At 44.5% G+C, this 57,671-nt stretch carries 57 protein-coding genes, 1 tRNA gene and 2 riboswitches; of the genes, 28 read left to right on the plus strand and 30 right to left on the minus strand.

Features of this window, described 5'->3' with window-relative positions; translation table 11 throughout:
• Positions 1-40: 40 nt before the first annotated feature.
• From FC51_RS09200 to FC51_RS09220, 5 genes are all read right to left on the minus strand, one after another.
• Positions 41-1,285, minus strand: coding sequence for a glutamate-5-semialdehyde dehydrogenase (locus FC51_RS09200; RefSeq protein WP_057910657.1), 1,245 nt, complete (start codon positions 1,283-1,285; stop codon positions 41-43).
• A complete protein-coding gene (gene proB / locus FC51_RS09205) occupies positions 1,278-2,093 on the minus strand; it encodes a glutamate 5-kinase (RefSeq protein WP_057910656.1) in 816 nt (271 codons plus the stop codon). Before proB ends, FC51_RS09200 begins: the two co-directional genes overlap by 8 nt.
• 254 nt (positions 2,094-2,347) lie before the next feature.
• Positions 2,348-3,349: a peptidoglycan recognition protein family protein gene (locus FC51_RS09210; RefSeq protein ID WP_057910655.1), complete on the minus strand. Its 1,002-nt coding sequence runs from the start codon at positions 3,347-3,349 to the stop codon at positions 2,348-2,350.
• Positions 3,350-3,619: 270 nt separating this feature from the next.
• Complete coding sequence (locus tag FC51_RS09215; RefSeq protein ID WP_057910654.1) at positions 3,620-4,087, minus strand: Fur family transcriptional regulator; 468 nt, start codon at positions 4,085-4,087, stop codon at positions 3,620-3,622.
• Between the two features lie 152 nt (positions 4,088-4,239).
• Complete coding sequence (locus FC51_RS09220; RefSeq protein ID WP_057910653.1) at positions 4,240-4,734, minus strand: GNAT family protein; 495 nt, start codon at positions 4,732-4,734, stop codon at positions 4,240-4,242.
• Positions 4,735-4,831: 97 nt separating this feature from the next.
• Between FC51_RS09220 and FC51_RS09225 the strand changes: the two genes are divergently transcribed.
• Together FC51_RS09225 and FC51_RS09230 are read left to right on the plus strand one after the other, a co-directional pair.
• Positions 4,832-5,884, plus strand: coding sequence for a lactonase family protein (locus FC51_RS09225; RefSeq protein WP_057910652.1), 1,053 nt, complete (start codon positions 4,832-4,834; stop codon positions 5,882-5,884).
• Positions 5,885-6,136: 252 nt separating this feature from the next.
• Positions 6,137-8,755, plus strand: coding sequence for an efflux RND transporter permease subunit (locus FC51_RS09230; RefSeq protein WP_057910651.1), 2,619 nt, complete (start codon positions 6,137-6,139; stop codon positions 8,753-8,755).
• A 112-nt stretch (positions 8,756-8,867) separates the two neighbouring features.
• On the opposite strand, the gene FC51_RS09235 is transcribed toward FC51_RS09230, so the two are convergent.
• The 3 genes from FC51_RS09235 to FC51_RS09245 all read right to left on the minus strand — a co-directional run bounded on the left by FC51_RS09235 (position 8,868) and on the right by FC51_RS09245 (position 12,975).
• Positions 8,868-9,428, minus strand: coding sequence for a TetR/AcrR family transcriptional regulator (locus tag FC51_RS09235; protein WP_057910650.1), 561 nt, complete (start codon positions 9,426-9,428; stop codon positions 8,868-8,870).
• A 253-nt stretch (positions 9,429-9,681) separates the two neighbouring features.
• On the minus strand, positions 9,682-10,533 hold the full coding sequence (locus tag FC51_RS09240; protein WP_057910649.1) for a fumarylacetoacetate hydrolase family protein: 852 nt from the start codon (positions 10,531-10,533) through the stop codon (positions 9,682-9,684).
• Between the two features lie 81 nt (positions 10,534-10,614).
• Positions 10,615-12,975, minus strand: coding sequence for a helicase C-terminal domain-containing protein (locus tag FC51_RS09245; protein WP_057910648.1), 2,361 nt, complete (start codon positions 12,973-12,975; stop codon positions 10,615-10,617).
• Between the two features lie 143 nt (positions 12,976-13,118).
• Here FC51_RS09245 and FC51_RS09250 point away from each other — a divergent pair, with 143 nt between their 5' ends.
• Positions 13,119-13,712 (plus strand): hypothetical protein, encoded by a 594-nt coding sequence (locus FC51_RS09250; protein ID WP_057910647.1) that lies wholly within the window; start codon positions 13,119-13,121, stop codon positions 13,710-13,712.
• A gap of 1 nt (position 13,713) precedes the next feature.
• A complete protein-coding gene (locus FC51_RS09255) occupies positions 13,714-13,944 on the plus strand; it encodes a hypothetical protein (protein ID WP_057910646.1) in 231 nt (76 codons plus the stop codon).
• Positions 13,945-14,051: 107 nt separating this feature from the next.
• Here FC51_RS09255 and dapF read toward each other — a convergent pair whose 3' ends face one another.
• Positions 14,052-15,041, minus strand: a complete 990-nt coding sequence (gene dapF, locus FC51_RS09260) for a diaminopimelate epimerase (RefSeq protein ID WP_057910645.1) — start codon at positions 15,039-15,041, stop codon at positions 14,052-14,054.
• Positions 15,042-15,055: 14 nt separating this feature from the next.
• Positions 15,056-16,450 carry an aspartate kinase gene (locus FC51_RS09265; RefSeq protein WP_057910644.1) on the minus strand — a complete coding sequence of 465 codons (1,395 nt, stop codon included), beginning with the start codon at positions 16,448-16,450 and terminating at the stop codon, positions 15,056-15,058.
• 188 nt (positions 16,451-16,638) lie between these two features.
• A riboswitch (Lysine riboswitch) is annotated at positions 16,639-16,820 on the plus strand.
• A 134-nt stretch (positions 16,821-16,954) separates the two neighbouring features.
• On the opposite strand from FC51_RS09265, the gene lysA reads away from it, so the two are divergent.
• The 7 genes from lysA to FC51_RS09300 are packed head-to-tail and all read left to right on the plus strand — an operon-like array spanning position 16,955 to position 24,224.
• Complete coding sequence (gene lysA / locus FC51_RS09270; RefSeq protein ID WP_057910643.1) at positions 16,955-18,262, plus strand: diaminopimelate decarboxylase; 1,308 nt, start codon at positions 16,955-16,957, stop codon at positions 18,260-18,262.
• 14 nt (positions 18,263-18,276) lie between these two features.
• Entirely contained in the window at positions 18,277-18,987 is a 711-nt protein-coding gene (gene dapD, locus FC51_RS09275; RefSeq protein WP_057910642.1) for a 2,3,4,5-tetrahydropyridine-2,6-dicarboxylate N-acetyltransferase, read from the plus strand.
• Between the two features lie 4 nt (positions 18,988-18,991).
• A complete protein-coding gene (locus tag FC51_RS09280; protein WP_057910641.1) occupies positions 18,992-20,152 on the plus strand; it encodes an N-acetyldiaminopimelate deacetylase in 1,161 nt (386 codons plus the stop codon).
• An 18-nt stretch (positions 20,153-20,170) separates the two neighbouring features.
• Entirely contained in the window at positions 20,171-21,085 is a 915-nt protein-coding gene (gene dapA, locus FC51_RS09285) for a 4-hydroxy-tetrahydrodipicolinate synthase (RefSeq protein ID WP_057910640.1), read from the plus strand.
• A gap of 56 nt (positions 21,086-21,141) precedes the next feature.
• Positions 21,142-21,915 carry a 4-hydroxy-tetrahydrodipicolinate reductase gene (gene dapB, locus FC51_RS09290; protein ID WP_057910639.1) on the plus strand — a complete coding sequence of 258 codons (774 nt, stop codon included), beginning with the start codon at positions 21,142-21,144 and terminating at the stop codon, positions 21,913-21,915.
• 21 nt (positions 21,916-21,936) lie between these two features.
• The gene (locus tag FC51_RS09295) at positions 21,937-23,124 is read left to right on the plus strand and encodes an aminotransferase class I/II-fold pyridoxal phosphate-dependent enzyme (RefSeq protein ID WP_057910638.1); all 1,188 of its coding nucleotides are present in this window, start codon (positions 21,937-21,939) and stop codon (positions 23,122-23,124) included.
• Between the two features lie 20 nt (positions 23,125-23,144).
• A complete protein-coding gene (locus FC51_RS09300) occupies positions 23,145-24,224 on the plus strand; it encodes an aspartate-semialdehyde dehydrogenase (RefSeq protein ID WP_057910637.1) in 1,080 nt (359 codons plus the stop codon).
• Between the two features lie 122 nt (positions 24,225-24,346).
• Here the strand turns inward: FC51_RS09300 and FC51_RS09305 are convergent, their stop codons facing one another.
• Positions 24,347-24,745, minus strand: coding sequence for a type II toxin-antitoxin system HicB family antitoxin (locus FC51_RS09305; RefSeq protein WP_057910636.1), 399 nt, complete (start codon positions 24,743-24,745; stop codon positions 24,347-24,349).
• Between the two features lie 35 nt (positions 24,746-24,780).
• Positions 24,781-24,963 (minus strand): type II toxin-antitoxin system HicA family toxin, encoded by a 183-nt coding sequence (locus FC51_RS09310; protein ID WP_057910635.1) that lies wholly within the window; start codon positions 24,961-24,963, stop codon positions 24,781-24,783.
• A 172-nt stretch (positions 24,964-25,135) separates the two neighbouring features.
• On the opposite strand from FC51_RS09310, the gene FC51_RS09315 reads away from it, so the two are divergent.
• The 4 genes from FC51_RS09315 (at position 25,136) to FC51_RS09330 (ending at position 32,573) form a co-directional block, all read left to right on the plus strand.
• The gene (locus tag FC51_RS09315) at positions 25,136-25,990 is read left to right on the plus strand and encodes a metallophosphoesterase (RefSeq protein WP_057910634.1); all 855 of its coding nucleotides are present in this window, start codon (positions 25,136-25,138) and stop codon (positions 25,988-25,990) included.
• 429 nt (positions 25,991-26,419) lie between these two features.
• Positions 26,420-28,819, plus strand: a complete 2,400-nt coding sequence (locus FC51_RS09320) for a phosphoketolase family protein (protein WP_057910633.1) — start codon at positions 26,420-26,422, stop codon at positions 28,817-28,819.
• Positions 28,820-28,940: 121 nt separating this feature from the next.
• Entirely contained in the window at positions 28,941-29,699 is a 759-nt protein-coding gene (locus FC51_RS09325; protein ID WP_057910632.1) for a hypothetical protein, read from the plus strand.
• A 153-nt stretch (positions 29,700-29,852) separates the two neighbouring features.
• Positions 29,853-32,573, plus strand: coding sequence for an HAD-IC family P-type ATPase (locus FC51_RS09330; protein WP_057911271.1), 2,721 nt, complete (start codon positions 29,853-29,855; stop codon positions 32,571-32,573).
• 213 nt (positions 32,574-32,786) lie between these two features.
• Here the strand turns inward: FC51_RS09330 and FC51_RS09335 are convergent, their stop codons facing one another.
• The 7 genes from FC51_RS09335 to FC51_RS09365 form a co-directional block, all read right to left on the minus strand.
• Positions 32,787-34,223 carry an MFS transporter gene (locus FC51_RS09335; RefSeq protein WP_057910630.1) on the minus strand — a complete coding sequence of 479 codons (1,437 nt, stop codon included), beginning with the start codon at positions 34,221-34,223 and terminating at the stop codon, positions 32,787-32,789.
• 352 nt (positions 34,224-34,575) lie between these two features.
• Positions 34,576-34,905 (minus strand): hypothetical protein, encoded by a 330-nt coding sequence (locus FC51_RS09340; protein WP_057910629.1) that lies wholly within the window; start codon positions 34,903-34,905, stop codon positions 34,576-34,578.
• 68 nt (positions 34,906-34,973) lie between these two features.
• A complete protein-coding gene (locus tag FC51_RS09345) occupies positions 34,974-36,044 on the minus strand; it encodes an ABC transporter substrate-binding protein (RefSeq protein ID WP_057910628.1) in 1,071 nt (356 codons plus the stop codon).
• Positions 36,041-36,862 (minus strand): ABC transporter permease, encoded by an 822-nt coding sequence (locus tag FC51_RS09350; protein ID WP_057910627.1) that lies wholly within the window; start codon positions 36,860-36,862, stop codon positions 36,041-36,043. The genes FC51_RS09345 and FC51_RS09350 overlap by 4 nt, the downstream gene beginning before the upstream one ends.
• Entirely contained in the window at positions 36,862-37,671 is an 810-nt protein-coding gene (locus tag FC51_RS09355) for an ABC transporter permease (protein WP_057910626.1), read from the minus strand. The genes FC51_RS09350 and FC51_RS09355 overlap by 1 nt, the downstream gene beginning before the upstream one ends.
• Before the next feature lie 11 nt (positions 37,672-37,682).
• Positions 37,683-38,771: an ABC transporter ATP-binding protein gene (locus FC51_RS09360; RefSeq protein WP_057910625.1), complete on the minus strand. Its 1,089-nt coding sequence runs from the start codon at positions 38,769-38,771 to the stop codon at positions 37,683-37,685.
• A gap of 86 nt (positions 38,772-38,857) precedes the next feature.
• Complete coding sequence (locus FC51_RS09365; RefSeq protein ID WP_057910624.1) at positions 38,858-39,229, minus strand: hypothetical protein; 372 nt, start codon at positions 39,227-39,229, stop codon at positions 38,858-38,860.
• A gap of 81 nt (positions 39,230-39,310) precedes the next feature.
• Here FC51_RS09365 and FC51_RS09370 point away from each other — a divergent pair, with 81 nt between their 5' ends.
• From FC51_RS09370 to FC51_RS09385, 4 genes are all read left to right on the plus strand, one after another.
• The gene (locus tag FC51_RS09370) at positions 39,311-40,294 is read left to right on the plus strand and encodes an asparaginase (protein ID WP_269466396.1); all 984 of its coding nucleotides are present in this window, start codon (positions 39,311-39,313) and stop codon (positions 40,292-40,294) included.
• Between the two features lie 427 nt (positions 40,295-40,721).
• Complete coding sequence (locus tag FC51_RS09375; RefSeq protein ID WP_057910622.1) at positions 40,722-41,885, plus strand: hypothetical protein; 1,164 nt, start codon at positions 40,722-40,724, stop codon at positions 41,883-41,885.
• An 11-nt stretch (positions 41,886-41,896) separates the two neighbouring features.
• On the plus strand, positions 41,897-42,262 hold the full coding sequence (locus FC51_RS09380) for a hypothetical protein (RefSeq protein WP_225355085.1): 366 nt from the start codon (positions 41,897-41,899) through the stop codon (positions 42,260-42,262).
• Between the two features lie 5 nt (positions 42,263-42,267).
• Complete coding sequence (locus FC51_RS09385) at positions 42,268-42,492, plus strand: zinc ribbon domain-containing protein (RefSeq protein WP_057910621.1); 225 nt, start codon at positions 42,268-42,270, stop codon at positions 42,490-42,492.
• A 279-nt stretch (positions 42,493-42,771) separates the two neighbouring features.
• Here FC51_RS09385 and FC51_RS09390 read toward each other — a convergent pair whose 3' ends face one another.
• From FC51_RS09390 to FC51_RS09410, 5 genes are all read right to left on the minus strand, one after another.
• Positions 42,772-42,957, minus strand: coding sequence for an LBP_cg2779 family protein (locus FC51_RS09390; protein ID WP_225362376.1), 186 nt, complete (start codon positions 42,955-42,957; stop codon positions 42,772-42,774).
• Positions 42,958-43,033: 76 nt separating this feature from the next.
• Complete coding sequence (locus FC51_RS09395) at positions 43,034-43,348, minus strand: hypothetical protein (RefSeq protein ID WP_057911272.1); 315 nt, start codon at positions 43,346-43,348, stop codon at positions 43,034-43,036.
• A 78-nt stretch (positions 43,349-43,426) separates the two neighbouring features.
• On the minus strand, positions 43,427-44,080 hold the full coding sequence (locus FC51_RS09400) for an energy-coupling factor transporter transmembrane component T family protein (RefSeq protein WP_057910618.1): 654 nt from the start codon (positions 44,078-44,080) through the stop codon (positions 43,427-43,429).
• Entirely contained in the window at positions 44,077-45,507 is a 1,431-nt protein-coding gene (locus tag FC51_RS09405) for an ABC transporter ATP-binding protein (RefSeq protein WP_057910617.1), read from the minus strand. Before FC51_RS09405 ends, FC51_RS09400 begins: the two co-directional genes overlap by 4 nt.
• A gap of 18 nt (positions 45,508-45,525) precedes the next feature.
• Positions 45,526-46,116: an ECF transporter S component gene (locus tag FC51_RS09410; RefSeq protein WP_057910616.1), complete on the minus strand. Its 591-nt coding sequence runs from the start codon at positions 46,114-46,116 to the stop codon at positions 45,526-45,528.
• 139 nt (positions 46,117-46,255) lie between these two features.
• A riboswitch (TPP riboswitch) is annotated at positions 46,256-46,345 on the minus strand.
• Between the two features lie 105 nt (positions 46,346-46,450).
• Between FC51_RS09410 and FC51_RS09415 the strand changes: the two genes are divergently transcribed.
• Positions 46,451-47,257 carry a Cof-type HAD-IIB family hydrolase gene (locus FC51_RS09415; protein ID WP_057910615.1) on the plus strand — a complete coding sequence of 269 codons (807 nt, stop codon included), beginning with the start codon at positions 46,451-46,453 and terminating at the stop codon, positions 47,255-47,257.
• Here FC51_RS09415 and FC51_RS09420 read toward each other — a convergent pair.
• Positions 47,249-48,184 carry a linear amide C-N hydrolase gene (locus FC51_RS09420; protein ID WP_057910614.1) on the minus strand — a complete coding sequence of 312 codons (936 nt, stop codon included), beginning with the start codon at positions 48,182-48,184 and terminating at the stop codon, positions 47,249-47,251. The genes FC51_RS09415 and FC51_RS09420 overlap by 9 nt on opposite strands.
• A 402-nt stretch (positions 48,185-48,586) precedes the next feature.
• Here FC51_RS09420 and FC51_RS09425 point away from each other — a divergent pair, with 402 nt between their 5' ends.
• The gene (locus FC51_RS09425) at positions 48,587-49,213 is read left to right on the plus strand and encodes an LVIS_2131 family protein (protein WP_057910613.1); all 627 of its coding nucleotides are present in this window, start codon (positions 48,587-48,589) and stop codon (positions 49,211-49,213) included.
• Between the two features lie 93 nt (positions 49,214-49,306).
• Here FC51_RS09425 and FC51_RS09430 read toward each other — a convergent pair whose 3' ends face one another.
• Genes FC51_RS09430 through FC51_RS09440 form a run of 3 tightly spaced genes read right to left on the minus strand, consistent with a single transcriptional unit; the run spans position 49,307 to position 52,477 of the window.
• Positions 49,307-51,187, minus strand: a complete 1,881-nt coding sequence (locus tag FC51_RS09430) for an FAD/NAD(P)-binding protein (protein WP_057910612.1) — start codon at positions 51,185-51,187, stop codon at positions 49,307-49,309.
• Positions 51,188-51,210: 23 nt separating this feature from the next.
• On the minus strand, positions 51,211-51,774 hold the full coding sequence (locus tag FC51_RS09435) for a M15 family metallopeptidase (protein ID WP_057910611.1): 564 nt from the start codon (positions 51,772-51,774) through the stop codon (positions 51,211-51,213).
• 55 nt (positions 51,775-51,829) lie between these two features.
• Positions 51,830-52,477: an NAD(P)H-hydrate epimerase gene (locus tag FC51_RS09440; RefSeq protein WP_057910610.1), complete on the minus strand. Its 648-nt coding sequence runs from the start codon at positions 52,475-52,477 to the stop codon at positions 51,830-51,832.
• 175 nt (positions 52,478-52,652) lie between these two features.
• Between FC51_RS09440 and FC51_RS09445 the strand changes: the two genes are divergently transcribed.
• The 3 genes from FC51_RS09445 to FC51_RS09455 all read left to right on the plus strand — a co-directional run bounded on the left by FC51_RS09445 (position 52,653) and on the right by FC51_RS09455 (position 53,726).
• The gene (locus tag FC51_RS09445; protein WP_057910609.1) at positions 52,653-52,982 is read left to right on the plus strand and encodes a hypothetical protein; all 330 of its coding nucleotides are present in this window, start codon (positions 52,653-52,655) and stop codon (positions 52,980-52,982) included.
• A 51-nt stretch (positions 52,983-53,033) separates the two neighbouring features.
• Positions 53,034-53,105: transfer RNA gene (locus FC51_RS09450), tRNA-Arg, on the plus strand.
• A 129-nt stretch (positions 53,106-53,234) separates the two neighbouring features.
• Positions 53,235-53,726 (plus strand): Fic family protein, encoded by a 492-nt coding sequence (locus FC51_RS09455; protein ID WP_057910608.1) that lies wholly within the window; start codon positions 53,235-53,237, stop codon positions 53,724-53,726.
• A gap of 277 nt (positions 53,727-54,003) precedes the next feature.
• Here FC51_RS09455 and FC51_RS09460 read toward each other — a convergent pair whose 3' ends face one another.
• Positions 54,004-54,549 carry a hypothetical protein gene (locus FC51_RS09460; RefSeq protein ID WP_057910607.1) on the minus strand — a complete coding sequence of 182 codons (546 nt, stop codon included), beginning with the start codon at positions 54,547-54,549 and terminating at the stop codon, positions 54,004-54,006.
• 335 nt (positions 54,550-54,884) lie between these two features.
• Here FC51_RS09460 and FC51_RS09465 point away from each other — a divergent pair, with 335 nt between their 5' ends.
• The 4 genes from FC51_RS09465 (at position 54,885) to FC51_RS09480 (ending at position 56,660) form a co-directional block, all read left to right on the plus strand.
• Positions 54,885-55,190, plus strand: coding sequence for a zinc ribbon domain-containing protein (locus FC51_RS09465; protein ID WP_057910606.1), 306 nt, complete (start codon positions 54,885-54,887; stop codon positions 55,188-55,190).
• 51 nt (positions 55,191-55,241) lie between these two features.
• Positions 55,242-55,568, plus strand: a complete 327-nt coding sequence (locus tag FC51_RS09470) for a hypothetical protein (RefSeq protein WP_057910605.1) — start codon at positions 55,242-55,244, stop codon at positions 55,566-55,568.
• Between the two features lie 134 nt (positions 55,569-55,702).
• The gene (locus FC51_RS09475) at positions 55,703-56,173 is read left to right on the plus strand and encodes a hypothetical protein (RefSeq protein WP_138491141.1); all 471 of its coding nucleotides are present in this window, start codon (positions 55,703-55,705) and stop codon (positions 56,171-56,173) included.
• Between the two features lie 73 nt (positions 56,174-56,246).
• Complete coding sequence (locus tag FC51_RS09480; RefSeq protein WP_057910603.1) at positions 56,247-56,660, plus strand: zinc-ribbon domain-containing protein; 414 nt, start codon at positions 56,247-56,249, stop codon at positions 56,658-56,660.
• 632 nt (positions 56,661-57,292) lie between these two features.
• Here FC51_RS09480 and FC51_RS09490 read toward each other — a convergent pair.
• A complete protein-coding gene (locus FC51_RS09490) occupies positions 57,293-57,655 on the minus strand; it encodes a hypothetical protein (protein ID WP_057910601.1) in 363 nt (120 codons plus the stop codon).
• Between the last annotated feature and the right edge of the window lie 16 nt (positions 57,656-57,671).

Consider the following 57,671-nt stretch of genomic DNA (forward strand, 5'->3'; position numbering starts at 1 on the left):
AGCAAACCCGCCTTTTGGCACACTCCCTTGTTTTGTTATATTACTGACGAACCTGACCATCGCCTCGAATAACATATTTCGTGGTAGTCAGTTCATTTAATCCCATTGGTCCGCGGGCATGGAGCTTTTGAGTGCTGATGCCAATTTCGGCACCGAATCCAAACTCGAAACCGTCTGTGAAACGCGTTGATGCGTTGACATAGACGCAGGCGGAATCGATCTTGTTCAAGAAATCTTGGCCACTTTGATAATTATCAGAGATGATGACTTCTGAATGACCGGTCGAATAATGGTTAATATGGTCGATTGCTTGTTGTTCATCGTCAACGACTTTGATGGCCATGATCAGGTCATTGTATTCGGTTGACCAATCTTCTTCAGTTGCCGGCTTGATGCTTGAAACGATTCGTTGGCTGGCAGCGTCACCACGAAGTTCAACACCATGGTCAAAAAGGGCTTTGGCAATTGACGGCAGCATTTTCTCAGCGACGTCTTGGTGAATTAAGACCTTTTCGGCGGCGTTACAGACAGATGGTCGTTGGACCTTGGCATTAACAATGATGTCAATTGCCATCTGGAGTTCGGCATCCTTGTCGACATAAATGTGACAGTTACCGGCACCCGTCTCGATGACCGGAACAGTCGCGTTTTTAATCACGGCGTTGATGAGCCCGGCACCACCACGCGGAATGAGGACATCCACGTACTTGTTTAAATGCATCAACTCATTGGCCGTTTCATGGCTGGTGTCGTGGAGAATTTGAATGCTGTTTTCGTCCAAGTCATGTTGTTTCAAAACGTCTCGCAGGACTTGAGCCAACGCTAAATTACTATGCAGGGCTTCCTTGCCGCCCCGAAGAATAACGGCGTTACCACTTTTAAATGTCAAAGCGGATGCATCCACCGTTACGTTTGGGCGGGCTTCAAAGATCATTGCAATCACGCCCAGCGGAACCCGCTTTTTCTCAATATTTAAGCCGGCGTCATTTTGCCAGCCCTTATCGATATTTCCAATCGGGTCGGGCAGGGCGGCCACTTGTTTCAATCCGGTCGCCATGTCGCTGATTCGTTGCCCGGTTAACTTGAGTCGGTCAGTGAATTTTGCCGGCATGTCTGTGGCGTTGGCAATGTCTTTTTGGTTTTCAGCCAGAATTTGGTCGGTATTCTTGATTAAAGCCTCCGCAAAATCATTGAGGACTTGGTTCTTAGTGACCGTATCCAGTAAGTTTAATTTGTATGCGGCAGCTTTGGCGTTTTGGCCTATTTTGAGTAATTCATCATTCATGAGTGACACCCTCTCTTTCAAAGATCGTTCCCACGGTTTGTCCAGCTAATATCTTAAAGATAATTCTTGGGTCGGCACCATTTGCCAACACCATCATCCGGTCCTCATCCAACATCCGTTTGGCGGCCAGTAACTTGGTTTGCATGCCGCCGGTACCGAATCGACTTCCGGTGCCGCCAGCAACGCCAAATTCGTTTTCGTCGATTGAATTAACCGTCTCGATCAGGTTGGCATCGGCACATTTGTTGGGATTTTGGTCATAGAAGCCGTCGACATCTGATAGCACAATCAGCAAATCAGCGTTGACGTGACTGGCCACAATGGCTGACAGCTGATCGTTATCGCCAAAGGTGGTCTTATGATCCAATTCATCAGTGGCAACCGTATCATTTTCGTTGACGATTGGAATCACGTTGTCTCTCAACAGACAGTCAAAGGTATTCATAACGAATTGTTTACTCTTGGGATAGTCGAAAATATCGTGGGTCAGCAATACTTGGGCAATATCGGTCAGGTAGTGGTCAAAGCGTTGGGTAAACAATGTCATCAACTCAGATTGTCCAATGGCGGCGAGCGCTTGTTGGGCCCCAATTTCAGTTGGTCGCTGCTTAAGGTGCATTTTATTTAACCCGACGCCGATTGCACCGGAAGATACCAGAATTAATTCTTTCCCCTGATTATTTAAGGCACTGAGCGTATATGCCAACTCGTCAAAAGTTTTGAGGTTAATCGATCCGTTTGGGTAGATCAAGCTGCTGGTACCCACCTTAACCACGATTCGTTTTGCATTAATGACCCGCTTATCCATATTCTCCACCCCTATTTTTGTATAAAAAAAGCCTACTTTGAATTGAGACACCCATGACGGGCGGTACCATTCTCATTCAAAGCCAGGCTTCACACTTTTTCTTTATAACGGAAAGTTCCGTGTCTGATTAAGACAATCGTATTGAAGATAGGATTCGTGTCCTTAAACGTCTTTCAGCGAGCGGCGCTTTCTCTGTGATCACACTACTTGGTCTTCTAAATTATCGTTATCATATATTAGTCGATAGATGTTTGTCAACTAATAAGATTCAAGGCTTTTTCGTAAACCCAGTATTTCTTGGCGCCGCTATCCGTTGAGAAGGTAATTCGGTACCAATCGTGGCCGTTTGACTTGGTCCCGATATCATCGATATAAACCTCTTTGCCGACGGATGCGCCAACCGAATCCCATGAGTAGGATTTCACTCCGGCACGGGAATTCTTAACATGATTGTATAACCGGTACGACTTGTAGTTGTCTCCTAATGACGCCTGTGAATTTGCTTTCACATATGTGACCTTGTCATATGCTTTTTTCGCTGTTGATGCCGTCAGTGAACCGTGTGCCGACCCGCCTTCTGCTTGAAGGTTGTTGTAAGTCGTCTTCACTAATTGATAAAATTGGGCAAACGTATAGCTTGCGCCAAAGTATTTTTTCCCGGCTGAAGCATAGTAACCAGCTGGATCGGTGTGATTAGTACCGCCCAGATATTTGGAAACACCCCCGTGTGACCAAACGGTTCCTTTACCATCGTACGCCGCATCATTTGGCGTTAACCCATATTTATCGAGGATATACGCAGTGTAATAGGCGGCGTTGGCTATTTCGTGTGCAAATGCCGACTTACTGTGGACCTCAACTTGCTCGAATTGAACAAAGCGCGCGTTGGCTGGGTAACCAGCTCCCCAAGCTAAATAATCCGTGTTGGCAATATTAATGATCCGACTGGCATCGACAAACGTATGAACAAACGCATTGTTATAGTTCTTTTTCATGTAGGCAATTTCGTTATAGATTGTGGAATTTGGGTTTGCGGTTTCGTGAACCACGACACCCTCGGGCTTGCCAGTGCCTTTACGGTAAGAATTTTTTGGAAAGCCGCTCCAAACCGAAGAGGTTACTTCGGCGTGATTGATGTTGTTATTTGCAATGTAATTATTGACACTGCTTGCCCCCGCAGTGTGACTGAGTCCAAACAACCCGATTGCCGCAAATGATAGTGAGCAAAGGGCCGTTAAAATCGCTCTTTTCTTCAATTTAATTATTCCCTTCAGATCTTTTTAATTGTTTCGGTTTTAAGTTTCTTTAATGTTTATTATATTTTTACATAGCCGGATTTCACTACAAACATTAATATAAACGATTTGTATGTGAGAATTCAACTAGTAAAAAAGCCCACAGACCGCGATATAACGCGACCCTGTGGGCTTTGGTGGACAAATTGTCAATCATATTAAGAGTTCTTGACAAAATCCTTAAATTCAGGCACAAACGACTGATATATCAACCGTTTGCCCCTGTAATAATTACTTATTGGAGAGCTTAGCGATGTGTAGCTTTCTCTGGCACTCTGGGCAAATCCCGGTGACTTCCATTTGAGTTCCAGTGACTAAAAAGTCGGTTTTATCACGGGTTGTTTGTTGGACATGCTTGACCAACTCTGGATAATCATCATCAAAAATGTCGATAATTTTACCACAGTTTTCACAGATGGCATGGTAGTGGGGGACACCAAAGTAATCATAGCGGATACCGCCATCATTATTTGGCAGCTCAATGACCAAGCCATTGTCGACCAGCATCTTAAGGGTATTGTAAATTGTTGCCACACTTAAATTGGGCAGTTTAGCCTCAATCCCATCGCGAATGGTTTCAACGTCAGGATGATTATGGTGGGTAATTAAATAATCCAGAATAATCTCGCGTTGAGGTGTGATTCGGATGCCTTGTTTTTTAAGTTGGCCGAGTGAATGTTTAAGGGTTGCGTTAGTCATTTTGAAGCACCTCCATGAGGAGCGGTTGGCTCATTTATCTTTTCAAGTTTATTATAATTCATCCTGTACTTTAGAACAATTCTAATATGCTATTGAAAAATATTCAACCATGTCGACTCAATATTTACACTTATTTAGATTCAGTCCAATGTTTAGTTAAGTTGAATGATCAAAGCAGATTCGGTCGTTTTCTTGAACCCAATCGATTGCAACTGCTCGGTTAGCTGAGATGTTGGTTGACTGACGGTCACGGATAGTTGCTGGAAAGTAAAATGATCCTTTGAAAATTGAATCGTTCGTTCCACAACTTCAGGTATGTAACGTTCATGAGCTTGATCAACGATGAATTCAATAGAGCCAGTGTCAACTGGGGGTTCAAATCCCACCAAGCTGATGATGCCGACAAATTGATTAGAGTTGGAATCCGTCATCCCCCAAGTCAATTCCTGGCCGTTCATGACCCGCTGCATGATGTGATTAATATTTTTGACGGTATCTAAAATTTCATTTGGCATTTTTTCAGCCTTAATGGTTGTAATGGTTTTCTTTGAATAAAGGTCATCCACTAATTTGACGGGCGTTTGCGTCAACCAATCCAAGGTGAGATGGCTGGTTAAAACAGGGTGGAATTTTTCAAATGACTTCATAAATTCAATTCCTTTCGTGAAAAAGCTTTCAAACATTTGTTGGTTTGGATTTAGATGTGGCATAATGAGTATATAAACTTTTGTTGGAGGGACAATCTTGATAGAAAAATATTTGCTTGGAACCTACACTCGAAGAATCAGTAAGGGTGTTTACCAGTTAGAATTAGACACTGAAAGTAAAAAATTACAAAACTTACAATTTGTCGGCAGCGCCATTGACCCAACCTACGTGGCTGAATCATCTAAGAAACGGATTTACGCGATTACCAAGGTCAAAGATGACCAGGATAATGTAACTGGTGGCTTTGTCGAATGGGATGGGACTAAAGATGACTTCCCATTAAAGCCAATTGCCTCAATTCACGACCAGGAAACATCACCCGCTTATATCTCGGTTGATGAAGACAAACAACTTGTTTTCACCGCTAATTATCATGCCGGAACGATTAATTCCTATAAAATTGGCGATGATGGTGCCATTTCAAAGGCCGATCGGATTATGGACAAGGGCACCCTTGGATTCCGCAAGGAGCAACAAGACGGACCACATCCTCATTATATCAATTTAACTCCTGAGGGCCGAATTGTGGCCGTTGACCTGGGTGTCGACAAAGTGTTTATTTATGATTTGGAAGACAGCGGTAAATTAGTACCCGTCAGCGAATTACAAATGCAGGACGGTTATGGTCCCCGTCATATTTACTTCGATGCCAAGAAGAAAGTTGCCTATCTGGTTGGTGAGTTGAGCAGCAACGTTGCCGTACTGGATTACGATGCCGACAAGGGCGTTTTGTCCTTGAGAGACATCCACTCAACGATTCCTGATGATTGGACTGAACATAACGGTGCTGCTGCAATCCGTGTATCAAAAGACGGCCGCTTCGTGTATGTTTCCAACCGGGGCAATAACACAATTGCTGTCTTCAGTTCAGATGAAAAAGGTAATTTGTCATTGATCCAGCGAATTTCAACGGAAGGCGACTTCCCTCGTGATTTCAATATGAGTGACGATGAATCCTTTGTCATCGCCTTGAATCAAAATTCGGACAACGCTGTATTATACACTCGTAACAGTGAATCTGGAAAATTAACGATGATTCAAAAGGACTTTATGGTTCCGGAAGGCGTCAGCATTCTTCGGAAACACTAAATATTAACAGACATCATGTGAAGAGACTGGGGCAAATATAAAAAATTGCCTCAGTTTTTTTGTTTGCCGATTACTTAGCTGAATTCTTGAAACAATGCGCTTTTTTGCCACTCTTTCATGTGTATTCGCTTCCATAATCGAACATTATTTGAGTCTTGTTTCATTTCGCAACAAAGGCCTTGGTTTACTTCTTTGTTTTTGGACTTCATCTCTTAAAATGAAAATCAGACACAAAAAAAGGAGATGTAGACATTGAAACGATTGTTCGACGGACTCAGTAACAATATACAGCGTCACAGCAAAATCTGGATTACCGTCATTGTCATCCTAACGATTGGGTTTGGGTTTGGATTGCCTAAGCTCCAAATGAAGATGGGAAACGATGTTTTTGTCAGTTCAAGTTCAAAAGCATATAAGTATTCGCAAACTTATCAGAAAAAGTTTGGCGGTGAATCGCTCTATTTGTTAATGAACGGACGACAAGATACTTTGTTGTCACATGAAACGATGCAAAAAGTAGCCAAATTTGATCATAAGATCAATCAGGTAGATAACGTTCGCAATACAACGGACGTTGTGAGCACCCTCAACGACATGTTGGACAAGGCGGGCAGCGGCGGATCTGTGCAGTTAAACTTCAAGGATCCAAAACTGCAAAAGGATTTAATGGCAGAGCTGACCCCCAAGCAAACTGCCCAGCTCCAACGTGACCTTCAACAGTCACTGACTCCTGCTCAACAGCAGCAGATCCAGCAATATGTAATGAGCGAATTAACGCCTGCTCAAAAACAGAAAATGGCTGCAGCACAAGCTCAACAGTCAGTGCCGGCAAAACAGCAACAGGCAATGTTACAAAAAGCTTTAACTACCGAGCAAAAAGCTAAACTTCAGTCATATACCATGACACTGTTGAATCGAAAACAGCAAGCCGGCTTGGCGAAGACGATTGTCCCAATGCTTCCTAAGGTTGAAGACATGTCAACGAATTTGTTAAGAGATATTTTCTTAAGTGACAATGGCCACATACCAAGTACATTCAAGGAATTGTTGCCTAAGGATGCAACGCGGATGGTCATTGTGATCAACACCAACAAAAAGTCTTCAGATATGAACTCCGCAGTTCAAATTCACAATGATGCAAATAAGGTCATCCGAGACACTCATTTCGGCTCCAATATTAAGACCCGCCTTGGTGGGATGCCTGCAATCATCGGGCAGGCTCGTGGAGAAGTTATCAAGAGTATGGCAATTATGCTGGTACTGGCCATCGTTTTGATGGTAATTATCCTAGGAGTCATCTTCCCGGTTCGAAGACGACTGCTGCCACTGGTCTTTGTTTTAGCCTGTCTAGTATGGACATTCGGGCTAATGGGGTGGCTAAATATCCCCATCACTTTGGCAACCATGGCAACTTTGCCAATTATTATTGGCTTGGGAACTGATTTTGGCGTTCAATTTCAAAACCGTTACGAAGAAGAAATTAAGAAGACGCATAATCCCCAAAAATCGATTTCAGAAGCGATTGCAAATATGGGGCCAGCGGTTGGAGTTGCCCTAATTGTCATGATCTTCAGTTTCTTGTCCATGTATTTGTCCAAGGCACCAATGATGCAACAGTTTGGCTTAACTTTGGCAATCGGAGTTGCATGTAGTTATGTTGTCGAGTTTGGACTGATGTTTAGCACATTGTCTTTCTTAGATAAAAATTACCAAGCAGACCAGTTCAGCCCCAAAAAGATTGCTCAACCTTCCAGACTTTCGCTATTCTTAAGTCATTATGCAGAATGGGTTACCAGACATTCCGGTGTTCTATTGGCCATTGGTATTGTTTTGGCAGGAATCGGCTTTTCAGTAGAAAAATCAATTAATATTGAAACCGATATTACTAAAATGATCCCACAACAGATGACTTCGTTGAAGAACACCAAGTATCTTCAGAAACAAATTGGCTCAACGACGTATCTGACCTATCTGGTTAGAGGCGGCGATAATGATTTGCGGGATAGTGGACAACTGGAAAAAATTAATGACATTGGCAAACGGGTTGAAGACAAATATTCTGACGTAACCGCGGTTACCAGCTTACCAGTCGCATATCAGCAGTCATCAGGTAAATTGTCGGATAATCAAGACAAAATTAATTCCGGCATTGACAATATGCCGACATCTATCAAGCAGTCATTAATCAGTAAGGATCATCACTCCGCCACGATTCAATTCAAGATCAAAAAGGACATGTCATCTAAAGAGCAGCTTCAACTGATGAATCGGATTGATCATGATATCCAAGGAACAGATCACGGGCTGAAGATTTCGCCAGCAGGGGCTCAAGTCATGATGCTGCTGGGAATTGATAACGTCTCAGCAAATCATGATCTGATCATTATTGCAGGTCTTTCGATTATTTTCATCGTCCTATTCCTGATTTATCGAGATTGGCGACTGGCAATTTATCCGGTGGTCCCAATTTTGCTGGTGTTGGGATTCTCACCGCTAACATTAAAGCTTATGGGGACACCATATAATCCGGTTACAATTGCTTTAAGTTCCTTAGTTCTGGGAATTGGCACCGAATTCACCATTTTAATTCTGGAGCGCTATCGAGAAGAAATGAAACGTGGCATTTCCGTGAGAGATGCGATTGTTTCATCAGTCGCATCCGTTGGGCAAGCCATCACAGTTTCCGGATTAACCGTGATTGGCGGGTTTTCAGCGATTATGTTCTCCAACTTTCCGGTGCTTAAATCATTTGGGCTAATCACTGTTCTGGATACCGCTTATTCGTTGATTAGTGCGTTAACTATCTTACCCGCAGTGATTTATCTGTTACGGAAAAGAAAATCAGATAATGAGAAACCCGACAAAGTTTAGTTGATTTGACGTTGTTTTACTGAATGATGGCTAAATATCATAAAGTCGCTGAGGCAAAAGTTCACACCGTATCCGTTCCTTAATATTCATAGAACAACTTAAGGGCATTTAATCAAATTCCATTTAATTTGTTGATGATGTCGACCAGGAATTCTTCAACTTCGTCTAAAGAGTGGCTCGGCGAATATTCCAACTGTTCGGCGAAGAAGCCCATGATGATATTTGCCAAAAAGCTCATCATAAGAGTGGGAGACGTTGAATTTTTGATTAAAGTGACAATGGGGTCATTTTGGTAATCTGAGTTGTTAACGCGCTCCTGAAACAGCCCTTCAAGGATGTGGCGAAACTCATCATAAAATTTACTTTCGTTTTCAGGGACCAAATGACGGATTAGGCCAACATTTTGAGTCATAAATTGAGTGATCTGTTTTAAAACAGCCGTTTTATCAGTAGGAGAGCCACTCAGTTCGCTTGTTAAATCGTGCAAAATATCGTCTGCCAAATCAATCTTGTCCTGATAGTAACGATAAAATGTGCTGCGATGAATAAGCGCACTATCACAAATATCCTTGACGGTAATGTCATCGAATCGCTTGGACTGCAAAAGGTTAATCATAGCTTGTTTGATGATTCGTCTGGTTCGTTTTTGGGTAAGTGTTTCTGCTTCTGTCATTAAATTTCCTTTCACTAAAATGATTTACATGATGTGTTATGATCGTTAACTGGAATAAACCTTATTAACCAGAATACAGTGGATTGAAACTATTTTAAAGAAATAAGAATGATTATCAGCGAATACAAATAATGGATCCGTCACGAATTATCACCTAAGAAGGGGAGGTTCGGGCGGGTCCATTATTTGTATTGTGTGTATTCCCAGGATCACATTTTTTGCTAATGCATTGTTTGATTAAAGTGGGGATTTGTTAATTAACTTTGGTTTCGATTGTCCCCAAGCCGTCAATTTCGCTGGTAAAGACGTCACCAGACTTCAAAAAGACTTGTGGATCACGTCCGACACCGGTCCCACTGGGGGTTCCGGTAAAGATTAAATCGCCTGGATACAGTTCAATGACGCTGGAAATATACGAAATCAGCGTTTGGATATCAAAAATCATCTTATCAACGGTTGCTTGCTGCATAATTTCCCCGTTGACTTTAGTAGTGACATTTTTTGAAACAATATCATCAGTGTCGGCAATTGTTGTTATGTAAGGGCCGATTGGTGAGTAATTCTTGAAGGATTTTCCGAGGTCAAACTGGGTACTTGGACCATCGATTGATTGAACGGTTCGATCGGAAATGTCTTGGCCGACAGTGTAGCCGGCAATTGCGTCTTCGGCATCTTCGCGGCTGATGTTGCGACCACCACGGCCGATGACAATCACGAGTTCAGATTCCCAATCAACGGTGTTGCCGCTGAGATGAATTGAATTGTGGGGGCCGGCTAAGGAGCTGACAAATTTATTGAACACGTTTGGCCGCTTGGGCTTCACAATGTCCATTTCTTTCATGTGATCAAGGTAATTAAACCCAATTGCTGGTAATTGACGTGGGTGTTGAACCGGCTGCTCAAATTTTTGGGCATCGAGTTGTTCGGCATCGTCGTTATCAATGATTTTGGTGTCGTTGAAATTGATTAGGACTTTAGAAACAAAGTTCTGCCAATCGTTTAAGATCTCGTCGATTGAGTCATAACCAGTAATTGGAATACCCCAGAATTGACCGTTTTGGAGCGCGACAAATGTTGGCTTGTTATCATACATTGCTAATTTCAATTTAACCCCTCCTGGCTTTAATTCAATTAACGAACAGCGTTATTAGTATACACCCAATCGTAAAAATTGTAACCAGAACACTTACGTATTGCCGTTTTGCCAGAAATGATGCAGAACATTTTTTAGTTGATCCGAATTTTGAGTGACTTTGATGTTGGACCAGTTCTTGGGGAAAATGCTCCGGTAGCGCGTCTGATTAAATCGCTGGTCCATCAAGACGATCACACCTTTATCCTCGTCAGTTCGAATCACCCGCCCGGCAGCTTGGCTGACATTGTTGAAGCCGGGAAGTTGGTAGGCAAACGAAAAGCCCTGGCCATTGAGTGAATCAAAGTAATCACGGATTAAATCGGATTCTTTATTCATTCCGGGAAGCCCGACACTGACGATGCCCACGCCAATCAGTTGGTCATTTTTCAAATCGATGCCTTCAGAAAAGATGCCACCTAAAAGGGCGAAGCCAACTTTGGTCTTGTGATCATCAGAACGGAAGTTGTCTAAGAATTCGGTTCGTGACGCGTTGTCCATGTCGGGCTTTTGATTAATGACCGTTACGTCTGGGTAAAGTTCGACAAATTTGCTTAAGGTCGCGTTTAGATAGGCCATCGACGGGAAGAACATCATGTAATGCCCGGTTTTCTGGGAAATCAACGTCTTAATTGTGTCACAAATTGGTTTTAGACTGTTCTCCCGGTTGGCATACAGGGTATTAATGTTATTAGCGATAACTACCTGACAGTTTTCCTGGGGAAACGATGAATGAGAGATCATGCACAAACTGTCTTCTTCGTTTCCCAAAACTTGCTGGTAATAGGAAATGGGACTGAGTGTAGCCGAAAACAAAATTGCGGCACGTCCCAGATTCAAGCTGGCCTTAATTTGCTTGCTGGGATCCATACAAAACTGCCTAAAAATGATGGTGTGATCGCCGATAATCATCCTCGTTCGATACGTTTCATCGTAAAACGTACTGATCAAAAAGTAGCGCCGACATTCCAAATAGTAGTCCACAACGGCATCGACCGTGTCGCTGGGGGTCTGAGTTGCCAACCATTGGTGGATCGTTTCAATTAAGGTTTCTAACGTATTATTGAAATTATCCAACGGTGCCAGTTGGGCAACCTGCTTATCGACGGTTTCTGATGCGGGTTTGCTATAACGTTTAAATGATCGCTTGAGCGACTGGAGGCGTTTAATCACCTTTTCATTGCTGGCTTTTTTCCTTGAAAGCTGGCGGATTAAAGGGTCAATTGGGGATGATTCCAAGGTGGCTGAATACATTTCCCGGGACCGTTGGACGAGGTTGTGAACTTCGTCGACCAGAAAACAGTTTGATTTATCCGGGACTGAAAAGAATCGCTGCAAATGCACCTGGGGATCGAAGAGGTAGTTATAGTCGCAGATGATGATGTCACAAAATAAGCTGACGTCGAGTGAAAATTCGAAAGGGTCCACCTTGTGCTTTTGCGCGTATGCTTGAATGGTATCTTTAGTGATTTGATCAACGTGTTGAATGAGATCCTTGATAGCTGGTCTGACACGATCGTAGTAGCCCACCATGTATGGATTTTTTTCCGGCGGAACGTCTTTTTCCTCCGGGAAGGTAATCTTATCCTTGGCGGTTAAAGTGATGCTTTTGAGGGTGAGCCCCTTTTCTGCCATCAACGAAATCGTGTTTTCCGCGACGTGTCTGGTACTTTGTTTGGCCGTGAAATAAAAAACGCGGCTGATCAATTCTTCGCCCATGGATTTAATGGCCGGAAAGAGGGTTGAAATGGTCTTGCCGGTTCCGGTTGGGGCCTCCACAAATAAATGCTTTTCCAGCAAAATTGTCTTATAAACGTTCGTAGCCAGCTTGTGTTGGCCGGGACGGTAATCCGCGAAGGGAAACTTGAGTTGCTTGGCGGAGGTGATTCGCCGCTCGTCAAGTTCATGCCGCAACTGAATCCACTGCTCAAATTCGGTTACGAGAGCCGTAAAAAAGAGTTCCGATTCGGTCTTACTGATTGTCAGGGTCTTGGTCGTGATTTTTTCGTCGGGGGTCTGGACATAGGTGAGCTGAAGGTCGACTGACTTAATGTCTGCCTGGTGCATGACGATGTAGGCGTACACCTTGACTTGGGCCCAATACAGCTGAAGCGTTGAGTCGGGAACTGACTGAAATTCCAGGTCAGAGGTCTTGATTTCTTCGATCAAAGGCTTGCCGTCCCGCTCATCAATGCCGTCAGCGCGGCCACTAATGACGTATTCGTCGTCCAGGTATTGAATCGACGTTTTCAGGGCAACCTCGGATTGGTATGAGGACGGGCGGCTGTGTTGAATCTTGCGGTGAATGCGGCTGCCTTCCTGAGCCGTATTTTCACTGCTGATGACGGGACTCAAGTCACCGGTCCGAAGTAGAAATTCAACTAACTCTCTGATACCAACTTGATGCACGGCCATCAAAAGCCCTCCCTTCAAATGCAATTTGTCTAAAATCTATTATACAAAATATTTGAACGTATGTTTGGAAAAACACGACTTTGAAAAAAGTGGCCAATCAAGTAAACTAGTTGATGTGAGAAATAACGTTGGGAAGTGATTTGATGCAGCCAAAATTTGGCCAGGTCTATCAGACAAAGCACGATACATATTTTGCGGTGGGCGAAGTGGTGACCCACAATCCGCAACTGATTTTAGATAATGTGAACTACATTGGCAAAAAGAATTTTGTGATTCATATCAAATTTGGCCAGGGGATCGCCAGAAAGGCGCTCTTGATGGTGAGAATGGTCGATGGCCAACTACCGGACTATTTGAAGCAAACGGATCTCGGTGGCTTTCAAGAAGCAGTCAAGAACGATGACTTACAACTGTTAAATATCGACGCTGATGAATTGCAGGGGTATCACTGTTCAGAGGCGCTGGAGATTGAAGATCCGGATGACGAAAAGATTGCCCAAATTGCCAGTATTCGCGAAAACACCTTGCAGTTGGTGGAAGATTACTTGAAACAGTTACAGGTAAAAATTGATAAGTTATCCCAGCGAAAAGCCAATCACTATTTTTCAAGCAAAGCCCACTATGAACAGGTGAAGGATTTTCTGTTATCAATCGCGCCGTACATGGATTTGAGACTAAAAGAAAGCCAGGTCAGACAAGACGAGTGGCGGCTTAAATTACGACTGGGAGGCCAATGAAATGCTCAACGAACAGAAGTTACAGGCAATTGTGGCCACGTTTGCGAAATACCAAGTGGAAATTAAAACCGACGGGATGCGGATTGTGGCCATCAATGGTCAACGGGCATCCTTTGACGCAACCACATTTATGCAGGATCAGCTGATTGAAATGATTTGCAGGGTGTTAGCCAACCAGTTGATTCATGAGGTGTGGGTTTCGGAGCGTGATTCTAATGGGGATGCAAACTAGAAATCACCCGCTACGGATTCGACCCTAGGTGGTTTAGCGAATGACATCTAAAGCAGTACGAAAAAGGATTCAGCGTTTTTTCGCTGAATCCTTCTTTGTTGTTGTGATTAAACTCGTTGACGCTTAAGTCCCTCAACAAATCGCAGGTAGGCCGGCTGTTCACCAGTTTCTGAAATTTGTGCGTGGTCTAAAACGTTTGCGTGAAGATCTTCTTCTGGAATTTCAACCTTGTGGGTAAACGTGGCGTTACCAATCAGGTCAATGGTGAAGTTGCTGTCATTATCATGGACGCGTGTCTTAACCATTCCGCCCGGATTATAAACAGAGATGGTCTGATTAAAGTCAGCCATTTCCGGGTGATTTAAGCAAAATGCCAAGCTGGTTGCCGACATCCCGGTTCCACAAGCGTTTGTAAAGCCGACGCCGCGTTCATAGGTTCTGACGAACAACGTGTTTCGATCAAGAATTTGGGCGAAGCTGACGTTGACGCCGTCTGGGAAGTATTCGTTTGGTTCGTTGAGCATTTTACCCAGTTGACCCAGAAGCTTGGAGTGCATGGTTTCTTCGTCCACAAAACTAATTAAATGCGGGTTGGGAACCGCGATGGCCGTGAACTTCAGACCGGGTGCAAATTCTGGTACCGCCTTATTGATTAAGTTGTCAGTTCCTAAATGATCGAATGGTAATGTTTCCTTGGCAAATGTCACCGGCGAAATTTCGACGCTAAACGTCGGTACGTCATTGGCCAAATCCGCTTCTCGATGAACAGCCAAATCACTATCCATTGTTTCGACTTTGAATGCATCTTGATTGAACTTATCTGAGAGGTAGCGGGATACAGTTCGTAATCCATTACCACACATCGATGCAATACTGCCATCGGTGTTGATAACTTGCATGCTGCCTAATACACCGTCATGGTCCGATTCGTCAATCACAAGTAGGCCATCGGCACCATCCAAGAGGCCTTGTTCCGGTTCGGTAATGTGTTTAGCCAACGCAACCAATTCGGGCTGTGGGAGCTTGTTTTGCAATGCAGTTTGATCCAGGATGAAGAACTTGTTCTGTGATCCATGAACCTTTAATAATTCCACCATGAAGCTGCCTCCTTTTACACTTCCGCCTGATATTCAATTCGGTTAACGGAAGGGTTCTCTCTAAAAAAATGTTCGTAAATGTATTTGACTGCCGCATCGGCATCTGATTGGCGGGTACCCAGCATAATTGAAATACGGGATGCACCTTGATTGATCATGTGAACGGGAATGTTGTGTTCAGCCAGTGGTCGGATGATATTTTCAATCGTTCCAACCCGGGCCCGCATTCCTTCACCGACCACCATAATAATGGCGTAGTCGTCAATCCAATCCAATGTGTCCGGGTGTAGCTCAGATTGAATGTCACGACACATTTTTTTAATTGTATCACGGTCGAGCTGAGTGCGGTCAAATATGATCGTCAAGTCATCAATTCCTGATGGCATATGTTCGTAGGAAACGCCGTACTTATACAGAATTTGTAAAATCTTCAGTGTGAAGCCGACTTCTTTGTTCAGCAGGTATCTGTGAAGATAAAGTGCTGCAAACCGATTTGAGCCGGCAATGCCTGTGACCGGTCGTTTGGAAGTGAAATCTTCTTCGGGAACAATCAATGTTCCGGGCAGGTCGGGATTGTTGGTGTTCTTAACGTTAATTGGGACTTGTCCTTGAATTGCGGGGATGATGGCTTCGTCATTGAAAACAGAGAAGCCGGCGTAAGAAAGCTCACGCATTTCTCTAAAAGTCATTTTGTGAATGGGAAGGGGGTCGTTAACGACCTTGGGATTGGCGGCAAAAATAGCGTCCACGTCGGTGAAGTTTTCGTAAAGCGACGCGTGAAGGCCGGCAGCGAGAATGGAGCCGGTAATGTCGGAGCCGCCACGGGCAAACGTTACGATGTTGCCGTCCTCAGAAAAGCCAAAGAATCCTGGGAAGACGAGCTTTTCATCGCCGTATGTTAAATGTGCGAGGTTATCATATGTCTTTTCGAGGACGGTCGCGCCGTTTGGATCATCGCTTAGTAAAATACCAGCTTCACTGGGATCCACAAAACGGGCATTTTCGCCAGATTCATTGAGGCAGGCGGCGAAAAGCTCGGCATTCAGCCGTTCACCGTGGGCTTTGAAAGCGGCCATCAGGTAGTCGTCGTTGGGATAGGATTTTGTTGGCAGGGCGATTAACTTCTGTTTGATGTCATCCAAGATAGTCGCTGGAACCCCAAAGCCATTGCCGATTTCTTGGTAGCGGGCAAAGATCGTCTCACAAATCTGTGTCGCATCAGTCCCGGCAATAATGGCGTTGGCATATTGGATCAGCAAGTCAGTTACCTTGACGTCCCCAGAAAATCGCTTGCCAGGCGCGGATGTGACGACAACTTTTCGATCCGGATCACTTTGAACGATGTTGATTACTTTTTGAACGTGGGCGGCATCGGCTAATGAACTGCCCCCAAACTTAACGACTTTCATAACTTTCATTCACTCCCTGGATATTCCCATTAATTAACAATTCGGTTAGAGATTGTTAAATCGAATTTTAGCAGTTTTCAGTGAATTTGCAAGAGTCATTAGTTTGAATGATGGAATTTGCATAAATTTGCATTCGATTGGTAAAAGCGGTTGACACTTTATGAGAAACATTATAGAATTATGTCAATTAAATCATTAGAGGTTGCAACCAACATCAGTAATTAGTGGAGTTCCTACCTGAACTTTGAAGCTAATGAAAGGGGCGGTTGCCGAAGCACCATGTGAGGTAGCACTTGGCGCGCTGGGACTTGGCTTAATAGGCTTTGGACTGTCGCGGCGGACAAGTCGGCTGCGGGGCGCTAACGACAAATGATACGGAATGATATGGATATTAATTCTGAATCTCTTTGTTCGGCGTTCGCCGGATAAGGGGATTTTTTTATACCGTCATGGCTAGACCGCATCTGATTGAGCAGCGGACAGTAAATATTTGGAGGAAAAAACATGAGTAATCAAATCGACCAGTTATCTACGAATCAAGAAGGACATCTACAAATCGGCGGGGTAGATTCACTGGAGTTGGTCAAAAAATACCAAACACCATTAGTGGTTTACGATGTCAAAGCCATTCGCGACCAAATTCACCATTTCCAAAAGGTCTTCCAAGATAACGGTGTCGATTTTGCCGTCAGCTATGCCAGTAAAGCATTTGCCTGCATTGCAATGTTTCAACTGATTAACCAGGAAAAAGGTCATATTGATGTCGTGTCCGGCGGTGAATTGTACACGGCAATTAAAGCCGGCTTTCCGATGGAACGGGTCAGCTTCCACGGAAACGACAAATCAAGAGCCGAACTTGAAATGGCGGTTGAACACCAAATTGGCGTGATTATCCTGGATAACTTCCATGAAATTGACTTATTAAAAGACGTTTTAGAAGAGAAGCAATCCCACATTAACGTGATGCTGCGGGTAACGCCGGGAATTTCAGCCCACACCCATGAATATGACCAGACCGGACAAGTTGATAGCAAGTTTGGCTTTGACATTCAAAGCGGTCAGGCCAAAAAGGCGCTGGGGTTGGTTCTTGAAGATGACCGGATGAACATGTTGGGGATTCACTGCCACATTGGATCACAAATCTTTGAGGTCAACGGATTTGAAATGGCAGCTGTCAAACTAATTGATACGTTGGCACAGTGGAATAAAGAAGTAGGCTACGTTGCCAAAGTCGTCAACGTTGGTGGTGGATTTGGAATTAAGTACACCGAAGAAGACGATCCGATCGCACCGGAAATGTTTGTTGACGCGATTGTGAAAGCCATCAAGAAGCGGACTGCCGAAACTAAGTTGCCAATGCCTGCCATTTGGATTGAACCGGGGCGTTCGATCGCAGGGCCTGCCGGATACAACTTGTACACGGTTGGCAGTAGAAAAGATGTTCCGGGAATCCGTTCGTACGTCACTGTTGACGGCGGCATGGGCGATAACATTCGTCCCGCTTTATACCAGGCCAAATACGAAGCCGTGTTAGCAAAGAATCCCAAGGCACCAATTAAAGAAACCGTTCGGATTGCCGGCAAGTATTGCGAGTCCGGCGACATTCTGATTCAAAAGCAGGATTTACCGGCAACTCAACCAGGAGATGTGTTGGCGATGTTAGACACAGGTGCGTATGGATACGCGATGGCGTCTAATTATAACCGCAATCCGCGGCCGGCCGTTGTGTTTGTCGAAAATGGCAAGTCACAAGTTGCAATTAAACGAGAGACGTTTGAAGATTTAGTTTCTTTAGATGAAGAATTCGAATAAGAGGGAGAGTCATAATGGAACAACTAAGTGCACGAGAAATCATCGATTTTATTGGAAATGCCAAGAAGAAGACCCCGGTTAAGGTTTACCTGAAGGGATCCATCAAGGACATCAAGTTCCCCAAATCAATTAAAGCCTTTGCTGAAAAGCACACCGCAACTTTGTTTGGGGATTGGGAAGACGTTAAACACTTCTTGAAGAAGAACAAAGCCAATATTGATGATTACGAAATTGAAGCTGATTCCAGAAATTCCGCTGTTCCGCTATTGGATATTAAAGATATCAATGCTCGAATTGAGCCCGGCGCAATTATCAGAGACCACGTGACCATCGGTAATAATGCCGTCATCATGATGGGCGCGATTATCAACATCGGTGCAGAAATTGGCGACGATACCATGATTGACATGGGGGTTGTGCTGGGTGGCCGTGCAATTGTCGGTAAGCATTCCCACATTGGCGCCGGTGCTGTTTTAGCAGGGGTGGTTGAACCCGCATCCGCCAAGCCGGTTCAAATTGACGACAACGTGCTGGTCGGAGCGAACGCAGTCGTGATTGAAGGCGTCCACGTCGGTGAAGGCGCCGTTGTTGCCGCCGGATCGATTGTCACCAAGGATGTTGCCCCACACACGGTGGTTGCCGGAGTGCCTGCCCGTAAAGTAAAGGATGTTGACGAAAAAACAACTTCTGAAACTGGACTTGAAGATGACTTAAGAAAGTTGTGATGAAATGACTCTGCTTAATAAGGAAGATTTAATTCATATCCGCCGACATTTGCATGAATATCCTGAGTTGGCGATGCATGAGTTTAAGACCCACGACTACCTGCTTGAAACGATTCAATCAATGAATCAGGACCACCTTGAAGTCAGGGAGATTCCAGAGTTACCAACCGCCTTATTGGTGTACGTAGCCGGGGCCAATCCACAGCGAACGATCGGTTATCGAACCGATATTGACGCATTGCCGGTAACCGAACAGACTGGGTTGCCATTTTCCTCCAAGATTTCCGGAATCATGCACGCTTGTGGTCATGATATTCATATGACCGTTGCGTTGGGGGTTCTCAGCTGGTTTAGCGAGCATCAGCCCAGCGATAATTTAATTTTCTTCTTCCAACCTGCTGAAGAGAGCGAAAACGGCGGCAAGGTTGCTTACGAACTGGGGGTCTTTGAGGGGAAATGGCGACCTGATGAGTTTTACGGTCTCCACGATAACCCTGGTTTACCAGCTGGCGCGATTGGGTGTCGAATGGGAACCCTGTTTGCCGGAACGACAGAAGTCAACGTTGATCTCATCGGCAAAAGTGGCCACGCGGCTTATCCGCAGAATGCCAACGATATGGTGGTTGCCGCCGCTGAGTTCATTGACCAAGTGCAAACCATCGTCTCTCGAAGCGTCAATCCAATCGAGGGTGGTGTGATCACCTTTGGTAAGTTGGAAGCTGGGACAATCAGAAACGTGATTGCCGGAAACGCCCGCATCGAAGGCACCATTCGCGGGTTGACGCAAAAGATGATCGAACACATCGTCGGCCGGCTGAAGATGGTTGCGAATGGCGTTGCCACCAGCTATGGTGCCGAGGTCAACATTGACTTTAACCAGGGTGGTTACCTGCCGGTTGAAAATAACGATGACTTAACCAAACGATTCATCGATTTTGCCAAGCAGGATCCAGATACGCAGTTTGTTGAAACGGAACCGGCAATGACCGGCGAAGATTTTGGTTACCTATTATCAAAGATTCCCGGCACCATGTTTTGGTTGGGAGTTGATGATGATTCACAGCTTCACTCGGCGACCTTCAATCCTAAGGAATCTTCAATTGAAAAGGGCGTTGAATCGATTACCAAGTTTCTTGAATACCGGATGAAAAATGAAACCAATTAAAAGAAAGTAGGGATTCTTATGATTAACGCAGATATTATGACAGCAATTGTGACCCCATTTAGTGAAGACGGCAGCATCAACTTCGACGGTTTGGAAAAACTAACCAACCATTTGATTGACACCGGCAGCCGCGGATTTGTCATCGGTGGGACCACGGGTGAAACACCGACGTTGAGCCACGACGAAAAAATTGAATTGTACACCCGATTTGCCCAAATCGTAAACGGAAGAGGCACGATTATTGCCGGAACCGGTAGCAACAATACCGCTGAAACCGCTCAGTTAACTGCTGAAGTTGGCCACATTCCCGGCATTGATTATGCGCTGGTCGTTGTGCCATACTATAACAAACCAAATCAACGCGGAATGGTTGCGCACTTCACCGCCGTTGCCGAACAGTCACCAATTCCGTTGATTATGTACAACATTCCTGGGCGAACTGGCGTCACGATGGCTAATGAAACGGTTGTTGAATTATCACACAACTCAAACATTGCTGGTGTAAAGCAGTGTACCTCGCTCGATGACTTGGAATATTTGGTTCAAAACACACCAGATGATTTCAACGTCTATACCGGAGAAGATGCCCAGGCACTTTCTGCCAAAACAGTTGGGGCCAATGGTGTCATCTCAGTTGCCGCTCACATCTATGGTCGCGAAATGCGCCGGATGTACGATGCCATTGAATCAGGTGACGTGACAACCGCAGGTAATTTGATGCGATTCCTGTCACCAAAAATTCAAGCACTGTTCATGTACCCATCTCCATCATGTGTAAAGGCCATTTTAAATGTTCAGGGCTTTGGCGCCGGCGATTGCCGTTTACCAATTTTGTCACTCAATGACGATGAAAAAGCAATTTTGGCACAACGCTTGGGCGTTAGCGATTTGGCTGACATCCCCGTTGATGGCACTGAGATGGCTAGAAGCTAATTTCGAGTTGATTTGGATAAGCCACATTATTTTGGATAAACAAGGGAGTTTTCTTCATGATTAAAGTTTTAGTTGCCGGATTTATGGGGTCAATGGGTCAAAAGACCGTTTCGATGGTCAAAAAAAATGATGACTTTGAATTGGTTGGCGCCTATAATCCTGGAATCGATACCGTGCATCTCCAGGGAATGGGGATGGGCGATCAGGTTAAATTATTTGCCAGCCTGGATGAAATTAAGACTGATGCCGATGTCTGGATTGATTTTACGGTTCCCAGTGCTGCGTTTGAGAACGCCAAATTCGCCATCGAACACGGCATTCATCCTGTCATTGGCACTTCAGGGATGACCGATGAACAAGTCGAGCAGCTGAAGCAGTTGGCTGACGATAAGCAAGTTGGCGGGATTTTAGCTCCTAACTTTGGGATTTCAGCAGTTCTATTGATGAAATTCGCCAAGGAGGCTGCCAAATATATGCCAGGGGTTGAAATCATCGAGATGCACCATGACGACAAACTAGACGCCCCATCGGGAACCGCACTGGCGACCGCTAAAATGATTAATGAAGCTCGTGGTGAGCAACAGGCACCCGCAACCGAAGAAACGCTCAAGGGTGTCCGAGGCGGCGATTATCACGGTATTAAGATCCACTCGGTTCGATTGCCGGGCTATGTTGCCCACGAGCAAGTGCTCTTTGGCAGTCAGGGTGAGGCGTTGACAATTCGTCAGGACTCGTTTGACCGCGGCTCATTTATGAGCGGCGTTGAGCTGGCAGTTCCAGCCGCAGCCAAGGCCACCAAATTAATTGTCGGATTAGAAAATATTATGTAATTCATTCATCAGGAGGAAAATATGCCACAGTTAGACAGTAAGTTGACAGAAGTTGTCAATAAAAACGTGAAAGCAGTTGGGCCCTCAGGAATTCGGGAGTTCGACCAAGAAATTTCGTCAATTCCAGGAATCGTCAAATTAACGATTGGCGAGCCCGACTTTGATGTCCCGGAACACGCCAAACAGGCCGCAATTAAAAGCATTCAGGAAAACAAGTCCCATTATTCGGCACAAAAGGGAATTTCTGAACTGCGGACGGGTATCAGTCATTACCTCAAGCAACGAATCGGTGTCGATTACGATCCCGACTCAGAGATTGTGGTCACGGTTGGTGCAACTGAGGCGATTTTCTCAGCTTTAACCTCAATTTTAAATCCCGGAGATAAAGTAATTGTGCCAACACCGGCATTTGCCCTTTATTTTCCAATCATCAAGGTTGCCGGGGCCGAACTGATCACAATTGACACGTCTAACGATGGCTTTGTCTTGACACCTGAAAAGCTCCAAAAAGCCTTGGATGAAAATGGGGACAGTGTTAAAGCGATTATTTTGAACTACCCATCAAATCCGACCGGAGTTGAATATTCCGAAGCTCAATTGAAGGCCTTGGCTGACATTATTTCCCAACATAAGATGTATGTGCTGGCAGATGAAATTTATAGTGAACTAACCTATGGCGTTTCACATCACTCAATTGCCGCCATGCTGCCCGGTCAGACGATCTTGATTAACGGGTTATCAAAATCTCACGCGATGACCGGTTATCGTATTGGTTACATTGCCGCACCAAAGGACTTTGTCACTAATGCTTCAAAGATGCATGCATTTGTGGTCACCGCTCCTTCCAACCCGGCTCAATACGCGGCAGCAGAAGCGTTGAATAATGGCTTGGACGACCCAATCCCAATGCGGGCCGCTTACCATAAACGCCGTGATTACATTGCCGATCGACTCGAGAAAATGGGGATGCAGATTGTCCTTCCCGAGGGTGCATTTTACATTTTTGCTAAGATTCCTGATACAATAGACGAAACATCAGTCGAATTTGCGACCGACTTGGCGAAAAATGCTAAAGTGGGGGTTACCCCAGGTTCAGCATTTGGCCCCGGTGGTGAAGGCTGGATTCGGATGTCTTACGCGGCGTCTGATGAGGATATCAAGTTGGCAATGGATCGAATGAACGCGTATTTACTTGAATTAGCGAAATAACGAAAGGGAGACTAAAGAGGATGAAAGAGTTTAACGTTGCAATTTTAGGTGCTACTGGTGCTGTCGGAACCCGCATGATTCAACAATTGGAGCAGTCAACTATTCCAGTGAAGAGTGTTAAATTGTTGGCATCGGCCCGTTCTGCCGGCAAAGTCCTTCAATTCCGTGGCCAAGATGTCACGGTTGAAGAAACCACGCCGGATTCATTTAACGGAATTGACCTGGTATTGTCTTCGGCCGGTGGGTCGACCTCGAAGAAATTTTTGCCGGAAGCCGTTAAACGAGGCGCAGTCTGTGTCGACAACACCAGTGCTTACCGGATGGAAAAAGAAGTTCCGTTGGTCATTCCTGAAGTGAACGAAAAAGCTCTTTACAACCATCGTGGCATTATTGCCAACCCTAATTGTTCAACGATTCAAATGGTGGTCTGTCTGGAACCAATCTATAAGCAATTTGGCTTGAAGCAAGTGATTGTTTCAACTTATCAAGCGGTTTCCGGTGCGGGTCAATCTGCGCTCAATGAATTGATGGAAGAATCCCAACAAGTCTTGAACGGAGAACCCACTGATCCAAAGATTCTGCCAACCAAGGGTGATAAGAAGCACTACCAAATGGCCTTCAACCTACTACCACAAATTGACGTGTTTGAGTCGGACGGCTATTACACCCATGAAGAGTGGAAGATGATCCATGAAACCAAGAAGATTATGCTTGATGACATGGATGCCAAGGACATTAAGGTGACGGCAACCTGTGTCCGGGTCCCTATTCGAATCGCGCATGGCGAATCCGTTTACTTTGAAGTTGCTGACAAGACTGCCACAACTGATCAAATCAAGACTGCAATGGCCGATGCTGATGGGGTTGTTCTCCAAGATGACACGGCTCATCAAATCTATCCGCAGTCGATTGAAGCAGAAGGCAAGCGCGAAACGTTTGTTGGCCGAGTTCGTCCGGACTACGAAAACGAAGGTGCATTCAACATGTGGGTTGTTTCAGATAACCTCTTGAAGGGTGCTGCATGGAACGCTGTCCAAATTGCTGAGCGGCTGGTCGCTGATGATTTGGTTCGGGTACCGGAAAATCCATATGTAGGATAATATAAATAATGTTCGAGCCTGTCGGCCTGGTCGATAGGCTTTTTTGATATTAAAATAAAACGAAACCGGAAAGCCTCGATGACCTTTGGCTTTCCGGTTTTAAATTTGAATGATCATAATGGTTATAAAATATTGAGCTTGTGCTTTAAGGCATCCGTGAGTGTGGCAGAGAAATTGATGCTTTTTTGCTTGCCTAAATCATTTAAATATTTTGGAATTGTTAACGTCTTTTTGATACTTACATTGTCTTCACGTTCCCGTGCCAACGTTGTGTCGACCTCGATAGGAATGATCAGCTGGCTTGTATCATGTGTTAATGATTCTGGACTTGAAGCCTTAGGCAGCTTCTCGTGTAAATCCTCAACAACTAATAAGTAGCCTTCCAAGGCATCATGAGCCATATGAAGGGCATCTGACATCGTTGTTCCATATGTTGCTGCGTGGGGGGCTAAGTCAGGGAATGTAACTTCAATTTTGTCATCTGATTGCTTTTTGAATAAAGCATAATACAAATATTTCATTGGTGATAACCTCCATTGATTTGTTAAACGCACGGTTATTTGAGCCCCGCTTGTTTTAGAATGCTATTGTACGTTCCTTTTGGAATATCTTTACGAGGATGTGGCACAGTTACAATCCCCAGCTTTTGAGGGTGTTTAAAATGCCAATGGTCCCCATGGATTCTAACTTTGTACCACCCATCATGTTTTAACATCTGGATGATGGTTCTGGAGTCCATCCACCATACCTCCTTGGTGTGTTTTAAATATAGCACGTATAAAAATACGTATCAATCAAGTTGATTTTTGCACGCTATATATTAATTACGACTTTTCAAAGATCTTTATTTTTTGAAACAACTGATTTCAAAGCGCGTTAAGATATAGAAAAGTGACCACCAGGAGGTAATCATGCGGATTGGATTTGTGTCAGACTTACATATCGATTTTAACCGTCAGTATGACTTTACGGCGGTTCTTGAGCAGTTGGTTTATGACAAGCACTTGGATGAACTTGTTTTAATGGGCGATTCCGCCAACGGGCTCCAGCGAAACTTGGCATTTTATGACTGGCTCGCTGCGGCTTTGTCAGTCCCTTTTCGGACGCTGATTGGTAATCACGACCTTTACGTGGATCATCCCCGCGAAAAATCAGTCGCTGAAATTCAACAAACTTCTCGCGCAACTTATGCGAAGCTGGATCAGTTGCCGACATCCCTGACCCGGCATCCGATTGAAACGGCTCACTGGTTCATTACGGGCATTAACGGCTGGTATGATTACACCTTTGCCAATCATTTCTCTGAAGACAAGGGGCCACGGTATGCCGACAATGTGATTGCCAAACACGTTTGGCCCGATCAGATGTATATCAACGGCAATCAAATCAGTTATCGCCGTGATCGCAACTGGGTGACCAGGCAAATTTTTTCCTGGCAGCATCAGATTAACCAGTTGGACCTGACGAACAAGCAGCTGCTCGTTGTCAGTCACATGCTACCAACCAAGAAGCTGACCCGACAGATGCCGATTCCACTGTACGATCGCTTTTTGTATCAGCTGGGAAGTGACCGGTATCGACGGGTGTTTGAGCAAAATCACGTTAAATTGTCATTAAGCGGGCATTCCCATATGCCAAATAACGTGGTCGAAAACGGCATCCGTTACCGAAACCTGTCACTGGGATATGACTTTCAGTGGCAAAATCCGGGTGATGCCTTGGGCGAACTCGAGCGGGTGATGTATGTCTTGGAGGATGAATCATGAAACGATTGGAAACGTGGCTGTGCGATTTGGCGTATTTTTTAGCCAGGTACCTGCATTTTCGGAGGTATAAGCATTATTAGTGTGACTTATACGGCCGGAAGCTGCTTGATAGTCTACAATTTGGCTAGGTAATTTAAAAGCATAAGGAAAAACGAGGGGCTGTCGCAAAAGTAATATTTTGCCAACAGCCCCTTTGAATTTTGAATGTTATGTAGCGGACAAATGTGCGCCAAAAGTTAGGAATAACAAGATAATGTCTATAAAAATACTTATTAATATAAATTTTATCTATATTAAAATAAATTTTCTGAATGCTTAAATCATTGAAATACCAACTAGTTAGGCATACAATATGGTTGTAATTTAAATTTGGACCGGTCCAATAATTAAATTGGTGTTTGCTTACTGAAAACTCAGGAGGTTATGAATATGACGAACTTCGATTCCGATGAATATCTGCAAAAGGTCAACTTGTACTGGAACACCGCCAACTACTTATCCGTGGGACAATTATTCCTGCGGGACAACCCGTTACTCAAACGTGATTTGGTTGCCGACGACGTGAAGGTTAAGCCAATCGGCCACTGGGGTACGATTGCTTCACAAAACTTTATGTACGCCCATTTAAACCGGGTCATCAAGAAGTACAACCTGAACATGTTCTACATTGAAGGTTCCGGCCACGGTGGTCAAGTCATGGTATCCAACTCATACATTGACGGCAGCTACAGTGAAATCTATCCAAAGATTGCCCAAAATGAGACTGGACTTCAACGCCTTTTCAAACAATTTTCATTCCCAGGCGGCGTTGCTTCCCATGCCGCTCCAGAGACTCCTGGTTCAATGCATGAAGGTGGCGAGTTGGGGTACTCAATCGCGCATGGAACCGGCGCTATTTTAGACAACCCCGATGTGATTGCCGCAATTGAAATTGGGGATGGTGAAGCCGAAACAGGTCCCTTGGCTGCGTCATGGTTCTCAAATAAATTCATCAATCCAATTCACGATGGGGCCATTTTGCCAATGCTGAATTTGAACGGTTTTAAGATCTCAAATCCAACTATCCTATCTCGGATGAGCGATGCGGACTTGACGAACTACTTTGAAGGGATGGGCTGGAAGCCTTACTTTGTCGAAACCAACGGCGAACCTGACGACTATTCCCGAGTTCACCATGAAATGGCCAAAACGATGGACGCGATCGTAACCGAAATCAAGCAGATTCAAAAACATGCCCGTGATAATAACGATGACACCCTGCCGCAATGGCCAATGCTGGTACTGCGTTCGCCAAAAGGCTGGACAGGTCCGAAGTTTGATTTGGATGGCAACCCAATTGCCGGTTCATTCCGTGCTCACCAGGTACCAATTCCTGTCAGTGCCGGCCAAATGGACCACAAAGACTTATTGATTAATTGGTTGAAGTCATATCAACCAGAAAAACTGTTTAATCCTAATGGATCAATTAAAGCCGAAATCAAATCAATGGCACCAAAGGGCAATCAACGAATGGCGATGAACCCAATCGTAAATGGTGGGATTAACCCGAAGAAATTGGATATGCCGGATCCAAAGGACTTTGCCTTAAAGATTGATAAGCCTGGTGATACAGAAGCTCAAGATACCGAAATTTTGTCGAACTTCTATACTGAAATCATGAAGCGCAATGCCAACTCATTTAGAGCTTTTGGCCCCGATGAAACCAAATCCAACAAGTTTTTCTCAATGTTGGATTACGGCAAACGCCAATGGGAAGAACCCATTAAAAGTCCAAATGATGAAAATATGGCTCCAGTTGGCCGTGTGATTGACTCACAGCTTTCTGAACACCAGGCAGAAGGCTGGCTTGAAGGATACATCTTAAGTGGCCGTCACGGGTTCTTTGCCTCATATGAAGCATTTACCCGGGTGATTGACTCAATGCTCACACAGCATTATAAATGGCTGAGAAAGGCATCTGAACAGTCATGGCGTCATGACTACCCGTCATTGAACATTATGAACGTTTCCCACGCTTTCCAACAGGATCATAACGGCTATACGCATCAAGATCCAGGGATGCTTGGACATCTGGCAGAAAAGGGTCACGAACTTGTGAATGAATACGTCCCAGCAGACGCCAATTCATTGTTGGCAGTGATGAATACCGCGCTTCAAACACGCGAGAAAATCAACTTGATTGTCGCTTCCAAACACCCACGGCCACAATGGTTCTCAATGGATGAAGCCACTTCTTTGGTGAACAAGGGCTTAGGCATTATTCCTTGGGCGTCAAATGACGAGGGTGACCCGGACGTGATCTTTGCGACTGCCGGTACCGAAGCGACCATGGAAAGCTTGGCCGCAATCGACCTGCTTCACGAGGCCTTTCCCAAGCTGAAGGTACGATTTATCAACGTCATTGATATTCTGCGCTTGCGCCCAAGTAATGAAGACCAAGACAGCCGCGGGTTGACCCAAGCGGAATTCGACCGTTATTTCACGACCGACAAGCCGGTAATCTTTGCCTTCCATGGCTTTGAAAACACCTTCCGTGGGTTGGTTTATAACCGTCATAATCACAACATCAGCTTCCACGGTTACCGCGAAAATGGGGATATCACAACACCATTTGATATGCGGGTTCTAAACGAACTGGACCGTTATCACTTAGCAAAAGACGCGATTTCCAGAACCTCATTTGCGGATCAAGCCGATGACTTTGAAGCCAAAATGGACGCGATGCTCCAAAAGCACCACGATTACATTCGTCAATACGGCACTGATATTCCAGAAGTTCAAAATTGGAAGTGGTCAGGCAATTTAACCAACAAGCTTACAACTGAATAAGCACCATTCTTCTTCGATTGAAAATAAGTTCATGACGCCTTAAAAATGAGGAGTGATGGGCTTTTTTTCGTGGATTAATGATATGATGGGTTAAATAATAATATCTGAAGGGGTAAACAACATGAAGTTTGACGTTGAAATCAATCAGGAAACGACGACCATTCACCTGCCGAATCAGCAAGGGGTGATCGTGATTGGAAATGAGCCTGATAAATCAGGACGTGGCGTCCAATTGTTTTTAAAAGCCGGTCAATTAGCTGCGGTGTCTACAGAAACCAGTCAAATTGACCATGACCAGGTCATCACAATCAAGCCTGACTGGGACTTGGAGGCTGATTACTTGGATAAAAGCTTAACCGAGTATGCGGTGGCAAACGGCTTACTGAAGGGCGAAGCGCCCACAATTAAAATTCCGACCAACCAGCGGGCGACTGTTGAGGATTTCCGGGATCTGGTGCTAAAAATCTTAACTGGATTGGGATTTCGATTGGCGTTTTTACAAGCCCCCAAACACAGTGGCAAACCCCGTCACCGCTTTTCCAAACAAGTGAGTCAAATCGCGTTTAGCGTTGATCACGATGGCGCCACGGCAACTGTTTATTGGCAAAAGCGAAATGAAATGCTGGTCAAGGCGGGTGCAAGGTTGAAACCCAAGCCCGAGTTGAACAAAGACGGCTCATTAGGCTTTTCGGCAAAATTTGCTGAAAGGTTGCGTTCTGAACATGCGGATGATATTCAGGACTTCGTGACAACCCGAGACATTGTGTTAAAGAGCGTCAACGAGGTTGGCCTCTTCTTGTACTTTGGTGGCATCAACGGCTGGCTGGTATTAAAGGATGAGGCTGGAAAATCAATTAACGACTGGACAATCGTAAAATAATGAAGACGATTGGTCATTTTTTTGGTGGTCCATTTTTGTGACAAATATTAAATTCGTCATCCAAGGTTTTTTGTTTACCAAAAAGTAAGCGAATTATATTATAATATTCTTAACAACAATCTTATTTTCATAAAAGGAAAGGTGATACATTTAATGGCAGACAATATGAACGAGGTTCCTCCCGATCAAAAGTTGTGGCAAAGCAGTACTGATGAGTTGGTGAAGAAGTACCACACCGACGCGGAAGATGGGATAAGTGAACAAGAGGCAGCGAAACGATTGGCTCAAGATGGCTACAATGAATTAACGGCCAAAAAGAAGAGCAAGCTGCTGCAGTTTTTACTTCAGTTTAACAACAGCATCATTTACATCTTGATTGCTGCTGCCGTCATTACGCTGTTTATGCACCATTATTCAGACTCAGCGGTTATTGGGATCGTTATTATTGCCAACGCATTTATTGGATTTTTCCAAGAAATGCAGGCTGACAATGCATTAAGCAAAATCAAGGAGTTATTGGTTAGTCAAAACTACGTTATCCGTGATGGGCACAAGATTGAAGTGCCCGCCCGCGAATTAGTCGTTGGTGACTTGGTTAATTTGGAAGCGGGAGATGCCGTACCAGCCGATTTAAGACTCATTTCTGCGGATAATATGAGGGCCCAAGAGTCGACGCTGACCGGTGAAAGTAATTCGGTCGAGAAGACGGAAGATCCGATCGACAAGGATTCAGTTCCGCTTGCTGAACGTTCCAACATGGCGTTTGCCTCAACTGCCATTACCCAAGGTTCTGGTGTTGGAATCGTTATTGCAACTGGTGAAGAGACGCAAATTGGTCAAATTCAACAGAGTGTGGCCGAGGTTAAATCTCAAGTCACGCCGTTGATGAAGAACCTCAATAAATTGGGGGTTAACTTATCACTGTTTATCGTGGCGATTGCGATTTTACTGTTTGTCCTGGGCTTGTATACCAAGATCTACAGCCTACCAACCTTAACGATTGCGATTATCACAATGGTGGTGGGGTCTATTCCTGAAGGACTGCCGGCTTCAACATCGGTGGTTCTGGCGCGTGGTGTTCAAGTCATGACCAAGAAGGGCGCGATCGTCAAGACTCTGCCAGCGGTTGAAACACTGGGAGCCGTGGACATTGTTGATACCGACAAGACAGGAACCTTAACCAAAAATGAAATGACCGTCACAGACGTCATCACTGACGAACATCATTACCAAGTTACTGGAATTGGTTTTGTGGACGGCGATAAAGGTGTTGATGGGGATGTGTTGCTGGATGGCCAGAAGTATGATTGGCAAAACGACCAACATTTCCGTGACCTGGTGGATATTGCCGGGACCACCACTGATGCTGAGCTCGTCCAAACCGACGGTGAATGGCAGTTAAACGGTGAGCCAACTGATGGCGCGCTCACCACTTTGTTTCATAAGCTGATTGGGCGCGAACCTGAAGTCGATGAGGTCGATACCTTACCATTTGATTCGGCCTATCGGTATAGTGCCCGGTTGATTAAAGAAGCCGGCCATAATGAGTTGATGGTTAAGGGTGCGCCAGGAACCATCTTTGATATGGCCAAACAAACCAATCCGGCGTTTGACGACAAGACTTGGTATGCCCGAGTCGCAGAATTAACCGAACAAGGTTTGCGGGTTGTGGCTTTGGGCTACAAAGAAGTCCCGGCTGACGTGTCCGAAATTAATCAGGACCAAATTGCTGACGGCATCAAATTAAGTGGGGTTGTTGGAATCATTGATCCACCACGTGAAGAAGTGATTCCATCGATTCAAAGTCTGCGTCGAGCAGGTGTGAAGGTTAACATGATTACCGGAGATCACCCCGACACGGCTACCGCAATCGCTCGTAAGTTGGATCTGGATGAAAGCATTCATGCGATTACCGGCCCCGAAGTTGATGAAATGTCTGATGAAGAGTTGGTTAAAAACATTGGTCGTTATAACGTGTTTGCAAGAACGACGCCAGCCAACAAGCTGCGAATTGTGAAGGCCCAACAGGCGAACCATAAGATCGTTGCGATGACTGGTGACGGGGTTAACGATGCCGCGGCCTTAAAGCAGGCCAACATCGGAATTGCGATGGGAATCAAAGGAACCGCGGTTGCCAAGGAAGCAGCTGATATGGTACTGGTGAATGACAGCTTTACAACCATCGTTGACGCGGTAGCTGAAGGTCGACACGTTTTTGATAATATTCAAAAGACGATTCGGTTCCTCTTGCCAACTAGTTTCGCTGAAGGGCTGGTTGTCTTGCTGAGTATGATTATGGGCCAGGAATTACCACTCTTCCCAACCCAGTTGCTGTGGATTAACACGGTTTCAGCGTTAACCATTCAGTTTGCGTTTATCTTTGAACCGGCCGAAGAATCAATTATGATTCGTGGTCCACGGGACGTTAGAAAAGGGATCTTAGGTAAGATGGATGTCTTTGAAATCACGTACGTATCCATCCTGATCGCTGCGCTTGGAATCTTCACCTTTGACCGGTTTGTTGATTCGGGTGTCTTGACCGCAGTTCTTGGAAGTACTATGGCGGTTAATATCATTATCTTCGGAAAGATTTTCTACTTGTTCAACATTCGAAATTCCTACCCAATTATTTCCAAACACTTTTTTGAAAATAAGATGGCGTTTATCATCATTGGGATTTTGCTTGTCTTGCAGGCAGCAATGTTCTACATTCCGTTTATGCAGGATGTCTTCCACACTGGCAGCATCAACTTCTTCTATGGCTGGGTTGTGCCAACCATTGCAGGGTTTATTGTGCTGGTGGTTACCGAGATTATCAAGTTGGGAAGAATTGAGTACCGACGGAAAAAAGGAAAAGCAACGACAATTAAATAATTGTAAAAATGAGAGTGAGACAAGAGGCGTTTTGATCCCAGAATTTAAGCCCATCAAGCGATTATTCCTGGTTTTGGAATGATTGATTGATGGGCTTAAATGGCCGGGATCAGCCGATTGCCGCACGTTTCAGCTAGATAGTATAAAATCGCTAAACAAGAGGCTGGGTCAAAAGTTGATACTTTTGTTCCAGCCTCATATTTTTAACAAAAATTACTTCAAATCACCCGGCTTAACTGCCCGGCCCTGCATGATCGACAGTATCCAAGCACCGATGATAATGATCAGCGATACCGCAAAAGCGACGTGCATCCCAAAGATGAAGACTTCTGGTTGGGCGGGCAAATAATTGGTCACGTGAAAGCCTGCTTTAACACTCATCGCGATGAACAGGGCGCTGGTGGAAAGGGCAGTTCCTGAAATCATGCCGACGTTTCGAGCCAGCGCATTTAAGCTGCCGGCACTTCCGAGAGAGTCCTTAGGCACGACTGACATGACAATATCGCTATTTGGCGACTGAAACAGGCCGGTACCAACCGCCATAATGATGGTGATGATCACGTACACCCAGATTGGGCTGGGTAGCGTTAAGAAGATATAGAGCGTTTGGGCGATCGCCACGATTAACAGGCCAACGGTGGCGACACGGGCTGGTGAAAAATGATCGGCCAACCAACCACCAAACGGGCCGGCAAAAACCATGATGACTGGGAAAATAATTAAAAGTGCCCCAGCTTGTCCAGCACTCAGTTTCAATGCATCTTCGAGGTAGAAGGGGATGATGACCACCGTAAAAAAGTTTGATAAAAAGATTAATACGGCGGCACCAAGGCCAAAGGTAAAGGGTTTGATTTTAAACAGGGAAAGCGGCATCAACGGGTTTTGAGCTCGTTTTTCAATGCGGAAGAACTCCCATAGCGCCACAAGCCCAATGGCAAATAAAATCAGTGGCACTGGTTTGCCATACCCAATTTCTTGGCCGATGAAAACGCCCAAGAAGATCCCGACAATTGTCAACGCAAAGCTGGCAAATCCTTGCCAGTCGATGGTTCCAGGGACAGTTTGATAAGCTTTTGGCATGACAATTGCGCCCAGGATGACGGCAATAATGCCAATTGGCAGGTTGACCCAGAAGATATATCCCCAGGATAAACGTGATAAAATCAACCCACCAAGTCCGGGACCGGCGATCGCCCCCAGCGCGACAAATGTACCGACAAATCCCATGGCCCGGCCACGCTCTTTAATGCCAAAGGTTGAAGTGGTGATCCCGTAGGTGTTGGAAAGTGTCATCGCAGCGCCAGTCCCTTGGATAAAGCGGCCAACCAAAAGAAACGGGAAATTAATCTGCAGTCCAGACAAAAATGAGCCAAGTAAAAAGACGATGGTGCCAATCCGAAAGACCTTGATCTTACCGTAGATATCACCTAATTTACCAAATAATAGCAATAACGATGTGAGCACAATCAGGTATGAAGACACGACCCATTCGATTTGGTTCATTGGCACGTTCAGTTGTTTGGCCATAATTGGCATGGCAATGTTGACAATGCTGGAATCCAGATTTGACATGAAGGCAAACATGCCAATGGATACGAGAATCCACCAGCCGTTTTTTTGAGTGGTAGATTGGGAAGACGGATTGTTCATTTTTGTCCCTTCTTTCTGAAATAGACATAGGTTTCAATAATTCTATTATCACGCAAACTTACAAAAAGTAGGTAAGATGTGCTCGCAAGAAGTGCAAAAATAAGCCATTATCCAGGGAATGCTTTCTCTGGATAATGGCTTGTTTTTTGTTCCGGGCTCACCCGGGTCTTGTCGTGTTCAAGGTCCTTTTTACCTAGAAAACATGCTCCGACGACCGCAAACGAAGTGCAGCGTCTGGCCTACTTGGCGACGACACAGACGCTAATTTCTAAGTGTACTTTAACCAAATCCCGAAAACAGGGATTTGGTCAAAGTACACTTAGAAACCGCGTCTCCCGGGTCTCGTCGCACTCTAATCCGTTCTCCATCTTTCAAAGAAGTCCGTGTGCTTTCCCAAGTACTCGATTGCTTCTTGAGCCAACTGGTCGCCTTGCTTTTCCGCTTCTTCCGCGTCCAAGTTTAAGGCATCTCTTAGATAGCCTCTGCCAATGTTAACAAATTTATTTTTTCGACCAAATCCTTGATCGTGGAACAAGTCGTCCCACTTTGTGATATCTTCTTTTGCTGTGTTATAAACCAACTCGGAGAGATTCTGATTCGGATCCAAGAGGGTTGCTGCGTATGTGACGATAAATTCGTCCATATCGATGATGATTTCTTGTCGCATGTTTTTCTTTGCCATTGTTATATTCACCTCATTATCAGTTTAATGCATTTTAGGGATAAAGACCAATTAAGAATGCGTAACGCCTAATGATGCATTTTGAATTCCAAATACAAATCATTATACTCCTGAACCTTTTCCGGACTTAAATTACTGTACACCTGCAGCCGGTCAATGACTTGTTGAGTCGGGTAGAACTGTCGGTCATTTCGGATTGACTTCGGTAAAAGTCGCAACGCGTGTGTATTCGGGGTCGAATAACCAATGTATTCCGCATTTTGGGCAGCGTTTTCCGGCTTATTCATAAAATTCAAGAACGCGTAGATTGCTTTGAAATGTTTGGCCGTCTTTGGGATGACCAAATTATCGAACCACATGTTACTGCCTTCAGTCGGGACGACGTAGTGCAAATGAGAATTTTGAGACATCATTTCCGATGCTTCACCCGACCAATCAACGGCGATGGGGGCTTCTCCTTCTGCCATATACATCTTGATTTCGTCGGCAACCACGGCCTTAACGTTTGGCGACAGGCGATTGAGCTTATTCTTAGCCTTAATGAGTTCAGCTGAGTTGGTGGTGTTCACGGATTGACCGATTGAAATCAGTGAGAATCCCAAAATATCTCGAGCCGAATCAATCAGCATAATATCGTTGCGGTATTTCTTGTCCCACAGTTGATTCCAGTGCGCCAAGGATCCCGGCTTAACAAATTGGTCATTATAAATAATGCCTAAAGTTCCCCAAAAATAAGGAATTGAGTATTTATTATGCGGATCAAAACTTTTGTTTAGAAATGATTGACCATAATTGTTCATGCCGGTTAACCGTGATTTATCCAGTGGAATCAACATGTGATCGGCCTTCATTTTTTCAACCATGTAGTCACTGGGAACCGTCAAATCATAGCTGGTGCCGCCCTGCTTGATCTTGGTATACATTGCCTCGTTGCTGTCGAAGGTTTCGACGTTAACGTGATAACCAGTTTCTTTTTGGAACTTCGTCAAAAGGGATGGGTCGATGTAATCCCCCCAATTGTAGAGGTTGAGGACCTTGTTGCCGGTATCCCCGGTAGATTTGGTGAGTTGATTGCTTCCATAAGCCAGACCGGCACACAAGGCCAAAATAGCGACTAAAGCTGCGATAAATTTTTTCATCGGTCAGTCACCTCCACAATGTTCTTCTTGCCGCCAGTCCCCGTGTTGTGGGTTTCAATCAGGTAATATACCCCGACCAAAATCAGCGAGAAGATGAACATGATGCCGGCTAACGCGTTGATTTCCAAACTAATTCCCTGGCGGGCGCGTGAGTAAATTTCAACTGACAGCGTCGTAAAGCCATTGCCGGTCACAAAGAAGGTGACGGCGAAATCGTCCAACGAGTAGGTGATTGCCATGAAAAAGCCGGCAATAATGCCCGGTTGGATGTAAGGCAGGATAATTTTACTGAGAATCTGCGACGGACTGGCGCCGAGGTCCATTGCCGCGTTGGTCATTGAAGGACTCATGTCATCCAATCTGGGTAAGACCAGCAATAACACAATCGGAATTTCAAAGGCGATGTGACTCAACAAAACCGACCAGAATCCCAGTGGTAATTTGAGTGCGGTAAAGAAAATCAGAAAGCTGGCACCGATGATAACATCGGGGGAAACCAATAGAATGCTGTTAAGGGAGAGTAACGTCTCTCGTTCATGGCGGCGTTTTGCGTTGTGGACCGCTAAGGCACCCATAGTTCCGACGATGGTCGAGCAAACCGATGAGAGAAGGGCAATCAAGATGGTATTCAAGAAGATCGCCAGCATCCGTTTGTCGTTAAACAATTCGCCGTAATGCTTCAGTGAAAAGCCTTGAAAATTGGTCATGGTGGTTCCCTTACTGAATGAATAAAGGATCAAATAAACGATTGGAATATACAATAGCAAAAACACAATCGTGATATAAATTTTACCGGTTCGGGAGGCCTTTTCTTCCATTATGCACGCCTCCTTTTTCGCTTGGTGTTAGTCAAAAGCATGACAATGACCATCGAAATAATTAAGACCACGCCAATTGTGGACCCCATGCCCCAGTTCATCGTGGTTAAGAAATGCTCTTCAACGGCAGTTCCGAGGGTGATAACCTTGTTACCACCGATCAAACGCGACAACATGAAGAGCGACAGTGAAGGGATGAAGACGATTTGGATGCCTGATTTGATTCCCGGCATCGTCATGGGGATAATGACCTTGGTCAACGTTTGCCATTTAGTAGCGCCCAAATCTCGACTGGCACGGATGTACGAATCGCTGATATCCGTCAATGAATTATAGATGGGAAGAATCATAAACGGAATTTGGATATAAGCGGCAACCAAAATGAAGCTGGCGTCGGTGAACAGCATGTGCTGGGCGGGGATGCCGACCAATTGAAATAAATAATTGACCAGCCCGTCACGACTCAACAGCCCAATAAAGGCATAGGCTTTCAGCAGTAAATTGATCCAAGTGGGCAAAATCACCAGAAGGATCCATAAATCGCGGTGTTTGAGTTTGCTAATCACCAATGCCATCGGGTAGCTGATCAAAATGGCGAACAGGGTGATCAAAAACGCGTAAAGCACTGAATTGGCGGTCATCGTCAGGTAAGTCCCAGAGGTGAAAAATTCTTGATAGTTCCCTAGCGTAAACTCGTGATGAATGTTAAAGAATGAATAATAGAAGATCAGGGCAACCGGCGCGATGACAAACATGGCCAGCCATAAAATGTAGGGCGTGAAAAACAACGCGCGAAAATTCTTCTTCATCGTCGTTCCCCCTATTCTTCGTAACTTTCAAGCCGGTGATTAAACTTGGCTTCAGTCTCGTTGTAACGCATGATATGCATGTCGTTAGGGCCAAATGCCAAGCCGACAATCGCGTCATCGGTGCTGGCGTTGGTGGAGTGAATCAGCCATTCGTTGCCAGCCTGATCGTAAGCCAAAATTTCGTAGTAGTCGCCACGGAACAACTGAGTATCAACTTTAACTTGAAGTTTGCCCTTTTCCGGAGTGGTGATCACCAAATCTTCGGGGCGGATAACGACTTCAACGGGTTCGTTGGGCTTCATACCGGCATCGGCACATTCAAATTGGTGCCCCAAAAAGGCGACTTGGTAATCGGCGACCATTTTGCCGGGGATGATGTTACTTTCACCAATGAAGTCAGCAACGAAGTGGTTAATTGGCTCATCGTAAATATCGACGGGCGACCCCTTTTGGAGGATTTCACCCTTGTTCATGACGAAGATCTCGTCACTCATGGCCAGGGCTTCTTCTTGATCATGAGTCACAAATAAAAAGGTGATCCCGAGGTTTTGCTGGAGCTCACGTAATTCGTATTGCATGTCCTTACGTAACTTGGCGTCTAAGGCCGATAAAGGCTCGTCTAAGAGCAAAACCTTTGGCTGGTTAACAATTGCCCTGGCAATCGCAATTCGCTGCTGCTGGCCACCAGAAAGCTCGCTAATTTCCCGGTTAACGTATTGTTCGAGCTGAACCATTTGAAGCGCAGCGTGAACCCGTGTCTCAATCTCGTCTTTGCTGACATTTTGAACAACCAAGCCAAAGGCGACGTTATCGAAGACGTTCATGTTTGGAAAGAGGGCGTAGTCTTGAAACACCGTGTTCAGCGGTCGTTTGTTGGCTGGAATGTCGTTAATTTTCTTGCCGTCAAACAAGACTTGGCCGGACGTGACTTCCGTGAAGCCGGCGATAGATTGGAGGATGGTTGTTTTCCCGCAGCCGGAAGGGCCAAGCAGGGTGTAAAATTCGCCTTCCTGTAATGTGAAGCTGATGTTTTTAAGAGCGGTAAAGCCGTCGTCATATTTTTTATAGACGTTTTTTAATTCAACAATGGTTTTGCTCAACGGACTTCCTCCTAATATGATTGAATATTTTAATTATACAGATTGATTGCACGCGGCCACAAGGAAATTGACTAGACAGTCGGCGATTAATGTCTGGATGACCGGTGGCCGGAACTGCCGTTCATTTTATGGACGTGGCGCTTAAATTTCGGGAGTGCGTCATCACCAACAAATTGGAAGTTTTTCATCTTGCCGTTAAATGGGTTACCGGCCAATCGAACTTTGAGCCAGCGTTCCATGACGGCAATCATTGAATTGATCGATTCAATTCGGGCAGGGACATTTTCACTTTGAGCGGCCTGCATGATGTCGGTTTTTAAACGGTTCACCAAATTCTGATGGTAGTCCACGAGTTCTTGGGTGATTGGTGCGTCTTTGTATTTATTAAACAGTTTTTCGATTTGTCGCATGGCGTCTTTTGAATCCCGCGGCGTGTAGTATCTGTCGGAATTTGGCATATCTGTGACTTCTTTCTTGATTGATAGTTATTCATGTTCCATTTTACGGTACAATGGTATAGATTAACAGGTTGATGGAGGATGAAATTAATGAAAACAATTCTAGCAATTCACACGGGCGGGACAATTTCGATGTCTCAAAATGAAAAGGGCGAAGTGGTTCCGAATGATGAAAACCCAATCGCCGAAGAACAGGTCATTTTAAAGGGCCAAATTAACTTGATTACCGATGAAATGTTTAACCTGCCATCCCCTCATGTCACGCCGGAAGTGATGTTAAAAATTAAGCAGCGGATTATGAAAGCCATTGATGATGGTGTTGACGGCGTCGTGATTACCCATGGAACCGATACACTGGAAGAAACGGCGTACTTTTTGGATTTAACGTTGCCGAACACGATTCCGGTGGTGGTGACCGGGGCGATGCGGTCGTCAAATGAAATCGGCTCGGATGGGTTGTACAATTTCAGAAACGCGATTCTGGTGGCTGCCACCGATGAATCCTACGGTAAGGGCGCGTTGGTCGTCATGAATGATGAGATCCATACAGCCAGGTTTGTGACCAAAACCCATACCACTAACGTCGCAACCTTTAGAACGCCGACTTTTGGACCAATTGGCATTGTAACGCAAAACAAGGCAAAATACTTCCAGGAATTAATCCAGACGGAAGTTTGTGATATTAATAAGGTTGTGGAAGGCGTTTATCTCATCAAGGCCTATGCAGGAATGGATGGTGCACTGTTTGATGCAGTTAACAATCCAAGCACCAAGGGATTAGTGATTGAAGGACTGGGAGCGGGAAATGTGCCGCCGCAGACACTGCCGGCAATTCAAAGACTGATTGACAATGATATTCCGATCGTGTTGGTCTCGAGATGTTATAACGGTGTCGCCCAGGATATTTATGATTATGAGGGCGGCGGAATCCAACTCAAAAAGATGGGCACAATTCTGTGTCAGGGCTTGAATGGCCAAAAGGCGCGGATTAAGCTTTTAGTCGGATTGAGTGATAATATGGTCGGAGATGAGTTAAGGGAATTTATGAGTAATGCAATATCGTAGAGTGCGACGAGCAACGGGTGAGACGGTTTCTAAGATAACTTTGATTGAAGCCCTGCTTTTGGGGCTTCGATTAAAGTTATCTTAGAAGTTAGTCTCAGTTGCGTCGGAGCGCGTTTCCACTAGGTAATAGGGGAACAGCTAGTTATCGGATTAAGCGGAGGAAGTTGGTTCGCGGAGCACATTTTTTCGTAGAGTGCGACGAGCAACGTTTTGACACGCCAAGTAGGCTAGGCGGTTTCACAGCCGTCGGAGAGCTAAGGTCCCTCTAATTGAAATCCTGGTTTTGGATTTTAATTAGAGGGTCTTAGATCGCAGTGTCAGTTGCGTCGTCCACAGGACTAGACGCTGCACTTCGTTTGCGGTCGTCGGAGCACGTTTAGACTACCTTGCCCCCTAAAAGAATCCCACCCAAGAAAGAAGTGACACCTTGAAAACTCTATACGACAAGCTGCGTACCGCCCAAATCGACGAGCAGCTGATTAATGCATTTCAAAACGACAGTGACATCGTTTATACCGGTGTCATCCAATTTTTAAGCAGTCAAGATTTTATCATGTTGACGTATAACGACTATGGCATTCAAGACGGCGAAGTCTATCTCAAGATTTCTTCGGTTAAATCGGTTGAAACTGACAGTTATGATTTAGCCAATATGCAGCAGCGAATCGAGTTTGACGAAAAACATCATCTGAATTCCCAGCCGGCTTTTGACCTTCCGATTAAGATGAGTGATTCGCTGTTTGACCGCGTCATTCAGACGTTACTGACAAACAAGCGGGTTTCGTTGATTATCACCGAGCAGGCTGGCAAGTTGAAGTACAATGAGGGCTTGATTAGCGATGTCCAAGAAGATGGGTTGACGTTTACCAACATTAACAAATTTGATTTTTCCAAGCGGCCAATTTTTAATATTAAATTTGACGATATTCGCGGAATTGAATTTGGCGGAACGGAACTCCAGCTTCTTCAAAACGTGCTCGACATGGTCAAGCCGGAAAATCACGTTGAAAATGAAATTATTTCAGATCCCGACCAGTTTCGCAGTGAGGTGGACCACTTACGCCGAAGTGGCGACTGGGTGGTGATCGATACCAACGATGACCGTAAATACTTCTATGTTGGCCAAATCATTTCCAGTAATCCAAAGGAACTGGTGATGATGGTGGTTGACATGAATGGCCGATTTGGCGGATACGTCTGGATTCGGTATGATGATATTGCCAGGATCATTACGGATTCTGATTACCTGCGTGTGATTGCCAAATTTGTTAAAGCAAATAAGGACAGCAAGCACTTCTCGTTACCGGTGCTGAACGCCGATCGGGCATTTGATAATGCTGATAATATTTTGATTTACATCGTGACTCAATCGATCCAATATCAAAAGCTGATCCGGTTTGAAACCGCCGACGAGGACAATTTTGTCGGTTATCCAACCTCAATTAATTTAAAAACCGGGGTCTTAAACGTAGAATTGTTGGATGTCGATGATGATGGGGAGCTTCCGATTAAGCAGGTTGGAATTGAAAATATCCGTGAGATGGCTTTTGACTATTTCAAAGCATTTCTGACGGAAAATGAAATTGATTAGGGGTGAATGTTGTGGCAAAAAAGAAGGGCTTTAGATTACCAAAATGGTTGGTTAATACCCTCCAGATGACAATTCTGGTGGCAATTTTGATGGCTGTTTATAATTTTCTTGGTCCCATGGTCTTTAAAAACGGCAGTTATTTCCCGTGGTGGACGTTTCCGTACTCGGTCGTCGGTGCATTATTCTTAATCGGGGGCTGGAATTTCTTGTCCCACCGGATGAATATCATGCATAACCAAATTGTGGCGGAAGATGAAGCCAAAAAGAAGCGGGCTGAACAGATTCGTCAAGCTAATGCCGTAAAGGAACAAGCTGAAGCAGAAAAACGACGTGAACGAAATGCCAATCGTAACAAAGGCAAGCAACAATCGAGGTAAGCAAAATGGCAGAGCAGGAATTTTCATTTTGTCCGTATTGTGGTGCGAAGTTAAATCCCGAGGACGTCGTTTGTCCAAATTGTGGCAAGAAACTGCCAAAGAAGGATGAGGACGTCAAACCCAATAAGACGTGGGCGGCATTAAGCCATCTGTTCGGTAATCCCTATAAAGAGGGGATGAGCAGGTATCGGGCGGAAAAAGCGGCAGAAAAGCACAAAAAGAAGGACTGAAGCGATTTTTTCGTTTCGGTCCTTCTTTTGGGTTTGTGTCATGATTGAGTTGAATGTCGCGGTGCCTTGTGTTGTGGGCGACGCCCCTTGGTGATAGTTTTGTGGTTCATTTTACTTGGTTGCAACGTGCTCCGACGACCGTAAACGAAGTGCAGCGTCTAGTCCTGTGGACGACGCAACTGAGACTAACTTCTAAGATAACTTTAATCGAAGCCCCAAAAGCAGGGCTTCAATCAAAGTTATCTTAGAAACCGTCTCACCCGTTGCTCGTCGCACTCTTTATCTTACAAACTGCTCTATCGTTCTTTTCTCATCCGGTGTTGGATCCGATTCCATTGATTTTATATTGTGGAGGCGTTCGACTGAGATATGCAAATTAAAAGCGAGTGCAGTATCCGGCATGTCGTTCTTCTTTTGATAATTAATAATTTCTTCAGCTAAAGTACTAAATTGTTCTGCCATCATAATCTCCTCCATCAAAATTCGTGTTTCTGACGTCTACATAACTTTATTATACCAATAATTGACAGATTGACACATGTTAACGATGCTTTAGCCCATATTCCATTAACGCCATGGCGATTAACGCGATGATGACGGCCACCCAGATCTTATTTGTTTGGATGTAAAAATAATATAATAAGCCTAATCCAACGACGAGTTGACCGCAGTACCGCTCCAAACGGTTGGGCAGCGACAAAAATGCCAATCCAATCGCTAAAATGATGCTGCCAATCAGGACAACCTGGGAACTATCCATTGAGCCGAACTGCGTCACCAGACCATATATGTCAACAATCACCCCGACCACCAGTGCAAAAATACCAAATGCAAACGCAAATTGATTTACCCGCATAAAAAAACGCCTTCTTCCAACTTTAACTTTCTCTAATTTGATTATAAAGCAAAAAAGAAAATGTTGGAATATCAGCGCTTAGTATCTGAGAAAGTATAAGAGGGCTTGCACAATCACCAGCAGGCCGACAAACAAAATCCAATCCATTGCCGTGATGCGAATAACCTTGTAGTGGGTACGAGCCTGATCCTCGACAAATCCGTGTGAGGTCATAGCTTCCGCCAAGTTCTGCGACCACTGAATTGAGGATAAAATCGACTTGAAGTACAGCTTTGGTGACCAGAAGTGCAGGGCTTGGCCACGCATCAAGGCCGACGTTTTGATAATCCGAATCTCTTCGGTGATCTTTGGCATCAGATTAAAGGCTGCCAACACACCGTAGGCAAATTTTGCCGGCAAGCGGAAGTCCTGCTCCAACGTTAATGATAGGTCGGTAATACTACTGGTTAACGTGAACGTTGCTCCCAAAAAGACGTAGGCATAGATCCGGGTAAACAGGATCCAGGCAAAGTGGATACCGGCGCTCCCATACAGCCATTGGGAAACAAACAGGCCCAGTGCTGGGAAGAGTGGCCAAAACAGCAAGCCAAACAGGGCTTTCATGTGCACCCGTTGCAATAAGATATAAATCAAACTGACGCCGATTAGAATAATGTTGACGGTCAGGCTCTGGGTAAACGAAATTTCCAGCGCAATGATCATTACAAGTAATAATTTCATTCCAGGATTCATTTGATAACCTCCTGGTAAGCCAGATTTTGGTCCTTAAAGGTTGCGTGATAGTCCACAAGCTCATCCAACCCGGATAACTGGTGAGAAATCACGATTTGAGTTTGGTAGAATTGACTTTTAGCCCGGTTCAAGAAGCCGACCACCGTCTCAAGTGAGCGGTAATCCAGACCCTTAAACGGCTCATCCATCAACAAAACCGGTGGGTTCATGATCAACATTTCGATAATCTGCAGCTTCTTTTTCTGACCTTCACTCAAAGAATAAACGATGCGATCGTCTTTGCCGTCCATGTCCAGTTGTTTGAGCATGTCGTCCACATCTTCTTGGGTATAATCGGTGTTTGTGCGGTTGGTCAGCGACAAGTCAATTTCTTCTTTGACGGTGATGTTGAGAAATTGATTTTCTGCATCTTGAAACAGTAAGGTGACGTTCTTGGCGTACGGCAGCGGCCGAATTTTCTTAATATCCTTGCCATCAAACGTGATCGTACCATCGTAAGGCAGCAGCTTGGTTAACGCGTTAAACAACGTCGACTTGCCGATCCCATTGGCACCGGTAATCAAAGTTGTCTTCTGTTTGTAGAAGTGGAAGTTTCCCAGTGTTAACAAATCCGTTCCGTGAGGCGCTAATTTGAAATCACTCAGATGAATGATGGCGTTGGCGTCGCCACTTGGAATTGGAACTTGCTTGTTGATGGTTTGGGTAGATTCGAAATTCTTGAAGAAGTGTTCTGCCTGCTCATCGTCCAATAAACTGATGTGGTGGGAATCCGGGTCCAAGTAATAGAATTCATCGATCAAATCACGGTAGCTGGTTAAATCATGGTCGGCCAAAATGATGGTTTTGCCATGTTTTTCCTGCAAAATCTTGAGTTTGTCGATCAGGTCTGCTCTTGAGTCGGGATCAATGCTGGCAAATGGTTCGTCCAGCACAATGACTTGCGGATCCATGGCCACGATACAGGCCAATGCGACCCGTTGTTTTTCACCACCGGATAACGTGTTAATCACTCGGCCGCGAAGCTGTTTGATGCCACAAAAATCCAACGCCCGGGTAATAATATCGTCCATTGTGGCTGGTTCAAGCCGTAAGTTTTCCAAGACAAAGGTCATTTCGTGAATCACCGTGTCCATGGCAAATTGTTGGTTGGGGTTTTGAAACATCATTGCAACCGACTGACTGACCTTTGACCTGGGAATGTCTTTGATGTCGGTATCCCCAAATTTGATACTGCCAGTGGCGTCGATACCGATAAACCTTGGATAAAGGCCAGCGATGAAGTACAGCAAAGTCGATTTCCCGCTGCCGGACGGGCCGGACAGCAGGGAGAAATGGTGGCTCTTGAATGTTAAATTAATGTCGTTTAAGACTTTCACGTCGCTTTCTGGATAATGAAAAGTGAAGTGGTTAATCGAAACGTCAGTCATGATTAAAACCTCGATAGCTTATAAGTTGATTGCTTTACTACGATCCAAGAGCTTGACGATCATCTTGGTTAAGACACCGCCGAAGATGAAGGTTGAAATGTAACGGGTGATGAATAAGGCTAAGAGCAATGGCAAGCCGAATTTGTTATAGCCGTTCTTGATCATATCCCAGGCAAACGTAATGACAACGGTTGTAAAGATTGAGGCGTTTAGGCCAAGCCAGTCGTAACGTTTGTAGCCGGTGAGCGCGAAACCAAGTTCGGAACCAATTCCTTGAACCAAGCCGGAAATAAAGGCGCCTGCACCCCATTGACCACCGAGAAATACTTCAACGGCAGCCCCTAAGAATTCACCAAGAAATGCCGAACCAAACGTTCTGATGATAAATCCAGTTAATGGACCAGCCATGCACCAAAGGCCCATCAGCAAATCATTTGCGAATGGCGCCATTCCAATTGGGGTCAGGGCAACGGTCAGGGCAGTGTAAAGAAATCCTGCTCCCCAAAAAATAATACCGGTAAAAATAGCAATTAAAGCGATTAAAATAATGTTTCGAAGCGTCCATTGGCTTTGCTTTTTGCCGCCGGAAACTTGACTCTTGTTATCCATAACAAGACCTCCAAATAAGATTTGACCAATCGATTCTTGACCAGGAAGTCCTTAGCTGAGCATACAAAAAGGCCAGGCACAAAACTATGATGTTTTGCCCTGGCCTCAAAAAGTCATCTAATTGCAATTTATCCATCTAAATACAACGGAACATGCTCCCTTCGCTGGTATTGTCCAGATCAGGTTCGATGGGTTTTTCTCAGCCAAGTAGGCACCCCAGATAGTTGTATGATCAAATTTAGTATACAAGATATAAAATTAATTTACAAACGAAACGAGACCTTTACAATAATAGTGTAACGATTATCGACATAAAAATTGAGGAGGAACAACTGTGGTAAAAGTGATTGCAAGTGACATGGATGGGACATTTTTGGATGATAACGGTGCCTTTGATGCCGATCAATTTCAAACACAACTGGATCGACTGGGGGAAAAGGGGATGCACTTCATTTCCGCCAGCAGTAATCAGTATCAGCACCTATTAGGCTTATTTAAGGACGTTTCCGGCCCAATTTCGTACGTTTGTAACAACGGTGCATTAGTTATCGATGAGCGTGGCGTGATTATTCACGAAGAAATCATCGACCATTTGGTATTGAAAAAAGCCTTGGATTGGATTTTGACCGAGCCCAGTTTTGCCGGCGCCGAGGTGATTTTGGTCGGCAGAAACGGCACTTACTGTAACCTGCCCAGTGAGTCCGACCGCTTTGTTGCGTCTAAATATTTCTATGAGAATATGCAATCAATGGCCGATTTACGGCTCGTATTTGATTCGATTTATAAGATTGACATCACTTGGGAAGAGGGCGGTGTCATCAAACTCCAAGATGAATTTAACCATCAATTTAGTGGCAGATTGAACGCCATTTCTTCCGGGATGAACGGGTTGGATATCATGGTTGACGGGACCGATAAATTGACTGGCGTTGAGATGTTACTTGACAGCTGGAATTTGAGCTGGGCCGATGTCGCCGCATTTGGTGACAACGACAACGATTTTGAAATGATTAATGCCGCTGGAGACGGTTATGCCATGAAAAATTCGGCGCCGGAGTTACTGCAAAAAGTTGAAAACACGACTGAATATTCCAATAATGACCAAGGGGTCCAGCAAAAGATTAATGACTATTTAAATTAAAAATCGGTTGGCGCTTGGGTAACGGGAGAGGAGATCCGGCAGCGAAAAGCTGAAGACCTGATCAGAGTCGTGGTATCTGAAGTAATACGTCTGGTCGCTTGAATCGAGGACCGAGATGTAGTGGGTGTAGTTAAAGTTCGGGTGGTCGTCCATGGACGGCTTGTAAGGAATTGACACGTCATCGAGGACATTAAATAATCGGTTGCGCGCTTCGAATTGGGTCCGGCTTTCCTGAGCGCCAAGCTTGTTGACCGCAGCCACCAGGAATCGGGTAGTTGGCGTGTTGGTGGCTTTAGGCAGGTCTTGGCTCATGATAATTTCCTGGGATTTGGTCGCTAAGGCATTTTCGTTAGTGACACCAAGCGTTTTTTCCAGGCGAGCCATGTGTTCCGGATAGGTTGGCGAATTGGTCATCACACCAATTGAATCAGAAATGACTTCCAAGCCGTCAACAGTCGGCTCGATGATCAGTGTTTGGCCGGATTTGTCGGTCAAAATCCAATGAAACGCAAAGACCTCCTCGCCGGCCATCCAGTATTTCCCGATGATGACAATGTTGTCGAGGTCTTCTTTGACTTCATCAAGGGAGGCGTGTTCGCCCAGCACCCATGGTAGGAAGTCTTGGGGCGTTAGATTTAATTTGTCGTTAACTGGATCATCCAGGTAATGGGCCTTGAGTGGAAACATCAATTCGGCACAGCTAAGTCCCTGGGTGTTGACGCCGTCTGCGACCAAGATGTTGTCAGTCCCCTCAGTGCGGCCGCCACCAATATAAGGATATTTGATGGGACGGGTCCCAGATAAAGCGGTTACATAAGATGGCTGGTTAATTAAAACCGGCTTCCATGCCGCTTTGACTGGAAAGTCCATGGTCCGTGCTAAAAGAACGTGTTCGTTTAAAGTTTGCAGCGTTAAGCTGGTGCACATTGTGGTCACCTCGTGATTGATTGTCTGGTTATCAAGATACGACTCAAATATAACACGAATTTGCGGGTGTATGAGGAGAAATGCTGTGCAGGTGAGTTACGAACCGGCTTGACTCGCACTAAACGTGCTACTCAAGCCAGCTTCCTCCGCTTTATCCAATTAGGGGTTCCAGTGCAAAATTCGCACTAAAACCCCTAATTAAATAAATGCTCGGAAGCTCCCGGCTTGACTCGCACTAAACGTGTTCGTAGGAGCAACAACCTGCACCTAAGTCGGCTCCACCAGAAATCAAACTCGATTTCCGGCGAACCCAACTTAGGCTCCGGTTATTCCCGCTCCTACTCGCACTCTGCTTCATAATAGTGTAAACTAAAACCAATAATAGTAAAAAGGGGAATGATTATGAAATCCGCCTGGAATTTAGTTGGGATGGGGCTTTGGCTTCTTCTCATTGTTTATTTTGCATACATTATTCACGATATGCGGGCCCGTCGGCTTCGGCTTATCGTGACTGAAAAAAAGAGCTTCACTTGGCACAATTTTTGGATTTCGTTTGGTGAATTAGCCATTTTCCTGTTATTTCTCTGGGGGATGTCTTACGCGACATTTTTCCAAGACGTCAAGAAGATGGATCAAAACCGGATTACTACCAGTTACTCATACAAGCCGTTGATTATTCGCTACCGGGCCGATCAATCCGATTATGTGACGGTTTCAAATGGTAACGGACGCAAACCGATTCAAAATTACACCTACTATGTCGATGGCGGCAAGTACATGGTTGACAGCACAAATGCGACTGTGGTGTATGGAAAGAGTAATTTGAATATCCAAGCTGAAGCCTATAAGTGGAACAAAGAGTGGTTGGATCATCTGGATACCAGGTACCAAGATGCCTGGGTCGCAACGGTTACCACCACGTATAAAAAAGACTTCTTTAACGGAATCGGCCTACATGCAGGACGACAAGCTGATCGATTCAGCTTAATTCGAATTCCGGATAAGTCGTTTATGAATGTCAAAAATTAGTGAGCAATGAGACCTGATTAGGCTCCGGCGCCCACGATAAAAGGGATAAAGATGAGTGATGCTGCTCATCTTTATCCCTTTTATTTATATTGCCTAATCCATTTCAACATTATCCGCAACTGGCAAACCCAGTACCTGCGCTGCCAATTTGTCAGCGGTCTGCAGGTTGGTGTCGTTCACACCTGGGCGAGGTGCGGCATTGGTTACGTAGCGCAACCCGTCCAGTGGCACGCCCCAAATGTAAACGTCTGGTTGAACGTTGCCATTTGCGTCCAGAAACTGATCGGTTTGTTGATCAACGTCGACCGCATTAATTGCGACAGCTTTATCGCCAATGTGGAGTTGGTGTGTTCGAGCCAATTTGGCATCAACTAAGCTTTCTAGAATCGGGTTGGCAGAGATGTCGAGGTTGGCCTTTGGTACCCGGGCCTCAATTAAAGTTGCCGACCGGAATTTATCCGTATTACGTTTAGGAGCGGCGGTCACAAACCAACCATCTTGTCCCTTGACTTCCATTCCCGGTGCCAAAATTGTGACAACCCCGCTGCGAATCAAGGCTGATAACTCCTTGGTACGAACAACCGGCGGTCCCATGATTAAGAAGTTAATCGTCGAATCCAGCACGCCCCAGAATTTTTCGGCATCATCTTGATCGGTGAAATAATCGTTAGCCAAGATTTCCCTAAATGCTGGGCGAAAATCTCTGAGAAGATCTCGTGCAGCGGCTAGCGGGCCGGTCTTAGACCCCTTGAGTGAATCGTCGACTTCCTGATTCAGCCAATTGATGATAATTGACTGGTAGTCTTCAGTTCCAACGGCCTGGACATCCTTAAATGGGTTCACGATAAAGTCCCAGTTGAAGACATCTTCTTCTTCGAAACCAAACTTTTTGAGAACGGCTGCCCTATCGTCGTTCGCTAAGAATTCCTGTTCAAATTCAGTGGCGCTCTTATAAGGATATTTATCGTTAATGGTCAACTTATAGAAGACGAGTTTTAAGTCTAAAAGCAAAAGGTCCATGAATTTGTCAAAGGGTAGCTTGCCGTCGACTAAGTTCTTTTGAATGTTTTCCTGCGTCAAAAACTTTGGAACCGCACATTCGCCGTAGCCCTTTTCGTTGATTGGTTTTGGATAGTACGGCATGCCCCGACGAGAACCGGCGATGATTCGCGGTTCGCGACCAGATGGCTGGTAGAATAAACTGCCATCCTCATTTTGCATGTAATGGCCACCACGACCGAGGGTGAGTTCAGAAATATAGTCGATGAAGCTGAGGCCTAAACCGCGGATGATTGCGGGCTCGCCAGCCGGAATGCCGCTTAAATCAGCATCACCGGGATGAGTTGGGGCAATATACGTCAAGGCATTATCCTGCGCATAGGAGGCGAGCTTTTGTTCGTCGTCGTTGAGGTAATTTTCCTGTTGGCCCAGACTCATGACCACTTTGTCAAATGTATAAGTGCCCTCATTAGTCTTAATGACTGGCTTTTTTGAATCGTTATAAGTCAGACTGACAACTTGTGATTTCATCACAGAAGTTGAAATTTCAGTTGGCTGCTGTTTAATCAGATCCTCGTAGAACCACTTGATGTAGGCGCCAAATAAAACGCGTGGCGCATAGCCGTTAATCTGTACCTGAGCGGCCGCGGCGATGATATCAGACGAGTAGCCGTTTTTGGCCAAATACTGATTGGCATCATCACTTCTGGCCCACTCGAATAAAGAAGGGCCGTCATAGACCTTGCTGGACATGTTGACGGACGAATCGGTGAACAGGGTGATTTGATCAGCGGCACTATTCATAATCAGTTCGTCTGATTGATCCGTTCGCCAGACGCGGCCACCAATGCCATACGGGTCAAACAGGGTAATCGACAGTTTTTCCGTTTGGTCACTGTGATATTTATATTGATTAAACAACTGGGAGGTCAATAAAATCCCCCTTGGACCAGCACCAATAATTCCAACTTTCATATCATATACTCCTAATATCTGATTTAGTAATCTTTTGGATCGACTTCTAGAGGTCCAAACGCGTCTGCGTCCGAGTCGCGGAAGTCCCACCATTCGTTTTCATATCCGACAAAACCTGCTTGTCGCATGGCTTCATTAAGAATATCGTAGTTCTTTTGGGCTGCCGGTGTCCATGATGATTTTTCGTTGCGCTTGGCAGCACCGGTGAAGTCGTCAAAGGCAGTTGGCATTTCAATGTCGTTGCCATCCTTGTCAGTTAGTGTCAAATCAAAGGTTACGCCCTTTTGGTGGCTAAAATTTGGATCCGGTTCGGCTACCCAAATCGGGTCGGGATAGACGTCAAACAGCCGTTTTTGGGCGTAAGTCGGACGATAGGCATCCCAAATTTTGATGCGATAACCCTTGTCTTTTAGCGCCTTGCTTGCCTGGGCAAGCTTTTTGACGGTATCAATTCGAGAAATCGCTTGGTCAAAATCATAAACGACTTGGTGGGTAAAATTATCGCTGGTTGCGTACTTCAGGTCAACAATGATGTCCGGGTCGGCGTCGTGAACGTTCATATAGCCTTGGGTTTTCTTATCAGCCATTTTGGCACCTCCATAGTATGAGAAAATTCTCGTTAGGTTAATGTTATATTAATAATTATTCATTTTCAAACGTATTCCCGCGGTAAATACCGATATCATCGACGTAAATCGTGCCGGTGTATGGTTTGGCCTGTTCTTTGAGCATACCCACCTTGGGATAAGCGATGGTCGACGTTGAGGTCGCCTTGATGGCGGTCCCCATTTCTTCACCGGTATCGCCATTTAAGCCGGAGGGGATGTCGACAGCGTGAATCTTGGCTGCCGAGGCGTTGGCTTTGTCGATCACGGTAGCGTAATCCCCGCCAACATTGCGTGACAAGCCACTGCCAAATAAGGAATCCACCAGCGTCGTAAATTTGTCAAAATTGGCATCCATGAAGACCTTGGGGATTTGGTAATAGTCACAAATGCGGGCCTGGGCTTTGTGGTCAGCACTTGCATGATCCGGATTGCCAACGGTTAAGATTGATACTTTGTAGCCGTGAGTGGCCAATAGGCGGGCAACAACCAGACCGTCGCCGCCGTTATTGCCGGTTCCAGCCAGAATGAGGACGTTGCTTAAGTCCAGATCCGGGTTCGCCAACATATTTTCATAAATCTTTAACCCGGCCCGTTCCATTAGAACTAAGGAAGGGATGCCGATTTTATTGATTGTTTTATCATCTAATTCACGTGATTCTTCAACCGTGATTGCTTGTGTCATGATATTACCTCCCAACATGATGATGAAAGCACTTCACACCCTATATGTTCAACTATTCAGAGGGGAAATGCAAGGACAATGTGTGGAATTTGGTCGTCTATAAATAATATACGTGCTTTTTGTGAAATTCCTGCATTATAATGGTGGCAGTAATGAAATTATTGGAGGTACAAATATGTCCCTAGATTACCCAGAAAATATCCGTGAATTTGAAGATAAATTTGCCATCGAAAAAGCCCGCCACCCGGAAACAACCAGGGACGGACTCATGAAGCAGGTGATTGAAGATGCCTTTCAAGGCTATTTGGATGAAGCAGAAGAGGGACACTACGACACCGGCAAATTAGTTGGCAAGGAGATTCAAGTTTTTGGCCTCAATAACCAGCTGCTCAAATCGATTCCACCAATTGGTGATTCATTTGAATCCGACTTCGAAAAAGACGGCGACAAGCTGATGTGGTACTTGGAAGATCAAGCCGATCGGGTCGCCCGTGAATTTTCATAGGCGAAGCGGTTGTATTATTATGCAGTAACCGCTATAATTAGATGATGTAAGGCGTCCTTAGTGTAATGGATAGCACATGAGATTTCGGTCCTCATGATCCGAGTTCGACTCTCGGGGGACGCATAAACTGCGTAAGAATCCTTGGTAGATCAGGGATTCTTATTTTTTTCACCGAAAATTCACCGAAAAATGGTTAAAGTGCTAAGAAACTGCTGAATTTTTGAAGGTCCACAGAATGGGAGGTCAATGGAAATGACGCGCCAACCAGATATCCAGAACAATGTTGGTTTCGTTAAAGCTAACTTGGCTGACTTGATCTATTCAGAAGCACAATTTGAAGATATTCAAGCCTCATACGGCGAAGTGGAGGAGTTGATAAAGGGAAACACGCTTCACGTCGTTTCAGATGATGACCAACTCGTTGTGTCCAACCTGAGGGATGCTTGGAACTATGTTATTAGTGAAGTACCTGATTTTAATCTTTCAACCATCAAAAAGATCAATGGCTTGGTTGCGAAGGATGAATCGCTCGAGTGGGGCCAACTCCGAACAGGTTCGATTCAAATTGGTGGCGTGAGCTATGTTCCGCCTGTCCCTGATGAAGAATCGGTCCAGCATACGCTAGCTAACATGGTTGGCAAAGGCAGTTCGATAATCGATACTGCATTAGAGGTAATGCTTTATTTGATGCGTTCGCAACTTTTCTGGGATGGTAATAAACGGACGGCAATCCCTATACGATGACCGACTGGCTGAAAAGGGTTTGTATCGTGTCGACTGATAAGTAATCAGAGCACGTAGTCTAGCCTTTTCGGAACCCACATCATTTCTCCAGTTGGTTTCTGAAGTGTTCACGCTGCCATATTTATTTTCTTGTTCATCAGCCGTTCTCAAAAAAGTTGCTAGCTTGTGGGGAAGCTTTGCTTACAGTAAGTTGATTATTTGATTCAACGACTCATTCGATTTCATCGGACGGCTTTACATCTATGATTAATCTTTGATTGTTCACAATTACATATTATCAGTTGAATCTTGCAGCCGTTGAGTATGAATCCCCAAGAGACTCTCTACCGTAACCACCATCCCACGATGTATCAACATTGGTGTATTTTGCTGGTATTTCCTTCTTCTTATAATTGACAGGAATTGCGTCGTATTGATAGTGATAGGTATCGCCATCGTAATCAGTAATACGTTCTAACAAGTAGAAATATTTTCCATCGTGCTTAAAAGTATAACCGTTTTTCTTTGTGTTTTTTAAAATATAGACAGAATTACCATCCGTTGGTCCCATGTCATCAGTATCATCAATTGTCCCCACCGCAATGTCTACAGCATCATGCTTTTCAGCAAACGTCAGGGCCTTTCTCGGACTTTTATATCCCGGATATGAAAATCCTATTCTACTAAGAAATGATTCATGACTTGAATCACTACCTGATGAGGAATTTACCATTCCAACCCCAGCTAAAGCAATAAAAATACTACCCCATGCAGCAAATTTCTTTCCTTTTGAAAAATAAAAAATGGCACATATACCAAATACAACGATGACAAGTATTCCCATTTCAAACCCCTCACTTACTATTAGTTAACGCTGTCAACAAATTAGTAATTTAATTATACCACTATCATTTTTGTTGAAACTAAGAATCTTTGAATTTATTTAATTGAGCTAAAGCCAATATATAATTCTAGCCGATTGATTTAAAATTTTAATTTTATGTATGAAAAAAGGCCTTGAATGAAACTAATAGTATATCAGACTTTACGGGGGGATGAAATTCAAAAGGGAATTTCAATAGTATGTTCATAAATTGATACAAGTACCTATTGTCAGGGGTGATTGCTAGGATTAAAATGAAGTTATGTAATTATAAACAATTTTCGGGGTGGTACATAATGAATGGTTGGGTGAAGTTTGGAATAGTTTGGCTTATTTTTATGATGATGCCATATTATGGTTTTATTACGAAAACTTTTATTGGAATGGTTATTTTTTTAATTTTAGATGTGCTGTTTCCTGATAAGTCTAAGAACAGCGAGCAATCTTCCAATCAGATTATGCCGCCTTCTTCAACTAGTAAGCCTAAGTCAGTCTCAGTTATTGAGAATGGGCAAGAAAAGAAGGTTTGTCCGGAATGTAATGCCAAGGTGAGTCCTGATGCTAATTGGTGTCCCCAGTGTGGTCATCAATTCAAGAAATGAGGGAGAAGTAATGTTAACAAATTAAGCACGGGCCGGAAAGTAATTACTGTTATGGTTGTGATTGGGGCTTTCTTTATTACCAAGGAACGTCCGTGGCAACCACGGGGGTATCAGAATGCTGATTCAGTGATGGGGTATGCGTTGGCAAATGATGATAGTATTCCAGCTGATATGGAGCTTGCTTCCGTCCGTGAAGATAATAATGGTGACTACACGGACACTAATGTTGAACGAGTATTCGTCATGAAAAATAAACGTCATGGTAATTATGTCTTTAAGTACAAAAATCATTACGTGTACATAATTAAAACTGATGATTTTTCCAACAACTCATATTGGCTAGAGGCAATCGGAGTACATGAGGATGACAACCAGTAAGTATCGACTACATTTTAAAGAACGGTTATCTTTTGAAAAGTATTATAAAAAATGACTGTTTTGGTTAGGGAGGTTAAAGGCAATTGAAAAAAATAATATCGTTCATGGTGCTCTCTGCTAGCTGTATAGGGAGCATGCTCTTCACTAAATCAAATGATGTTCATGCCAGGATCTACACCAATCCCAAGGTGTTACGGGCTCATAATTGGTATTCAACTCATACCGATGCATTTGGTGGCGAGTACTATTACAAGCTCCATTTTTCGAAACACGCCGTTTATGAATATAACCGAAAAGTCGGCAGTCGCCACTGGTACTATCAGAGATTTGTAAACGAGACTTATTTTATTCGTCGTGCCAACTTGAAAGGTGCATACACGTTTGGCCCTCAGGGGGTGGACAGTCTATTTGATGTCGAAACTGTAAGGCCAAGATATTTCACACTAGCAAATCATAAAAGGTACTGGGGATTAGAATATTTTGACCACACTAATCACCATGGCGGGTTAGACAGGAAACCGCCTTATCGTACTTGGTGCTACTTTACAAAAATGAAGTATGTAACGGGTGACTGGGGGGCATGGACAAACAAATTAGTGTACTGACGTATCAGTTGTTTCAAGTCAAGGTGATATTGAGTGTATAGGTCCGGCATTCTATCTAAGGAGGAAGTTAGTGTTGAATAATTCAGAACAACCAAACTCAGTTAAGTTTTGCTCTAAATGTGGTCAAAAAATTTCAGCCGCGGCACGGTTTTGTCCAAAGTGTGGGGCCCAGCTAGAGGTTAGTGATCCTGGAAGGCCTCAATCCACAGTGAATAATCAATCAAGTTCAGAAACACATGCAAGTACACAGACCAGCAATTCTACAGTTAAAGCACCATTAGATCATTTTGCACTACTTGGTGTGGTTTTTGGTGGAATTTCTTGGCTCCTGAATTTTTGGGGAGTTGTTGGTATCATTGCAGTAGTATTTTCAATTCTGGCTCTTAATCGACACTTAAGTGGCACAAACAAAACGATTGCCATTATTGGACTAGTTTCTGGAGTAGTTAACATTATTTATGCTCTATCAGTCTTGGAAAGCTATTAAGCCGAATAATAATTTGAACCATAGCTAGGAAAAGTTACTTAGTTGTAGCGTTCGCCTGATAGCAATGGATATTGCCAGAATCAATGATTATGAAATAAGGTGCAATCTATGTTGTAGGAGCAGAGGGGAACTCAATCTGGAGTTCCTTTTTTTGTTGTACTGTCATTTTGTTCTGTAGCTTCCTGCTTTCTCATCTGCCTGAAAAGGTAGGTGGCTCTTGATCTCTCTTAAAACCTGTCTCACTTATTGACTTCAATCCAACATTTGATATCCCAAAGTCCAGTATCCCTTGAACGCTCCAAGAGGCCCACTATTACTATTATTTCCAAAATTTTTATTTAATACAACCCCCTCAAGTTGAAACCTTGTATTGGTGGGACTAAGAATTCTGTGCCAATATTGGTTATAAGGAGTCCTCTGGTTTTTAGGAGTTCTGTATAATGGTGAAACCCAGTTGTGATGGAGTACAGCTGGAACATGGTTATAATGAACTTTAGCAGCTTTAGCTGGCTGGTTAAAGGAGAAAAGTAGCCCAGTTGTCAGAGCAAAGCCCAATCAAGCTTGCTTAAACTTAATCAATTTTATCCTCCATTTATGAATTCATAACCTATTAACAGCATAAAATTCAAATTCTATTTATAAAACTTACTCATATGACCGCTGCTAGCTGGTCCATGAAGTTTACCAATATAAAGATTATTGCCAATCCCTTCAACAGCAAATCCTTTATTATAACCATGAGATGTATAAATATAGCATACATCATGCGTTCCCAAAAATTGCTGAATCCGATACTTTTTATACGCACCTGTATATCTATTTTTGGTTTTTACAGTTCTTTTAGTAATCTTGAAAATGTAATGTTTATTGTGCCATGTTCCTCGAACCCATGAATAAACAGCCTCAGCACGGGCGGGGTTAGCAGGTGCACATGCAGCACCAATTCCTAATCCTGCGGTTAGTAGTGCAGTTGCGATCATTGTTTTAGTTTTCATTTGACTACCTCTTACT

This window comes from Lentilactobacillus parabuchneri DSM 5707 = NBRC 107865 (assembly GCF_001435315.1).
GTDB classification, from domain to species: Bacteria; Bacillota; Bacilli; order Lactobacillales; family Lactobacillaceae; genus Lentilactobacillus; species Lentilactobacillus parabuchneri.

Bases quoted from the DNA above. Each gene is read 5' to 3' on its own strand.
- FC51_RS09325 (WP_057910632.1), top strand. From the start codon at position 28,941: ATGAAGTTTGACGTTGAAATCAATCAGGAAACGACGACCATTCACCTG.
- FC51_RS09470 (WP_057910605.1), top strand. From the start codon at position 55,242: ATGGTTGTGATTGGGGCTTTCTTTATTACCAAGGAACGTCCGTGGCAA.
- FC51_RS09330 (WP_057911271.1), top strand. From the start codon at position 29,853: ATGGCAGACAATATGAACGAGGTTCCTCCCGATCAAAAGTTGTGGCAA.
- FC51_RS09475 (WP_138491141.1), top strand. From the start codon at position 55,703: ATGCTCTTCACTAAATCAAATGATGTTCATGCCAGGATCTACACCAAT.
- FC51_RS09395 (WP_057911272.1), bottom strand. From the start codon at position 43,348: ATGCGGGTAAATCAATTTGCGTTTGCATTTGGTATTTTTGCACTGGTG.
- FC51_RS09435 (WP_057910611.1), bottom strand. From the start codon at position 51,774: ATGGCTGATAAGAAAACCCAAGGCTATATGAACGTTCACGACGCCGAC.
- FC51_RS09250 (WP_057910647.1), top strand. From the start codon at position 13,119: ATGCAGCCAAAATTTGGCCAGGTCTATCAGACAAAGCACGATACATAT.
- FC51_RS09390 (WP_225362376.1), bottom strand. From the start codon at position 42,957: ATGATGGCAGAACAATTTAGTACTTTAGCTGAAGAAATTATTAATTAT.
- FC51_RS09400 (WP_057910618.1), bottom strand. From the start codon at position 44,080: ATGAATCCTGGAATGAAATTATTACTTGTAATGATCATTGCGCTGGAA.
- FC51_RS09335 (WP_057910630.1), bottom strand. From the start codon at position 34,223: ATGAACAATCCGTCTTCCCAATCTACCACTCAAAAAAACGGCTGGTGG.
- FC51_RS09200 (WP_057910657.1), bottom strand. From the start codon at position 1,285: ATGAATGATGAATTACTCAAAATAGGCCAAAACGCCAAAGCTGCCGCA.
- FC51_RS09295 (WP_057910638.1), top strand. From the start codon at position 21,937: ATGCCACAGTTAGACAGTAAGTTGACAGAAGTTGTCAATAAAAACGTG.
- FC51_RS09410 (WP_057910616.1), bottom strand. From the start codon at position 46,116: ATGGATAACAAGAGTCAAGTTTCCGGCGGCAAAAAGCAAAGCCAATGG.
- FC51_RS09350 (WP_057910627.1), bottom strand. From the start codon at position 36,862: ATGGAAGAAAAGGCCTCCCGAACCGGTAAAATTTATATCACGATTGTG.
- FC51_RS09310 (WP_057910635.1), bottom strand. From the start codon at position 24,963: ATGGACTCCAGAACCATCATCCAGATGTTAAAACATGATGGGTGGTAC.
- FC51_RS09355 (WP_057910626.1), bottom strand. From the start codon at position 37,671: ATGAAGAAGAATTTTCGCGCGTTGTTTTTCACGCCCTACATTTTATGG.
- FC51_RS09340 (WP_057910629.1), bottom strand. From the start codon at position 34,905: ATGGCAAAGAAAAACATGCGACAAGAAATCATCATCGATATGGACGAA.
- dapB (WP_057910639.1), top strand. From the start codon at position 21,142: ATGATTAAAGTTTTAGTTGCCGGATTTATGGGGTCAATGGGTCAAAAG.
- FC51_RS09465 (WP_057910606.1), top strand. From the start codon at position 54,885: ATGAATGGTTGGGTGAAGTTTGGAATAGTTTGGCTTATTTTTATGATG.
- FC51_RS09215 (WP_057910654.1), bottom strand. From the start codon at position 4,087: ATGACTAACGCAACCCTTAAACATTCACTCGGCCAACTTAAAAAACAA.
- FC51_RS09420 (WP_057910614.1), bottom strand. From the start codon at position 48,184: ATGTGCACCAGCTTAACGCTGCAAACTTTAAACGAACACGTTCTTTTA.
- FC51_RS09455 (WP_057910608.1), top strand. From the start codon at position 53,235: ATGACGCGCCAACCAGATATCCAGAACAATGTTGGTTTCGTTAAAGCT.
- dapF (WP_057910645.1), bottom strand. From the start codon at position 15,041: ATGGTGGAATTATTAAAGGTTCATGGATCACAGAACAAGTTCTTCATC.
- FC51_RS09490 (WP_057910601.1), bottom strand. From the start codon at position 57,655: ATGAAAACTAAAACAATGATCGCAACTGCACTACTAACCGCAGGATTA.
- dapA (WP_057910640.1), top strand. From the start codon at position 20,171: ATGATTAACGCAGATATTATGACAGCAATTGTGACCCCATTTAGTGAA.
- FC51_RS09365 (WP_057910624.1), bottom strand. From the start codon at position 39,229: ATGCCAAATTCCGACAGATACTACACGCCGCGGGATTCAAAAGACGCC.
- FC51_RS09345 (WP_057910628.1), bottom strand. From the start codon at position 36,044: ATGAAAAAATTTATCGCAGCTTTAGTCGCTATTTTGGCCTTGTGTGCC.
- FC51_RS09445 (WP_057910609.1), top strand. From the start codon at position 52,653: ATGTCCCTAGATTACCCAGAAAATATCCGTGAATTTGAAGATAAATTT.
- FC51_RS09280 (WP_057910641.1), top strand. From the start codon at position 18,992: ATGACTCTGCTTAATAAGGAAGATTTAATTCATATCCGCCGACATTTG.
- FC51_RS09370 (WP_269466396.1), top strand. From the start codon at position 39,311: ATGAAATTAATGAAAACAATTCTAGCAATTCACACGGGCGGGACAATT.
- FC51_RS09440 (WP_057910610.1), bottom strand. From the start codon at position 52,477: ATGACACAAGCAATCACGGTTGAAGAATCACGTGAATTAGATGATAAA.
- FC51_RS09385 (WP_057910621.1), top strand. From the start codon at position 42,268: ATGGCAGAGCAGGAATTTTCATTTTGTCCGTATTGTGGTGCGAAGTTA.
- FC51_RS09460 (WP_057910607.1), bottom strand. From the start codon at position 54,549: ATGGGAATACTTGTCATCGTTGTATTTGGTATATGTGCCATTTTTTAT.
- FC51_RS09245 (WP_057910648.1), bottom strand. From the start codon at position 12,975: ATGGCCGTGCATCAAGTTGGTATCAGAGAGTTAGTTGAATTTCTACTT.
- FC51_RS09425 (WP_057910613.1), top strand. From the start codon at position 48,587: ATGAAATCCGCCTGGAATTTAGTTGGGATGGGGCTTTGGCTTCTTCTC.
- lysA (WP_057910643.1), top strand. From the start codon at position 16,955: ATGAGTAATCAAATCGACCAGTTATCTACGAATCAAGAAGGACATCTA.
- FC51_RS09405 (WP_057910617.1), bottom strand. From the start codon at position 45,507: ATGACTGACGTTTCGATTAACCACTTCACTTTTCATTATCCAGAAAGC.
- proB (WP_057910656.1), bottom strand. From the start codon at position 2,093: ATGGATAAGCGGGTCATTAATGCAAAACGAATCGTGGTTAAGGTGGGT.
- FC51_RS09265 (WP_057910644.1), bottom strand. From the start codon at position 16,450: ATGAAAGTCGTTAAGTTTGGGGGCAGTTCATTAGCCGATGCCGCCCAC.
- dapD (WP_057910642.1), top strand. From the start codon at position 18,277: ATGGAACAACTAAGTGCACGAGAAATCATCGATTTTATTGGAAATGCC.
- FC51_RS09300 (WP_057910637.1), top strand. From the start codon at position 23,145: ATGAAAGAGTTTAACGTTGCAATTTTAGGTGCTACTGGTGCTGTCGGA.
- FC51_RS09320 (WP_057910633.1), top strand. From the start codon at position 26,420: ATGACGAACTTCGATTCCGATGAATATCTGCAAAAGGTCAACTTGTAC.
- FC51_RS09430 (WP_057910612.1), bottom strand. From the start codon at position 51,187: ATGAAAGTTGGAATTATTGGTGCTGGTCCAAGGGGGATTTTATTGACC.
- FC51_RS09315 (WP_057910634.1), top strand. From the start codon at position 25,136: ATGCGGATTGGATTTGTGTCAGACTTACATATCGATTTTAACCGTCAG.
- FC51_RS09255 (WP_057910646.1), top strand. From the start codon at position 13,714: ATGCTCAACGAACAGAAGTTACAGGCAATTGTGGCCACGTTTGCGAAA.
- FC51_RS09305 (WP_057910636.1), bottom strand. From the start codon at position 24,745: ATGAAATATTTGTATTATGCTTTATTCAAAAAGCAATCAGATGACAAA.
- FC51_RS09220 (WP_057910653.1), bottom strand. From the start codon at position 4,734: ATGAAGTCATTTGAAAAATTCCACCCTGTTTTAACCAGCCATCTCACC.
- FC51_RS09235 (WP_057910650.1), bottom strand. From the start codon at position 9,428: ATGACAGAAGCAGAAACACTTACCCAAAAACGAACCAGACGAATCATC.